Genomic DNA, 43,433 nt, shown 5'->3' with positions numbered 1-43,433 from the left:
TATCTGCGCCAGCGCGGTTTTGTTTTCGAGGATCAGGCGGTGCCAGTTTTTCAATAGCGCGGCGCGCTGAGCGCGCCCCATATTGGGGATCTGGCCGAGCGTCGCGCCGGTGGAAGGATTGCTGACGGCAAGCGTCGTGCCGTCGGCGGCGTCGCGCCAGCTTCCGGCAATCAGCGCCTGCTGGCGAAACAGATCTGAGTGAAACACAGACATAGCAAGCTCCTTCAACGATTACGGCTGGAACACCTGGGCGACCAGATTGTGGAAATGCGCGATCCCGTGCTCGGAGATACCGCTGCCGCTGTTATCCGCCATAATGCGCCCCTGGCCGCGATAGCCGCGGGACTTCAACCCCTTCTGCACGCTTTCCACCAGGCGTAAATCTTCCGGGCGGAACACGTCGCGATACCACTCAATCAGCGCTTTCTGATCGTCAGTCAGCTCTTCGTTGGTGAAATAGATGTCGTAATTCTGCAGAGTGGTCTCTTCATCCACCGGGAATTCATAGATAACGGTCATCATGCCCTTGATCGGCGTGACGTTGAACATGGTGCACGGCCACAGCCAGAAACCGTGAAACGCGGCGTCGGTACCCTCTTCGAATTTAAACGACTGCTCGGACGGTTTGGCGAAGCCATACTGCAGCGTCCATTTGCCGTGCATGGTGTGCCAGTAGCGGTCAACCTGGACGGAATCCGAGAAGCCCGGGTGCGCCGGACCGCAGTGGTAACATTCCAGATAGTTATCGACGATATTTTTCCAGTTCGCCGGGGTGAGGGTGGTAAAGCGCGCCGCCAGTTTCAGATCATGCACGTCCGGACAGGCTTCCAGCACTTTGTCCTGCAGCCCCGGTAGCTGCGTTTCCACACTCTCCGCTTCCGGATTCATATTGATAAACACAAAGCCGGCATACTCTTCCAGGCGAACCGGCACCAGCGTTGCCTTTTCGCTATCGAAATTCGCCACGTTTTCGCAGTTGCGGGCGTGGGCGAGATTGCCGTCCAGCTTGAAGGCCCAGGCGTGATAGGGGCAGGTAATCACGTTTTTGGCTTTGCCTTCGCCGCTCAGTAGCTGGTGGCCGCGGTGTGGGCAGACGTTATAGAAGGCGCGCAGAATGTTGTCGCGGCCGCGGACGATAACGATATTTTCGCCGATGATCTCCCGGGTAATGTAATCGTTCGGCCGGGCGACCTCGCTGCCGTGGGCGACGCAAATCCAGCTATTGGCGAAGATGCGCTCTTTCTCGTGCTCAAACGCCTGGCTGTCGGTATAAAAACGGGCCGTAATGGTCCAGGCATCCTGCGGATTAGCGCAAAAGTTAATCGGCAGGGTGAAGTCAGGGCTCAAATTGCTCATGTAGGGTCTCCTTGTGATTATTGTCAGTAAGAGGTTTTACAGCGACTGGCCGTCGCCTTTGAGTACCGCGCCAACCGGCAGCGTCTCGGCTTTAATAATGGGCTCGGGGGTATGGGTTTCTATCTGATGGACCGGAACGTGGGCGTAGTCCTGTTTTAACCAGCGCACGAAGCCGCCGGTTTTAATCAGTAAAATGGCCAGGAACGGTAGGGCGGTCAGCACCACGGTGGTTTTCATGGTCTCAAGCGAAGCGCCGGTAAACAGAATCGACAGCGGGATGAGGGTGATCACCACGCACCAGAACAGGCGCATGCCGCGATCCGGATCCTCGCCTTCGCGCAGGTTGCGGGTACTGGTCGCCGCCATGGTGTAGGCCACCGCATCCATGTGCGAGGCGAGGAATACAATCATCACGAACAGATAGGCGGCGAGGAACAGCTTACCTGCCGGCAGCGACATCAGGACCTGCTGGACGGCGGTTTCGCCGCCGAGAGTCTGCATCACCTGTGGTACGTTAATCACGCCGTTAACGAACTGGTGCATGGCGTAGCTTTCCATCACCCCGAAGAAAAACCAGCAGCCGGCGGTGCTACCGAGGAGCAGTCCCCAGATCACCTCTTTGATTTTGCGCCCGCGGGAGACGCGGGTGACGAACATCGCCACGCCTGGGGTATAGGAGATCCACCACAGCCAGTAGAAGACGGTCCAGTTGCGGGTAAAGGCGCCGTCGCCGAGCGGGTCGGTAAACAGGCTCATCTGCAGGAAGTTTTGGGTCGTCAGGCCGACGGCGTTAATGACGTTATTGGTGATGAATTCGGTCGGGCCAACCAGTAATACCACCAACGGCAGCAGAAACGCCCCCCAGCCGACCATTTTGCTCAGGCGCTGCAGGCCGTTGTTGATGCCAATCCACGAACTCATGCAGAAAATACCGCCGGAGAGCAGGATCACAAATGCCTGCACGGTGAAGTTATCCGGCAGTCCGGTCAGCGCTGACAGGCCGCGGGTGAAGGTGGCGGCGGTGACTACCAGCGAAATGGTTAACGCGCCGACGGTAGCGATCAGGAACATCAGATCGACCAGACGGCCCCAGAAACCTTGCGGATTAACGCCGGTGATCGCCGAAACGATCCCGGAGAGGCTGAGGCCTTTATTTTTCCGCACGTGGAAGTGATAGGCCATGATCAGCGAGGCGAGGGTATAGGTTGCCCAGGCGCTTACCCCCCAGTGGAAGAAAGAGTATGGGATGCTGTATTCCAGCGCTTTCGGCGATTGCGGGGCAATGTTAAGGCCCGGGGTCTGGTAGTAATAAGCCCATTCGGCAACGCCCCAGTACAGCGTGGAGGAGCCGAGACCGGCGCAGATAAACATAAACAGCCATGAGAGGGTACTGTATTCGACTTTACCTTCGCCGAGACGGATATTGCCGTATTTGCTGGTGGCCAGATACAACACCAGTCCCAGCGCCAGCAGCACCAGTACCTGTACCGTGGAACCCAGCAGGCGGGTCACGTCGTTAAAAATCGAATCAGCCGCCTGCGCGGTTTGCTGGGGGAAGAGACTTAATGTAGCGGCGATGAAAACAATGGCCGCCAGGCTGATGGCAATCAGCGGCACATCTTTTTTCTTTACGTTGCTCAACATGAGTGATCTCCTGGGCATGATTGCCCGTCGGTGGCTTTAGCCTGTCGTTGTTATCACGCTGTAGGGTCAGGGTTCGTAGCAAGATGCTATTAACAATTGGATTATTTCTTCGTTACATGAATTAAACAATTGGCCGTTTCGTGAAGCAATAAAACACGAAACGGAAATAATAAAAGGTGAATTGGCGCAGGTTCTGTCCTTTCAGGAATTAATAAAGTTCACCGCTGTGATGCGGTTCACTTGTCAATCGTGGGGGATTCTGCATAGCGAAAAGAGAGGGGAGTTGGCGGACCAGGCGCGCGGGTTTTCCCGGGTAGCGGCTGCGCCTTACCCGGGCTACTTGCTGTGCCGTTTTTTTTGCCGGGTGGCGGCTGTGCCTTACCCGGGCTACTCACTACATTATCGTGCCATTGTAGCCCCGGTAAGCGCAGCGCCACCGGGGAGCGGCGGAGTAATTACGCCAAAATGGCCTTGCAGATAGCCTCGCTAACCTGCTGCGTTGAGGCACTGCCTTTCATGTCCGGAGTTTTCGGCCCGCAGGCGATCGTCTGCTCAATCGCCGCCAGAATGCCATCGTGAGCGGCGTGGTAGCGCTCATCGCCGTTGCCGAGGAAATCGAGCATCATCGCCCCGGCCCAAACGGTGGCGATCGGGTTGGCGATATTTTTACCGTAAATATCCGGCGCCGACCCGTGAACCGGTTCGAACAGCGACGGGAAATTGCGCTCCGGATTGAGATTGGCCGATGGCGCAATACCGATAGTGCCGGTACAGGCCGGGCCGAGATCGGAGAGAATATCGCCGAACAGGTTAGAACCCACTACCACGTCGAAACGCTCCGGCTGCAGCACGAAACGGGCACACAGGATATCGATATGCTGCTTGTCCCAGCGAATTTCGGGATAGTTTTTGGCCATCTCTTCCACCCGCTCATCCCAGTAGGGCATGCTGATGGCCAGACCATTGGATTTGGTTGCGGAGGTCAGCGTTTTGCGTGGGCGGCTTTGCGCCAGTTCGAAGGCGTAGCGCAGGATCCGGTCCACGCCGCGGCGGGTAAAGACCGACTCCTGAATTACCACTTCATGCTCGGTGCCTTCATTGGCGCGGCCGCCGAGGGCGGAATATTCGCCTTCGGTATTTTCGCGCACCACGTAAAAATCAATATCGCCGGCCTTTTTACCCGCCAGCGGGCAGGGGACGCCGGGGAACAGGCGCACCGGGCGCAGGTTGACGTATTGATCGAACTCGCGGCGGAACTTCAGCAGCGACCCCCACAGCGAAATGTGGTCGGGAACGGTATCCGGCCAGCCGACGGCGCCGAAGTAGATGGCATCGAAGCCCTGCAACTGCTCGCGCCAGTCGTCCGGCATCATCTTGCCGTGATGGGCATAATATTCGCAGCTTGCCCACTCCATCTGCTCGAAGCTCAATGACAGATCCCAACGCTGTGCGGCGGCTTGCAGCACGCGAATCCCTTCAGGCAGAACTTCTTTGCCAATTCCGTCACCCGGGATGGCGGCAATACGACAGGTTTTTTTCATTCCGGTTCTCACTTTTTAACGATGATGTTTGACCACCTGCTTATCCTATAATTGACTGGTTCATAATTAATCACGCTAACTGGTGAAACATAAAACACAGATCATGAATAATCTGCCGCTGCTAAATGATTTACGCGTCTTTATGCTGGTCGCTCGCCGGGCCGGGTTCGCCGCCGCCGCCGAGGAGCTTGGCGTATCGCCGGCGTTCGTCAGCAAGCGGGTTTCGCTGCTGGAGCAAACCCTGAATGTGATGTTGCTGCACCGGACCACCCGCCGGGTCACCATTACCGAAGAGGGGGAGCGGATCTATGAATGGGCGCAGCGCATTTTGCAGGATGTCGATGAGATGATGGATGAGCTTTCCGACGTGCGCCAGGTGCCGCAGGGAACGCTGCGTATTATCAGTAGCTTCGGCTTTGGCCGTCGGGTTGTCGCCCCGGCGCTGTCGGCGCTGGCTCTCCAGTACCCGCAGCTGGAGCTGCGTTTCGATGTCCAGGACCGGCTGGTGGATTTAGTCAATGAAGGGGTGGATCTCGATATTCGCGTCGGCGACGATATCGCACCGAATCTGATTGCCCGCCAGCTGGCGGCCAATCACCGCGTACTCTGCGCCTCGCCGCAGTTCCTTGCCCGCCATGCGCCGCCGAAACAGCTGAGCGATCTGGCCGCGTTACCCTGCCTGGTGATTAAAGAGCGCGATCACCCGTTCGGCGTCTGGCAATTGCATAGCAAAGAGGGCCAGCACGCCATCAAGGTAACCGGGCCGCTCTCCTCCAACCATGGTGAAATTGTGCATCAGTGGTGTCTGGACGGGCAGGGGATTGCGCTCCGTTCGTGGTGGGACGTCCGGGAGAATATCGCCAGCGGACATCTGGTGCAGGTGCTGCCGGACTACTGGCAGCCGGCCAACGTCTGGGCGGTTTACGTCTCCCGGCTGGCGACGTCGGCTAAAATTCGCACCACCGTGGAGTTTCTGCGCCACTACTTTCAGCAGCACTATCCGCAGCATGAGCCGACGGCCAGCGCCGTCGGCAGAGGCGATTAAACCCCAAGGCGGTCGCGCAGGCTGTAGTAGGCGGCGCCCATGGCGGTAAAAGGAATGCGCAGGCTGCGGCCGCCCGGGAACGGGTAGTGCGGCAGTTTGGCGAAGGCGTCGAAACGCTCGGCGTCGCCGCGCAGCAGCTCTGAAATCAAGCGTCCGGCAAGGTGGGTACAGGTCACGCCGTGGCCGCTGTAGCCCTGCATGTAGTAAATATTGTTATCGAGACGCCCGAACTGCGGCATCCGCGACAGAGTTAGCAGGAAGTTGCCCGTCCAGCGGTAGTCAATTTTCACCCCCTGCAGCTGCGGGAAGGTTTTCAGCAGTTTCGGCATAATCAGCCGCTCCACGTCGTCCGGATCGCGCGCGCCGTAGACCACGCCGCCGCCGTACAGCAGACGGTTGTCGCCGGTCAGACGGTAGTAGTCCAGCAGGTAGTTACAGTCTTCCACACAGTAGTTTTTCGGGATCAGCGAGCGGGCGACCTCTTCCGACAGCGGAGCGGTAGTGACCACCTGGGTGCCGCACGGCATGCTGCGTTTCGCCAGCTCCGGCTCCAGTTTATCGCCGAGATAGGCGTTGCCGGCGACGATCACGTAGCGCGCGGTGACCTGGCCGCGCGCGGTGCTGACCACCGCCGGGCTGGTGTGCTGTATGCGGGTGACCGGCGACTGCTCATACACCCGGCCGCCGTTCAGGCGAATGGCATCCGCTTCGCCGATGGCAAGGTTCAGCGGGTGAATATGGCCGCCGCTGTGGTCGAGCAGGGCGCCGACGTAGCGGTCGCTGTCCACTTCGCGACGAATGGCCTCTCTGTCCAGCAGCTCCAGCTGGGTGTTGCCGTAGCGCTCCCAGTTGGCTTTCTGCTCTTCCAGGGTTTCCAGCTGTTTATGGTTCATCGCCACGAACAGGCCGCCCGGGCGGTAATCGCACTGGATCTGATACCGCTGGATGCGTTCGCGGATGATATCGCCGCCTTCGAACATCATGCTGCCGAGCATTTTTGCCGCATCCGGGCCGTAGTTCTTTTCAATGACGTCGATATCGCGGCTATAGGAGTTGACCAGCTGACCGCCGTTGCGGCCGCTGGCGCCGAAGCCGATGCGCGCCCCTTCCAGCACCACCACGTCGTAGCCCATTTCGGCCAGATGCAGGGCAGACGAGAGGCCGGTGTAGCCGCCGCCGACGACGCAGACGTCACAGTTGATGGATCCCTCCAGCGTCGGGAACGGTTCATACTTGTTGGCGCTGGCGGCATAGTAGCTAGTGGTATGTTCAGTCATGATCAAGACTCCAGGGCAATCCAGATGGTTTTCAGTTCGGTGAATTTTTCCAGTGCGTGCAGCGATTTATCGCGCCCGTTGCCGCTCTGCTTGTAGCCGCCGAACGGAACGGTCATATCACCATCGTTATAGTTGTTGACGAAGACCGAGCCGGCCTTCAGGCGGCGGCTCATGCGGTGGGCGCGGGAGAGATCGCGGGTCCACACCGCGGCGCCCAAGCCGTAGTCGCTGTCATTGGCGAGCTTTAGCGCCTCTTCTTCGCTTTTGAAGCGGGTCACCACCAGCACCGGGCCGAAGATCTCTTCCCGGCTGAGGGTTGATGCCGGGTCGACGTCAACGAAAATGGTCGGGCCAACGGCGGCAGGCCACGGGTTTTTCCGTCCGTCGAGGAACAGGGTGCTTTGGCTTTCGCCGCCGCGAATAAAGCTATGCACGTTGTCGGCATGGGTATTGTCAATCAGCATGCCCATGGTGGTGTCCGGATCGAGCGGGTTGCCCGGCTGCCAGTGTTGCGCCTCAGCTTTCAGCCGCGCCAGGAATTCGTCAGCGATGCTCTCCTCGAGCAGCAGACGGGTCCCGGCGATGCACACCTGTCCCTGGTTGTAGAAGATGCCGCCGGCGGTGGCGCGAACCGCTTGTTGAAGATCCGGGCAGTCGGCGAAGACAATGTTGGCGCTCTTGCCGCCCGCTTCCAGCCACACGCGCTTCATATTGCTGTCGCCGGCGTCTTTCAGCAGCTGCTTGCCGGTGCGGGTGGAGCCGGTGAAGGTGATGACTTCAACATCAGGATGCAGGGCCAGCGCCTGCCCGGCCTCGTGGCCAAAGCCGCTGACCACGTTCAACACACCGTCCGGCAGGCCGGCCTCTTTCGCCAGCCCGGCCAGACGCAGGGCGGTGAGCGGCGATTTTTCCGAGGGTTTGAGGATTACGCTATTGCCCGCCGCCAGCGCCGGGCCGAGTTTCCAGCAGGCCAGCAGCAGCGGGAAGTTCCACGGCACCACCGCGGCGATCACGCCAATTGGTTCGAGAACGATCATCGCCAGCTCGTTGCTGCCGGTGGGGGCCACTTCGCCATAGACTTTATCCAGCGCTTCGGCATACCAGCGAATGGCGCGGGCGGCGCCGGGAATATCGTCGCGCAGGCTGTGGCGAATCGGTTTGCCGGTATCCAGCGTTTCCAGCAGCGCCAGCTCTTCACGATGGGCCTCCATCAGATCAGCAAAGCGAGTGAGGATCGCTTTACGCTGTGCGGGGGAGGCTTGCGACCAGTCGCCGTTATCAAAAGCCTGGCGCGCGGCTTTCACCGCCCGTTCGACGTCGGCTTTTTTACCTCGGGCGACCTGGGCTAATGTCTGCTGCGCGGCAGGGTCGATAGTCTCAAAGGTGGTATTATCGGCCGCGGCGCAATATTCGCCGTTAATAAATAAGCGCGTTTCAATGGCCAGGTTTTTCGCTTTTTCCTGCCAGTAAGCCAGGTGCTGAAAATTCATCATGACTCCTTAAAAACATTATCGGCAAATTAATCAGTGCGGCGTTTTCAGGCTGCACGGGGGCACTGCGCCGGGCGCAGGGCATAGCGTATCCCCGGAGTTGAATACCGTTTTATTCTCCTGAGTTTTGACGGGTTGTTTGCAACCCGAATTATTCAGGAGCGAGACGCCATTCACTGGCGTTAATTATTTCAGGGCCAACAGGAAATAATATTCCGTACGGCGCAGACGTTATTACTACGAGTTCTTCGCCGCGACGAAAATAGATTTTCCGTCGCGACAGGCCTGAAGTAAGCCTGAACCTCGTTCAGGCGAAATAATCAGAATGTGGTGGGGGTGTGGGCACTGATGATGCGGCAGATGCCTGCCGAGGTGTTGCTGAAGCTGTGCGGAATGCCGGTATTAATGGCATAGCTCTGTCCAGCCACCAGGTGGTACGACTGACCGTTAATGGTCAGCACGATCTCACCTTCCAGTATGGTGCCTATCTCCTCACCCTGATGCTTAATCCTCTCCCCGGTCGTGGTTCCAGGCTGGTAAGTTTCAAAAATCATCGCCAGCGTACGGTTCGGATTTCCGTTATGAACCAGCTTCATGGAAACGCCCTGACTTCCCATCTCAATCAGGTCATCCTGATTAATGACCACCTGGGGTTCGTCCGGCTTTTCGGGTTCAGAAAAGAATTCCGAGAGCGACAGCCCATAGACTTTCAGCAGCTTTTGCAGCGTACTGATGGCAGGACTGACTTTATCCTGCTCTATGGTGCTGATGGCACTATGTGTTAACCCAGACAGTTCGGCGGCACGACGCTGTGAGAGACCCAGCTGTTGGCGGATCTCTGACAGACGTTTCCCTGGCGCCAGTCCGTCATCGCTCATATTTGCATTTCCTTAACGGTAGTGGTCAGCGCCGCCGCTTTTCAGCATGATGGCCCTGACAGGCGGTGATAAAACCATCAAACAACATACGCGACAGGGCGTATTCGCTACTGTTCCATTCTGGATGCCACTGTACGCCCAGCGCGAAAGGATGATCGTTCACGCTGACCGCTTCCACCAGTCCATCCGGCGCTCGCGCCTCCACGCGCAGCTGCGGACTGAGGGTTTTTGCCCCTTGCCCATGTAGCGAGTTTACCCAAAACGTGTTGCAGCCCGGTATCAATTGCGACAGCAATCCTCCTTCCTGAACCTCAACCTGATGGGACGGCGCATACTGCTGCTCGACGGGCAGTTCAGGATCTTCGCGATGTTCAAGGAGCTCAGGCTGCTCGAACAGACGACGATACAGAGTCCCGCCGGTGGCGACAACCAGTTCCTGCAGTCCACGACAGATGGCGAAAATGGGGATGCGCCTTTCGAGCGCGGCGTTAATCAGCGCCATGCTCAGAAGATCACGCCCGGGGTCGGCGTCAGGCTCATCGCCGTTTTCACCATAAAGGTGCGGCTGCACATTGCTGGGGCTGCCTGGCAGGTAGATCCCGTCCAGTTTATCAACGACCGCGTTCAGTAGCTCCGGCTCCGCCAGCGCATGCGGCAGGGCAATCGGCAGTCCGCCGGCGTTCACAATTGCATTCAGGTACTTTTCTTGCAAGGTCTGGGTCTGGTGACCCTTAAGCCTGTTTCTACACATCACGACGCCAATAACTGGCTTGTACATTATATTTTCCATGATCGCCCTCACAAAGTGGACTAAATTATGACCGCTATAGCGGGTTTAACGGCCATATCGTTCAATATTTTCTCAATCTAGCAGTGGAAATAGCCCTTTGCAAACTTAATTTAACATTTGACAAACAATTTATTTGCATACACAGTCGATGGGGTGGACATTATATTTAACGGTCTGAGTGCAGGACCGAAACCCAACCAACGGCGGTGAATCATGGAAACCAATATCGTAGAAGTTGAGAATTTTGTTCAGCAAACGGAAGAGAGACGGGTTAGCGCGTTCGCGAAAGAAGTGAAGCGCTACCTCGAAACCTACCCTGATACCCAGTATGTCGATGTCCTCCTCACTGACCTGAACGGCTGCTTCCGCGGCAAGCGCATCCCGGTTGCCGGCCTGAGCAAACTGGAGAAAGGTTGTTATTTCCCGGCCTCGGTGTTTGCGATGGATATTCTCGGCAATGTGGTGGAAGAGGCCGGTCTGGGCCAGGAGATGGGCGAGCCGGATCGCAGCTGCATCCCGGTACCCGGCACCTTAACCCCTTCGGCGGCTGACCCACAATCGATAGCCCAGGTACAGCTAACCATGGTTGATGAAGATGGCGCTCCCTTTGACGTTGAGCCGCGGAACGTACTCAACCGCCTCTGGCAGCAGTTGCGCCAGCGCGGGCTGTTCCCCGTGGTAGCGGTAGAGCTGGAGTTCTATTTACTGGACCGCAAACGCGATGCCGAAGGCTACCTGCAGCCGCCGTGTGCGCCGGGCACTGACGATCGCAACACCCAAAGCCAGGTCTACTCGGTCGATAACCTTAACCACTTCGCTGACGTGCTCAACGACATCGACGAGCTGGCCAAACTGCAGCTGATCCCCGCCGATGGCGCGGTGGCGGAAGCCTCGCCGGGCCAGTTTGAAATCAACCTTCACCATACCGATAACGTGCTGGACGCCTGCGATGATGCGCTGGCGTTAAAACGTCTCGTGCGTTTGATGGCGGAGAAGCATAAGATGCACGCCACTTTTATGGCGAAGCCTTATGAAGAGCATGCCGGCAGTGGGATGCATATCCACATCAGCATGCTGAACAATAAAGGGGAAAACGTGCTGGTGGACGGCGATGGGGAAGACTCTGCGCTGCTCAAACGCGCGCTGGCCGGGATGATCGATCTGATGCCGGCCTCGATGGCGCTGCTGGCGCCGAACGTGAACTCGTATCGCCGCTTCCAGCCGGGGATGTACGTCCCGACGCAGGCTTCGTGGGGGCATAACAACCGCACCGTCGCGCTGCGTATTCCGTGCGGCGAGCGGCAGAACCACCGCGTGGAGTATCGCGTGGCGGGGGCGGATGCCAACCCGTATCTGGTGATGGCGGCGATTTTCGCCGGCATTCTGCACGGGCTGGATAACCCCCAGCTGCCTTTACAGGAAGAGGTGGAAGGTAACGGTCTGGAACAAGAGGGCCTGCCATTCCCGATCCGCCAGAGCGATGCGCTGTGGGAGTTTATGCAGAACGATCATTTGCGTGAGCGCCTCGGCGAGCGTTTCTGCCATGTTTTCCATGCCTGTAAGCATGATGAATTACTGCAGTTTGAGCGTCTTATCACAGAAACCGAAATTGAGTGGATGTTGAAAAACGCCTGATGGTCGCCCCGCGAGGGGCCCATAAGTTTGGTAATCAGTAGCATCATACGGCCTGAGCGGAGCCTGGCCGACGTTTTTGCTGGGAGCCCAGCCATTTCCCGGATGTCGCGTTAAGGAGCGCAGGCGGCAACGGGGCTTCAGTTAACGACACAGTGTGTGACGAGGAAATGAGATGATGCAGATGTTCAAATATCCGCAGGGAGAGGGAGGCCGCTCAGGCCGCATTGGATGCCAGCCAGCTACCGCTTACCGGTCCGTCTTACCCTTTTATCTACGCCTTACCCCTTTGCTAAGCAGGTTTGTCACGCGGACGTTGGGCCCGCAAACTGTTAACAGCAAGGGGGGGATGGGCGATGGCTATTAATCCTCCGGCGCATAACGCCGCTCAGGCGGGCAGACCGCGTCTGCGTAAATCCCTCAAACTCTGGCAAGTGGTGATGATGGGGCTGGCCTATCTGACGCCAATGACGGTGTTTGATACCTTCGGCATCGTCTCCGGCATCAGCAATGGCCACGTTCCGGCGTCTTATCTGCTGGCGCTGGCTGGCGTGCTGTTCACCGCCATCAGCTACGGCAAACTGGTGCGTCAGTTTCCGGAAGCCGGTTCCGCCTATACCTACGCGCAAAAATCCATCAGTCCGCACGTCGGCTTTATGGTTGGCTGGTCGTCGCTGCTGGATTATCTGTTTCTGCCGATGATCAACGTCCTGCTGGCGAAGATCTATCTCTCGGCCTTGTTCCCCGAAGTGCCGCCGTGGGTGTGGGTAGTGACCTTTGTCGCTATTCTGACCGCCGCGAACCTGAAAAGCGTTAACCTGGTGGCCAACTTCAATACCCTGTTCGTGCTGGTGCAGATTTCGATCATGGTGGTGTTTGTCATTCTGGTGGTGCAGGGGCTGCATAAAGGCGAGGGGGTGGGTACCGTCTGGTCGCTGCAGCCGTTTATCAGCCAGAATGCGCATCTGATCCCGATTATTACCGGCGCGACCATTGTCTGCTTCTCGTTTCTCGGCTTCGACGCGGTGACCACCCTGTCGGAAGAGACCCCTGACGCCGCGCGAGTGATCCCGAAGGCAATTTTTCTCACCGCGATGTACGGCGGCATTATCTTTATCGTCGCGTCGTTCTTTATGCAGCTGTTCTTCCCGGATATTCATCGCTTTAAAGACCCCGATGCCGCGCTGCCGGAGATTGCGCTGTACGTGGGCGGCAAGCTGTTCCAGTCGATTTTCCTGTGCACCACCTTTGTTAACACCCTGGCGTCCGGCCTGGCCTCCCATGCCAGCGTCTCCCGTCTGCTGTACGTGATGGGCCGCGACAACGTCTTCCCGGAGCGCATTTTTGGCTATGTGCATCCGAAATGGCGTACCCCGGCGCTGAACGTGATTATGGTGGGCATCGTTGCGCTGTCGGCGCTGTTCTTCGACCTGGTGACCGCCACCGCGTTGATTAATTTCGGCGCGCTGGTGGCCTTCACCTTCGTTAACCTGTCGGTGTTCAACCACTTCTGGCGGCGCAAGGGGTACAACAAAACCTGGAAGGATCGACTGCATTATCTGCTGCTGCCGATGGTCGGGGCGTTGACGGTCGGGGTATTGTGGATCAATCTCGAGGCCACCTCCCTGACGCTCGGCCTGGTGTGGGCGGCGCTTGGTCTGCTGTACCTGACTTATCTGACCCGACGCTTCCGCAAACCGCCGCCGCAGTTTGATGCCGCTAAAGCGGAGCAGGCCTGGGAGTCATAGGTTCTGAGGCATAAACTGAACGAAGGCAGGCCCGCAGGCCTGCCTTCGTTTTGGCTTCGGTAAGGGACAGTACAGGACGGTAAAGAAATCAGCAGAAAACGGTGGGGAACGGAAGGTATTATTTCTTCTTTTTATGGACAGGTAACTGACTGGCGCGCCGCTCTTTGAGGTACGACACCAGGCTGTAGATGGCGACGCCCAGCAGCGCCACCGCGACGATAAAGAGAATAAGACCCGACATAGACCAACCTAATATTCTGTTTGGAAAGGGAAAAAGATACAGGGCTCTGTGTGAAGATAACATCGGGATATGTCTGAAAGATGACGCCTCATCGCGAGAATATCCGGCGGCGGGGTTGTGATAAAATATTTCCCGCAGGGATGTGACCGCCTGGGTTTCACCTGAAATGGCGTAACACTCCGTTAAGTGATTTTACAGAAGTGCGGCCTACAGCGAGTTACGCTGACCGCGAATAAGAACGATCTGAGAGTCAGTCATGTATAAGAAAACCCTCAGCCTGCTGGGCGTAGCGTTGGCGCTGTCTGCCTTCGCCAGTCAGGCTGAAAGTGAACGTCAGGCGAGCCGCGAGCGGATCGTGGAGCAGGTCCTCAAGCCGTGTGAAGGCAAAAAGGCGGGCGATAAGGTGGTGATTACCGATCGCCGCGGCGGCGAGCACGAGGCGATCTGTACCCTGACGGCGGTTCCGCTACCGGAGTAGCGCCTGCCGCACGGTGCCGCTTATCGATACCGCGGCGCAGGCTGTCCGGTTCGCGCGCTGGTAAACAACGCCACTCTGGACTGCTCAAAAGTCTCCCACAGTCCCAGGTCATGAACCGGTGGTAAGGTGACCTGTTCCCCCATCTCCAGCCCCCTGAGAGCGGCGTCAACCAGATCCTCGGTGGTCATTACCGTGCCGCTGGGCAGATCGTCCAGCGCCACGCCGGAGGTCGGCCACAGATCTGTAGCGGTCGCCGCCGGCAATACCGCCTGAATACGCACGCCGCTGTCGGCAAACTCCTCCTGCAGGCCGCGGGTGAAGCTCAACACCCAGGCTTTGCTGGCGCTGTAGACTGCGCTGCCCGGCAGCGTATGCAGCGCGAGGATAGAGGCAATATTGATCAGCGTCCCCCGGCGTCGTGGGGTGAAAGCGGCCAGCGCGGCATAGCTCAGACGCAGCAGCGCGGTGGTGTTGAGCGTATGAATCGCCTGGTGCTCGCGTGGCGTACTGGCGAGAAAACCCGCCAATTTCGCAGTGCCGGCGTTGTTAATGAACAGATCGATGGCGGGATCCTGCTGCAGACGCTGCTCTACGGCGGCAATCCCGTGCTCTTCGCTAAGATCGGCTTTGAGGATGCTTGCCTGGATGGCGTAGCGCGCCTGCAGCTGGTCGGCGAGCGCCTGCAGACGGTCTTCACGACGGGCGGCGAGGATCAGGTTGTAGCCGCGGGCGGCGAGTCGTTCGGCATAGATCGCGCCGATACCTGAGGACGCGCCGGTGATAAAAGCTGTGTGCGATGGTTGGGTCATGAGAAATGCCTCGTAAAAGGTTGCATTATTAAACCAAATTCAGCATGAGATATTAGGTTTAATAATGCAACCATTTTACCAGGACTTTTTCATTTTTGCCTGTTGCGGGCAGCGTTTAGTCGTTCAGCGGGATAGCGATGGTGATGTCCGCCGGGGCCAGCTCACGGCCATCTGCCGCCTGCAGGACCAGCTTACGCAGGGGCTGGCGCTGCTGGCGGTCAATGAGCCGGGTCGCCGGTTCGTCAGGATCGAACAGATGGTCGTCTGCCCACTGGGAGAGGGCGACCAGCACCGTCTGCAGGGCACGGCCCTTATCGGTCAGGACATACTCCTGCCAGGCGCTGCCGTCGGAGGCCGGCTGCAGGCGCAGGATGCCTTCATCCACCAGCATTTTCAGCCGCCCGGCGAGCATGTTTTTGGCGATACCGAGGTTTTTCTGGAATTCGCTAAAACGGCGCACCCCGCGCAGAGCATCGCGGACGATCAGCAGCGACCACCAGTCGCCGATAACGTCGAGGGAGCGGGCGATAGGGCAACAGCTGTTTTCCAGACGGGTACGTTTCACGAAAGCCTCCAGGTTAATTGTTTCATTATAAAACTCTTTGCCCGGCAGGGGAAATTTTCGGCTACGGTCTAAGTTTGCGAGCGATTACCAGGAAAAATGTCATAAATCCGGCACAATTAACGCGATGATAATAAATGACTAAGGATGAAGGGATGAAAAAACGTCTACTTGCCGCCGCCGTTGCCGGCGCGGTGATGTTATCCGCTGGCGCTCAGGCGCAGGACACGGCCGCCCCGGAGGGGTATCAGCTGCAGCAGGTGCTGATCATGAGTCGTCACAACCTGCGTGCGCCGTTGGCCAATAACGGCAGCGTGCTGGAGCAGTCCACCGCCAAGGCCTGGCCGCAGTGGGATGTGCCGGGCGGCCAGCTGACCACCAAAGGCGGTGTGCTGGAGGTGTATATGGGCCACTATATGCGCGAATGGCTGGCGCAGCAGAAGCTGGTGACCAGCGGCGAGTGCCCGCCGGAAAACGCGGTTTATGCCTACGCTAACAGCCTGCAGCGCACCGTCGCCACCGCGCAGTTCTTTATCACCGGCGCGTTCCCGGGCTGCGGCATCCCTGTGCATCACCAGCCGCAGATGGGCACCATGGACCCGACCTTCAACCCGGTTATTACCGACGACTCCCCGGCGTTTCGCGAGAAAGCGCTGCAGGCGATGGAAAAAGAGCGCCAGGGAATGCAGTTGACCGAGAGCTACAAGCTGCTGGAGACGATGATCGATTACCGCAACTCGCCCTCCTGCAAAGAGAAGAAGGTCTGTTCCCTGAGCGAGGGTAAAGATACCTTTAGCGCCGGTTATCAGCAGGAGCCGGGAGTGTCCGGACCGTTGAAGGTTGGCAACTCGCTGGTAGACGCCTTCACCCTGCAATATTATGAAGGCTTCCCGAAAGATCAGGTGGCGTGGGGGGAGATCGCCAGCGATAAGCAGTGGCGAGTGCTGTCGAAGCTGAAAAATGGCTATCAGGATAGTCTGTTTACCTCGGTGGCGGTGGCGCAAAACGTCGCCAAACCGCTGGTTAAATATATCGATAACGCGCTGGTGGGCGAGGGAGCCAGCAAGGCGAAAGTCACGCTGCTGGTGGGACACGACTCGAATATCGCTTCGCTGCTCACCGCCCTGGACTTTAAGCCCTATCAACTGCCCGGCCAGTATGAGCGCACTCCTATCGGCGGCAAACTGCTGTTTCAGCGCTGGCATGACAGCGCCGGCAATCGCGATCTGATGAAGATTGAGTATGTCTATCAAAGTACCGAGCAACTGCGTAACGCCGACGCGTTAACCCTGCAGGCCCCGCCGCAGCGGGTCACTCTGGCGCTTAACGGCTGTCCGGTTGATGACCAGGGATTCTGCCCGCTGGAGACCTTTAAAAAGGTGATCAACGAGGCGGCGAAATAACGAAAAAAACCCGGAGCACTCCGGGTTTTTTTAGCAGGTTAGGATGAGCCCAGGTGGGGATAAACCTCCTAGACGTTTTTACGCTCAATCGTCTGTTCGCCCCAGAACAGGCTGTCTTTATCGGTTTTGGCAAAGGCCAGCGCCAGCACTTCGTCGCTGCCTTCCTCCCAGATTTGCTCCGCCAGTTTCTCATCGTAGTGGGCGACTTCGAAAATCGCCTCGGCAATTTCCGGTGAGGTGTTACGTAAACTTGCCCATTCGCCGACGCGATGTGCTTTTGCTTCTTGAGTTGGCATAGTGCTCCTCCTGCAGAAGATTAGCCGTGCAGTTTAACGGCCAGTTTGGCGACATGTTCACCCTGATAGCGGGCGATGGCTAACTCTTCCTCGCTCGGCTGCCGCGAGCCGTCGCCGCCGGCGATGGTGGTTGCGCCATAAGGGGTACCGCCGCGTACCTGGGAGATATCGAATAGCTCCTGGGCGCCATAGCCGATCGGGACGATGATCATGCCGTGGTGGGCCAGCGTCGTCCAGGTCGAGGTAATGGTTTGTTCCTGGCCGCCGCCGGTACCGGTTGAGCTAAATACGCTGGCGATTTTGCCATACAGAGCGCCGGACGCCCACAGACCGCCGGTTTGATCGAGGAAAGTACGCATCTGACCGGACATGTTGCCGAAGCGCGTCGGGGTACCAAAGATGATGGCGTCATACTCTGCCAGCTCCTGCGGCGTGGCGACGGGCGCGTTTTGCGTTTTCCCGCCTGCTTTGGCGAATGCTTCAGCCTGCATGGTTTCCGGCACGCGCTTCACAACCACCTCAACGCCGTCCACCCGGTTCGCCCCATCGGCGACGGCGTGAGCCATGGTTTCAATGTGTCCATACATGGAATAATAAAGCACCAGAATTTTAGCCATTTCCATCACTCCTCGGTTGCATTATAAGCCAGCAAAATAGCTGGTACCTTTAAAGATAAAGCCTCCGCCGGAGAGTGCAAATCCAACGGGCATTTATTTGATTTATAACAAAATGACAAAGCGTTATTTACTTTTCCTTGCACCGCGCGGCCTGAAAGGAAGTGAAGGAGGAAGCGTTGCGCCTGCTATTTTGGCCGCTGCGGCGAGGATGTAGCATCAGGATACATTTTTGCTGACTATTTTTTCTTCGCCAGCAGAGTCGGTTAGGAGCTGTTCGCGGCGCGAGGAAGCTTTTTTCGCCCGGCTTTGTTTCTGGATATTACATTCGCCGCCGTCAGCCGCAGTCATTCACTAACCTTATAGATACGCGGCAGGACAGCGGCGTCGCCGCTCCCGCGTAATGCACTATGATGTCTAACCTAATGGAGGTCAGTAATGGCAAACCATCGTGGCGGTTCCGGCAACTTTGCTGAAGACCGTGAAAGAGCATCAGAAGCAGGACGTAAAGGTGGCCAGCATAGCGGGGGGAATTTTAAAAATGACCCTCAGCGCGCCTCAGAGGCTGGCAAAAAAGGGGGTAAAAACAGTCATGGTAGTCGTGAAAGTTAACGCGCGACTCGCACTGTTCTCTTTGATGCGGTGTTAATCTCCCCGACCCAACCGCATCGCCCTCGCCGCCGGCATCTGCCGGCGGTTTTTTTTATCTGTCGGTGGTTGCGCTCCCGCCGGGCGGATTGCACACTGGTCGCCCGTTAATCGTCATGGCTGTCTTATGTCTTCGTTAAAATTCTCCGTTAGCCGCCAGGAAGCGCTCCTTATCATGATCACCATGTTCTGGGGAGGGACGTTCCTTGCCGTACAGTACGCGGTGAGCCTTAGCGGGCCGCTGTTTTTTGTCGGTTTGCGTTTCGCGACCGCCGCGCTGGCGGTGGGCCTGCTTTCGCTGCGCACTCTGCGCGGTCTGACGTGGCTGGAGGTGAAGGCCGGGGTAGCGATTGGCGTGGCGATTGCGCTGGGGTATGGCCTGCAGACCTGGGGACTACAGACCATCTCCAGCAGTAAATCTGCCTTTATCACCGCGATGTATGTGCCGCTGGTGCCGCTGCTGCAGTGGCTGTGCCTGGGACGTATGCCGGGGGTGATGTCCTGCGTGGGGATTGTGCTGGCCTTTATTGGTTTAATTCTGCTGGCCGGGCCGGAAAATAATCTGCTGGCGCTTGGCGTGGGGGAGATGATCACTCTGGCAAGTGCGGTAGCGATCGCGGCGGAGATTATCCTTATCAGCGCCTGGGCCGGAAAAGTCGATGTCCGCCGGGTGACGGTGGTGCAGCTGGCGACCGCGTCGCTGGTGGCTTTCGCCGCCATGAAGCCGGCGGGTGAATCGGTGCCGTCGTTGACGCCGGCCCTGCTCGGCGTCGCGCTGGGGCTGGGGATTTTCAGCGCGATCATTCAGGTGACCATGAACTGGGCGCAGCGCAGCGTCTCGCCGACGCGGGCCACCCTTATTTATACCGGTGAACCGGTATGGGCCGGTATTTTTGGCCGGCTGGCCGGTGAGCGTCTGCCGCTGCTGGCCCTGCTCGGCTGCGTTTTGATCCTCGCGGGGGTGCTGGTGAGCGAGCTGNNGCCCGCGCAAGCGCAGCGCCGCCGAGCGGTCAGGTTCCGTGCCCGTGGTGGTGCCGGATGGCGGCATAAATGCCTTATCCGGCCTACAGGATCACACCACCCAGGCCCACACCGCACCCTGCGCCAACGCCGCGCTAATGTGGCTTACACCGGCGTTACCCTGGCCTCCTTCGCCTCGCGCGTCCCGCGATGAAGCAGCGCGTGCAGCAGGATCGCCCCGAAGGTGGCCGTGCCAATCCCGCCCAGCGTAAAGCCGCCCAGCGACAGCGCGAAATCGCCGGCGCCCAGCACCAGGGTCACCGACACCATGATCAAATTGCTGTTTTGACTCAGATCCACCCGGTTTTGCACCCAGATCCGCGCCCCGGCGACGGCAATTAAGCCAAAGACCACGATCGAGGCGCCGCCGATCACCGGCCCGGGAATGGTGTGGATTAATGCGCCGAACTTCGGCGAGAAACCCAACAGCATGGCAATCAGCGCCGCGGCGACAAACACCAGGGTTGAGTAGACCTTGGTCACCGCCATGACGCCGATGTTCTCCGCATAGGTGGTGACCCCGCTGCCGCCCACCGAACCGGAGAGCATGGTCGCCAGCCCGTCGCCGACGAAGGCGCGCCCCATGTACGGGTCCATATTGCGCCCGGTCATCCCGGCGACGGCCTTCAGGTGCCCGAGGTTCTCGGCCACCAGGATCACCGCGACCGGCGCAATCAACATCATCGCCTGGCCGTTAAAGGATGGGGTGGTAAAGTGCGGCAGCCCGAACCACGCCGCCTGGGCGAGGGGGGAGAAGTCCAGCGGTTTGCCAAGGCCCAGGCCGTTAGCCAGCAGGGCGTACAGCGCGCAGGCGACGATCAGGCCGACCAGGATCAGCAGTCGCTGCAGCATCCCGCGGGTAAATACCGCCACTATGCCGATGCAGAGCACAGTTAACACCGCCATCCAGCTGTCGAAGGCGCTGGCGGAGACGCTGCGCACGGCAATCGGCGCCAGGTTCAGGCCGATAGCCATCACCACCGCGCCGGTCACCACCGGCGGCATCAGGCGCTCGATCCAGCGGGTGCCGATCTTCATCACCACCAGACCAATCAGGGTGTAGACCAGCCCGCAGGCGATGATCCCGCCAAGGGCGACGCTCAGATGAGGGTTCAGCCCCTGGCCGTTAAAGCCGGTAATGGCGATCACCACCCCGACAAAAGCGGCGCTGGAGCCGAGATAGCTCGGCACCCGTCCGCCGGTGACGACAAAGAACAGCAGGGTGCCGACGCCCGACATCAGAATAGACAGGTTCGGGTCGAGCCCCATCAACAACGGCATCAGCACCGTCGCGCCGAACATCGCAACGGCGTGCTGCACGCCCATCACCAGCGTTTGCCCGGCCGACAAGCGTTCATCGGGGGCGACAACGCCGGATTCGGCGGCGGGAGAGGTCAGCTTCCAGCGAGGAAAATCGAAGAGTGCCATGATGATATCCCGGGTTAAAGGTTAACAAGCGGGTCGCATAAGCGTGTGATAGCCGCGGTCAAACCACATCAGTCCCCGGGGCTCCGGGTGACGGGTAATGGCCACGACGTGACAAAACAGAATGTCGTGCGTCCCGACGCTGACGCGCTGGTCGATGCGGCAGTCAAAGCTGACCAGGGCCGCCTCCAGCCGCGGACAGCCGGTGGCGCCGGTCTGCCAGTCGGCGGCGGCAAAACGCTCGTCCATTGCCGTTTTACCGCCAAACAGCGTCGACAGGGCCTCCTGTCCGGCCGCCAGGGTATTGACGCACAGCGTGTGGTGTTCGCTGAACACCGGCCACACCGAAGCCGAGCGGTTCAGGCAGACCAGCAGGGTCGGCGGCGTGTCGGTAACGCTGCAGACCGCGCTGGCGGTGAATCCCGCCCGGCCCGCCGGGCCATCGGTGGTAATAATGTTAACCGCGGCGCCGACGTGGGCCATGGCGTCACGGAAACTCGCTTTGTCCGTTAACTCCATCGTAAACNNTTTCCAGCCGTTGTCGGCAAAAAATGCCGCGTCGACTTTTTCCCGGTCAAAACCGGACATTGGCCCGGTGTCGAGGCCCAGCGCCCGGCAGGCAAAAATCAGATACGCCGCCTGCAGGGAGCTGTTGCGAAACGCGGTCTCTTCCGCCAGCTGCGGGCTGGAGGTAAACCAGCTGCGGGCGTCACCGTGGGGAAACAGGGTCGGCAGCCGGTCGTAGAAGGCGCTATCCCACGCCACGATGGCGGTCACCGGCGCCTGCATGGTTTTCTGCAGATTGCCGCTGGAGAGCGTCGGGCGAAGTTTCTCTTTGCCTTCCGCGCTGCGCACGAACACGATGCGCGCTGGCGAACAGTTGGCGGAAGTCGGCCCCATTTTCATCAGGTCCCAGACGGCCTGCAGCTGCGCATCGCTCACTGGCTTATCCAGCCAGCCGTTGTGGGTCCGGGCCTGGGTAAACAGCGTCTCGCAGGCCGTGTGGTTTATTGCGTCGTTCATCGGGTCTCCCTGGCGACCGGCAGCATAGCGGCCAGCCCGTCGCGTAAAATGGTATTAAAGGTATCGGCGTCGGTGACGTTACAGGCATGGCCGCCCCACGGCATTTCCACGTGCTGGCTGCCGGGGATCGCCGTCTGCAGCACGCGGGAGCAGGAGGCGGGGACCAGCAGGTCGTCAGCGGCGCTGATAATCAGCGTCGGGCAGGCGATGGCCGCCGCACGGCGTGAAAAATCAGCCTGCTTCAGGGCCTGCAGCCGCTTCAGCAGATTCTCTTTGCCCTGAAAATGGCTGATGGCAAGCGCATCTTCCGCTTCGAGGCGCGGCAGGCGCGCGGCCATCCATTCCGCCGGGTAGAGAAATAGCGGCTGCGCTTCGACCCACGCCTGTGCGCCGCCGGCATGCAGCAGACGCTCGCGCACCTGGAAGCAGCGGCGGGNNGACCAGCGCCAGGGCGCTCACCGCCTCGGGGCGATCGAGCGCCAGCTGCAGGCCAATCAGCGCCCCCAGGGCGTGGCCCACCAGCGCGAAGCGGGCGATCCCCGCCGCTTGCAGAGCGCTGAACAGCTCCCCGGCCATCGTCGCCAGGCTGTAGTCGGCGGGCAGCGGACCGGCGTTCTCCCCGGTCCCGTTATGGTCATAACTCACCAGCTGATACTGTTCCTCCAGCGCCGCGCGCTGCGCCAGCCAGTAGCCGCCGCCCCCGCCCAGACCGGCGCTGAGGACCACCACCGGCGCGCCGGGCCACGGAGCCGGAGCAATATTGAGCCTCATCATGTCGGGGTACCGATATGGGCGACGCTGGCGATTTCCACCAGCGCATCGGGCTTCACCAGTCCGCACTGAATGCAGAAGCGCGCCGGTTTATCGCCGGGGAAGAACTCGGCGTAGACCTCGTTAATCGCGGCGTAATTTGTCCAGTCGGTGATAAAGATGCTGTTGAAAGTCACATCCGCCATACTCCCGCCCGCCGTTTCGATAACGCTCCTGATGGTCTCCAGCACGTGGCGGGTTTGCGCCTTTGGGTCGCCGATGTGCACCACATTGTTTTGCTTATCAAACGGCAGGGTGCCCGAGACGTAGACCACCCCGTCGGCGAGCGTCCCCGGAACAAAGGGGGCAATCGGCGCGGTGGTGCCTGGCGGAATAATCACCTGTTTAGGCATAACGTTTCTCCTTGGCTAAAGCCAGCGGGGCGGCGGGGGACAGCGCGTGGCAGAAGCTCTCAACGTCGCTGACCCAGCCGAAAAAGGTTTCAATATTGAACAGCGCCGCCTGCTGGGCGAAGGCCGGGCCGGCCTGATGGGTGGCATCCTCCAGCACGATGCCGAAGTATTCGAGAAAGAAGCCATCGCGCAGCGTCGATTCGACGCAGACGTTGGTGGCGATCCCGGTGAACACCAGGTGGCGTATGCCGCGGCTGCGCAAAATGCTGTCGAGCGGGGTGTTAAAGAAGCCGCTGTAGCGCGGTTTCGGCAACACGATATCGCCTTCCTGCGGCGTCAGCTCGTCCACCAGCTGATAATCCCAGCCGCCTTTCGCCAGCAGCTTGCCCTGCAGCTCCGGACGCTGACGCATCGTTTTCAGCGCGTTGGATTTGTGATAGTTCGGCGAGCCCGGGCCGCCAGCTTCAACATACTGATCATCCCAGCCATTCTGGAACCAGATAATCAACATACCCGCGGCGCGAGCGGCGGCGACGGCGGTATTAATATTGTCGATAACCGGCCGGGTAGCGGAGACGTCAAAGCCGGCGAGATCCAGATAACCGCCCTGGCTGGCGTAGGCGTTCTGCATATCGACCACAATCAGCGCGCTCTGCTGCGGCGCGAAGGTCAGGGATTCCGGGCGAGCGGGAAGGGTAATCATCAGGCCACCTCACGGGTAACAGAAGCAATGTGGTTCCGGCAGCGCATCAGCGGCTGAATGCGTTCGCCAAAGGCGTCAATGCCGGCAAGAAAATCATCAAAGGTCAGCAGCACGCCGTCGGTGCCGGGCACGCTCGCTACTTCATCAAGCATACGGGCGACGCTGGCATACGATCCGACCAGGGTGCCCATGTTAATGTTGACCGCCGAGGTGGGGTCGGCCATCTGGCGCACGTTGGTATCGCTGCCGGAGCGGGTATCTTTCTGACTCTGCTCGGTGAGCCACGCCAGCGCTTCTTCATCGGCGCCCGCTTTGTAATGTTCCCATTTGGCGCGCGCCGCCTCGTCGGTTTCGTCGGCGATCACCATGAACAGCACATAGGACCNNTCACCATGAACAGCACATAGGACCCCACGTCGCGGCCGGTTTTTTCCGCCGCCTGCATCATGCGTGCGGCGGTCGGGGCAAAGGCCGTTGGCGTGTTGACCCCTTTGCCAAAGCAAAAGTTGTAGTCCGCATGCTGGGCGGAGAAGGCCATCCCGGCATCGCTCTGCCCGGCGCAGATCACCTTCATCGGCTGCGACGGGCGCGGGCTGACACGGCAGTCGTTCATGGTGAAGTAGTCGCCTTTGAAATCGCTGCGCCCGGTGCCCCACAGGTCACGGAGCACCTGGACGTATTCGGTGAGATAGTCATAGCGGCTGGCGAAATAGTCATCTCCCGGCCACATGCCCATCTGGTCATATTCCGGTTTTTGCCAGCCGGTCACCAGATTGACGCCAAACCGGCCGCCGGAGATGGAGTCGATAGTGGAGGCCATCCGGGCGACAATCGCCGGCGGCAGCGTCAGGGTGGCGGCGGTGGCGTAGATCTGGATCTTCGAGGTCACCGCGGCCAGGCCGGCCATCAGGGTAAAGGACTCCAGGTTGTGATCCCAGAATTCAGTTTTCCCGCCGAAGCCGCGCAGTTTGATCATGGAGAGCGCGAAGTCGAAATGGTAGTGCTCGGCCTTCTGCACGATGGCCTTATTCAGTTCAAAGGTCGGCATATACTGCGGGGCATGGGTGGAGATCAGCCAGCCGTTGTTGCCAATGGGAACGAAAACACCAATTTTCATACCTACCTCTCTGCAGTCATGGAAGATGGGTTGCGATGGTGCGGCATCCTGCCTCTCCCTGGACCACCTCGCAGAGAAGGTAAAGCAAAGGCGATGCCAGTTTTATAAATGCTAATGTTATTAATGTTTTACTTTTGAGTTGCTAAAAAGGACGATAAAAAAGTGGACTGGATGGTCAAAATCAGTGCACGAAAAAACGGCAGTCATGCGCAATCAGGGTGCATGGGGTCGTGTCGGCGCAGGGCTTTTGCTATGCTGGTGGCGTCAACTGAAGGAGAGGATGTATGGCACAGGGCGCGGTGAAGAAAAGCGGCAAACGTTCACAAGCGGTCAGCGCCAAAAAGGAGGCCATCCTGGCCGCCGCGCTGGAGGCATTTTCGCAATTTGGTATTCACGGTACGCGGCTGGAGCAGGTGGCTGAGCGCGCCGGGGTATCGAAAACCAATCTGCTCTATTACTACCCTTCGAAAGAGGCGCTGTATGTGGCTGTCCTGCAGCAGATCCTCGCCATCTGGCTGGCGCCGCTGAAGGCCTTTCGTGAGGATATCAGCCCGCTGGTGGCGATCCGCGAATATATTCGCCTGAAGCTGGAGGTGTCCCGCGATCACCCCCAGGCCTCGAAGCTCTTCTGCCTCGAGATGCTGCAGGGGGCGCCGCTGCTGATGGGCGAACTGACCGGGGATCTGAAAGCGCTGGTCGACGAAAAATCGGCGATAGTCTCCGGCTGGATCGACCGCGGCAAGCTGGCGCCGGTCGATCCACAGCATTTAATCTTTATGATCTGGGCTACCACCCAGCATTACGCCGACTTCGCCACCCAGGTGGAGGCGGTCACCGGCGCCACGCTGCAGGATGCGGCCTTTTTTGAACAAACGGTCGATAATGTCCAGCGGATGATTATCGAAGGCATTCGCGTCCGTTAATTGGCGGGCGGCAGCGGGCAGCTTTGATCGCCATCCTCGCACTGTAGCAGCGAGGCGAGGAAAGACTCCCGCTCCACGCTCTTATCGGTCATGCACTGGCTGACCAGCATTGGCTGCATGCTGCCGCCTTCGGCGCCGGACGCGAGAAAGGCGCAGTCGGCGTCGCGTAAGGCGATCCATGCCTGCTGCGCCTGCTTCAGTAATGTTTGTTGTTTACCCACCGCCCGCTGCAGGGCCTGCTGCCAGGTGTCGTTCAGTTTTTTATCGGCCGCCTGATACTGCGCAGCCGCGCACTGATTCATTTCGGTTTGGGTGTTGGCGCTGCTGCACTCGTCCGCCAGCGCCGCGCCGCTGGCCAGCAGGGCCATCACGGCAAATAACGTGCGTTTCATTGTTCTGCTCCCATAAAAAAGGCTCCCGTCCGGGAGCCTTAATTAAACACAGCTGACGTCGGCTGTCATTAGCTGATCGCAGCGCAGACTGATTGCCCGGATGGCGGCGCACCGCGCCTTATCCGGGCTACCCTTTGGCGGTGGTAGGTAGCCCCGGTAAGCGCAGCGCCACCGGGGAGCCCGTTTTAGCCGATGGTCATCAGGCTGGCGTTACCGCCTGCCGCCGCGGTGTTAACGCTCAGCGAACGCTCGATATACAGCCGCTCCAGCAGCAGATTAGTTTCGCCGCGGGCGAAGCCCTGCACGGAGACAATCGCCCCGTCGCGCGCCGCCACCTGCTCGCACAGCTCGCGCAGCTGGTCGGAATCGCCGTGGTAGATAACCGCGTCGAAGGCCTGGCCAGGCAACTGCTCCGCTTTGGCAAAGCGAATGCGCTCGCTGACCTCCCGCGGCAGTTTCTTCGCCAGATCGCGCTGCAGGGCGCTGTCCGGCCACAGTACTTCACAACCCACCGCCAGCACAGCCGCCAGCTGGATCAGCGCATCCTGTTCGTTATCCGCTACGCACAGCACGCGCTCGCGCGGCATCAGCGTCAGGGTGTTGCGCTCGCCGGTTGGCCCCGGCAGCAGGCGTTGGGTGCCGCTTTGCGCCTGCTCGCTGTACTGCTGGCACAGCGCCTGCAGCTCAGGACGGCCCGCGGCCCACTGCTGCAGCGCCTGCAGCGGTTTTTCCAGCAGCGTTTTCAGCTGGGCGTCCAGCGGACGCTCTGCATCCTGGCGGGCGAAGGTCACGCCAACCGCGTCCTGCGGACGGCTGGAGAGCAGACGGTACAGATACAGCGGACCGCCGGCTTTCGGACCGGTACCGGACAACCCTTCGCCGCCGAACGGCTGAACGCCGACCACCGCGCCAACCATATTGCGGTTGACGTACAGGTTGCCCACCTTGGCGCTGCCGGTGACCTGGGCGATGGTTTCGTCGATACGGGTATGCACGCCGAGGGTCAGGCCGTAGCCAGAGGCGTTAATCTGCTCGACCAGTTTGTCCAGCTCGTTACGGTTATAGCGCACCACGTGCAGTACCGGGCCGAAGACCTCTTTTTTCAGCTCGTCGAAGCTGTCGAGCTCGATAAGCGTCGGTGGCACGAAGGTCCCGTGACGCCATTCGCGGGCGTCTTCGCTATTCTCACGCACCGCCTGGTAGACGGTGCGGCCTTTGGCGCGCATCGCCTGAATATGGCGTTCGATATTCTCTTTCGCTTCCGCATCGATAACCGGACCGATATCGGTGGTCAGGCGCCCCGGATTGCCCATCCGGCACTCGCTCATGGCGCCGCGCAGCATGGTTAAGGTGTGATCGGCGACCTCTTCCTGCAGGCAAAGCACGCGCAGGGCGGAGCAGCGCTGGCCGGCGCTGTCGAACGCGGAAGCCAGCACGTCGATCACTACCTGCTCGGTGAGCGCCGACGAATCGACGATCATCGCGTTCATCCCGCCGGTTTCGGCGATCAGCGGCGTCGGGCGGCCCTGGGGATCGAGGCGGCTGGCGATATTGCGCTGCAGCAGGGTGGCCACTTCGGTGGAGCCGGTGAACATCACGCCGCGTACGCGCTCATCGGAGGTTAGCGCGGCGCCCACGGTCTCCCCGCGACCCGGCAGCAGTTGAATAACGCCCGGCGGCACGCCGGCTTCCAGCAGAATCGCCACGCCCTGGGCGGCGATAAGCGGCGTCTGCTCGGCAGGTTTCGCCAGCACGCTGTTGCCGGCCGCCAGCGCGGCGGCAATCTGGCCGGTGAAGATCGCCAGCGGGAAGTTCCACGGGCTGATACAGACCACCGGACCCAGCGGGCGGTGAGTTTCATTATCGAAATCGTCGCGCACCTGGCCGGCGTAATAGTGCAGGAAGTCAACGGCTTCGCGCACTTCAGCGATGGCGTTGCTGAAGGTTTTACCCGCCTCGCGCACCAGGATCCCCATCAGGGTCGGCATTTGGCTTTCCATCAGCACCGCGGCGCGCTCAAGAATGGCGGCGCGCTCCTGCGGCGGAGTGGCGAACCAGATCGGCGCATTGTTGATAGCGCTGGTCAGCGCCTGCTGCACTTCAGCGTCGCTGGCTTCGCGGACGTAGCCGACGATATCTTTCGGCTCTGCCGGGTTAACCACCGGCTGCATCTCGCCTTCGGCCACCGGCTGCTCCAGCATCGGCAATGCCTGCCATTTATGCAGCGCGCTGTTGAGCAGGGAAGAGGAGAGGGAGGCCAGACGGTGCTCGTTCGCCAGATCGAGACCGGCGGAGTTGCTCCGGCCTCTGCCGTAGAGATCGCGCGGCAGCGGGATTTTCGGATGCGGCAGGCCGGCCTGGCCTTCCTGCTGCGCCAGTTTTTCTACCGCGCTGACCGGGTCGGCCACCAGCTCGTCCAGCGGCAGGGTATTGTCCGCGATACGGTTGACGAAAGAGGTATTGGCGCCGTTCTCCAGCAGACGACGCACCAGATATGCCAGCAGCGTCTCGTGGGTGCCCACCGGGGCGTAGATCCGGCACGGACGGTTCAGCTTGCCGTCTGCGACCTTGCCCACTACCTGCTCGTACAGCGGTTCGCCCATGCCGTGCAGGCACTGGAACTCATACTGGCCCGGGTAGTAGTTCTGGCCCGCCAGCTGGTAGATAGCCGCCAGAGTATGAGCGTTATGGGTGGCGAACTGCGGGTAAATCAGGTTCGGCACCGCCAGCAGCTTCTTAGCGCAGGCGAGGTAGGAGACGTCGGTGTAAACCTTGCGGGTGTATACCGGATAGCCTTCGAGACCTTCCATCTGCGCGCGTTTAATTTCGCTATCCCAGTAGGCGCCTTTCACCAGACGGATCATCAGGCGACGGCGGCTGCGGGTGGCGAGGTCAATCAGGTAATCAATGACAAACGGACAGCGCTTCTGGTAGGCCTGAATCACGAAGCCAATCCCGTTCCAGCCGGCCAGTTCCGGCTCGAAGCACAGTTTTTCCAGCAGGTCGAGGGAGATCTCCAGACGGTCTGCCTCTTCGGCGTCAATATTGATGCCGATGTCATACTGGCGCGCCAGCAGGGTCAGCGATTTCAGCCGCGGGTAAAGCTCTTCCATCACCCGGTCATACTGCGCGCGGCTGTAGCGCGGGTGCAGCGCGGAGAGCTTAATGGAGATACCCGGACCTTCATAAATGCCGCGGCCGTTGGAGGCTTTGCCGATGGCATGAATCGCCTGCTGATAAGAGACCATATAGGCCTGGGCGTCAGCGGCGGTCAGGGCGGCTTCGCCGAGCATATCGTAGGAGTAGCGGAACCCTTTTTCTTCCAGCTTGCGGGCGTTGGCCAGCGCTTCGGCGATGGTTTCCCCGGTGACGAACTGCTCGCCCATCAGGCGCATCGCCATATCCACGCCTTTGCGGATCAGCGGTTCGCCGCTCTTGCCGATGATGCGGTTCAGGGAGCGGGAGAGGCTGGTTTCGTTATGGGTCGACACCAGTTTTCCGGTGAACAGCAGCCCCCAGGTGGCGGCGTTGACGAACAGCGACGGGCTGCGGCCGATGTGCGACTGCCAGTTGCCGTTGCTGATTTTGTCGCGGATCAGCGCATCGCGGGTGGCTTTATCCGGAATACGCAGCAGGGCTTCCGCCAGGCACATCAGCGCCACCCCTTCCTGTGAAGAGAGGGAGAACTCCTGCAGCAGGCTCTGCACCATACCGGCGCGGCCGCTGGCGGTTTTCTGGTTGCGCAGTTTTTCCGCCAGCTGATACGCCAGCTTGTGCGCCTGTTCGCCCAGCGGCTGCGGCAGACGGGCCTGCTCCAGCAGCATCGGTACCGCGTCGGTTTCCGGACGTCGCCAGGCGGCGGTGATCGCCGCGCGGCTCACCGACTGCGGCAGGATCTGCTCGGCGAATTCGAGGAACGGCTGATAGGGCTCTTCCGTTGGTTCGCTGGCGTCATCGCTTTCGTTGGCGGCCCCGGAGAGCAGGGCCGGCAGCTCAGGCAGCGTCTCGTCGTTCTCCAGTTTTTCCAGATAATTAAAGATGGCCTGCTTAATCAGCCAGTGCGGCGTGCGGTCAATACGGCTCGCGGCGGATTTAATGCGCTCGCGGGTTGCGTCGTCAAGCTTAACACCCATGGTGGTGGTGCCCATGCTCAAAACTCCTGTCATTTATCGTTAGGCTTATGCGGTTGCATGGAAATATCCACTATGTTGCAACTTTGTGCAACCTTGTTAATTGTGGCTTGTGACGGAAGCCGTGAAATGGCTAATTTGTTAAAAATAACCCCTAAAATAGCAGAAATTTAACCCCGGGCTCATAGGGTATTTGTATGCGTGAGTTAACACTTTTGTTTGGTGCAACCTTTAAAAACGTGAGAGAGTGCAACCTCTAACAAATTGACGTTTTGCGCCATCGGTTTTTCGTGTAAATGCTGTGTTAAATCGTTTGTGAAAAACCGAAGCTTCCGTCAGGATACGGTCGCCCAATTAAACAATGCGCCATTACCCCGTTCCGGTAGTGGAAAAAAACGACGAAGTTGGACGCTGTCGATAAAAATTCTGGAGACTTTGCATGGCTATTAGCACACCGATGCTGGTGACATTTATTGTTTATATTTTTGGTATGGTATTGATAGGGTTTATTGCCTGGCGTTCGACCAAAAACTTCGATGATTATATTCTCGGGGGAAGGAGTCTGGGGCCATTTGTGACCGCGCTTTCCGCAGGGGCGTCGGATATGAGCGGCTGGCTGCTGATGGGCCTGCCAGGGGCGATTTTTCTCTCCGGGATATCCGAAAGCTGGATCGCCATTGGCTTAACGCTGGGGGCGTGGATTAACTGGAAGCTGGTGGCCGGTCGCCTGCGCGTGCATACCGAGGTGAATAATAACGCCCTGACGCTGCCCGATTATTTTACCGGCCGTTTTGAAGATAAAAGCCGGGTGCTGAGAATTATTTCGGCGCTGGTTATTCTGCTGTTCTTTACCATCTATTGCGCTTCAGGAATTGTCGCGGGGGCGCGTCTGTTTGAAAGCACCTTCGGCATGAGTTATGAAACCGCACTGTGGGCCGGGGCGGCGGCGACGATTATCTATACCTTCGTCGGCGGCTTCCTCGCCGTTAGCTGGACCGATACCGTGCAGGCCAGCCTGATGATTTTCGCGCTGATCCTCACCCCGGTGATCGTGATTATTTCCGTCGGCGGCTTTGGCGATTCGCTGGAAGTGATTAAGCAGAAGAGCATCGAAAATATCGACATGCTGAAAGGGCTGAACTTCGTGGCGATTATCTCGCTGATGGGCTGGGGGCTGGGTTATTTCGGTCAGCCGCATATTCTGGCGCGCTTTATGGCGGCGGATTCGCACCACAGCATCGTTCACGCACGTCGCATTAGTATGACCTGGATGATCCTGTGCCTCGGCGGGGCGGTGGCCGTCGGCTTCTTTGGCATCGCCTACTTCAATAACAACCCGAGCCTGGCGGGCGCGGTTAACCAGAACGCCGAGCGCGTGTTTATCGAACTGGCGCAAATCCTGTTTAACCCGTGGATTGCCGGGATCCTGCTGTCGGCGATTCTGGCGGCGGTGATGTCCACCCTGAGCTGTCAGCTGCTGGTCTGCTCGAGCGCAATTACCGAAGACCTGTATAAAGCCTTCCTGCGTAAAAACGCCGGTCAGAAAGAGCTGGTGTGGGTGGGCCGTATGATGGTGCTGGTGGTTGCCCTGGTGGCCATTGCCCTGGCGGCCAATCCGGAAAACCGCGTGCTGGGTCTGGTGAGCTACGCCTGGGCTGGCTTCGGCGCCGCCTTTGGCCCGGTGGTCCTGTTCTCGGTAATGTGGTCGCGCATGACCCGTAACGGCGCGCTGGCCGGGATGGTGATTGGCGCCCTGACCGTGATCGTCTGGAAGCAGTTTGGCTGGCTGGGCCTGTATGAAATCATTCCGGGCTTTGTCTTCGGCAGCATCGGGATTGTGGTCTTTAGCCTGCTGGATAAAGCGCCGTCGGCCAGCATGCAGCAGCGCTTTGCCGAAGCGGATGCCCACTACCATACGCCGCCGCCGGTACGCGCCACGGCTGAGTAAGATCATCTAATGCTCACGAGCCCGCCGCTGGCGGGCTTTTTATTGCCTGGTGCCGTGCCGGAATATTATAACCCTTGCTAATTATCTGAAAATCCGCTGATATTTCCTGACTAATAACAATGAGGATAGCAAAGATGACGTTCAGACAGGGTGCAATGGCGCTGGTGCTGGCAGGGTTACTCAGCGGCTGCGTGGCGGGTGGAAGTTCATCGACCAGCGCGCCGAAGCCCGGCGTCTGCCCGGCGGATAAGTCCATGGTGCAAACCACGCTTTACTTCGGTCTGAGCCGCCCGGCGGGGAAAGACATCACCGCTGAAGAGTGGCAACAGTTTGTCGACCGTGACGTCACGCCGCGCTTTCGCGACGGGCTGACGGTGTTTGATGCCCACGGCCAGTGGCTTGGCCAGAATGGTCAGGTGGTGCGGGAGCAGAGCAAGGCGCTGATGGTGATCCATGGGCATGACGCGCAGAGCGAGGCCGGTATTGAGGCTCTGCGCCAGGGCTATAAATCACGCTTCGCGCAGGAGTCGGTGATGCGTGTCGACCAGCCGGTCTGCGTGCAGTTCTGAGTAAACGGCGGGGGCAGCCCCGCCGTTTGTTTTACAGCACCAGCCCGGCGAAGCTGGCGGAAAGCAGGCTCACCAGCGTGGCGCTATACACCAGCCGCAGGCCGAAGCGGGAGACGATATTGCCCTGCGGTTCATTCAGGCCTTTGATCGCCCCGGCGATAATGCCGATCGAGGCAAAGTTGGCAAACGACACCAGGAATACCGAGAGAATGCCGAGCCCGCGAGGGGTCATGCTGGCGGCAATCTTTTGCAGCTCAATCATCGCCACAAATTCGTTAGCGACCAGTTTGGTGGCCATGATGCTGCCGGCGTTTAGCGCATCGCTCAGCGGGATGCCGATAAGCCACGCCAGCGGATAAAAGACGTAGCCGAGGATCTGCTGGAAGCTGAGACCAAACAGGGTGGCGAATAGCGCGTTAATGGCGCTGATCAGGGCGATAAAACCGATCAGCATCGCCAGAATAATCATCGCCACTTTAAAGCCGGCCAGAATATATTCCCCGAGCATTTCAAAGAAACTCTGCGATTCATGCAGCTTCTCGAGTTTTATTTCCTGCTCGCTGCCCGGCCGCGTCGGGTTAATTACCGACAGCACGATAAAGGTGCTGAACATATTGAGGATCAGCGCTGCGACGACATATTTGGCGTCCAGCATGGTCATATAGGCGCCGACAATCGACAGCGATACGGTCGACATGGCCGTCGCCGCCATAGTGAACAGTCGCCGTGAGGAGAGGTCGCCCAGTACGCCCTTGTAGGCAATGAAGTTCTCCGACTGGCCGAGGATCAGCGAGCTGACGGCGTTGAAAGATTCCAGCTTACCCATGCCGTTTACTTTCGACAGCAGGGTGCCAATCACGCGAATAAAAATCGGCAGGATCCGCCAGTGCTGGAGAATACCAATCAGCGCGGAAATAAACACAATCGGACACAGGACGCCCAGGAAAATAAAGGCTAAGCCTTTTTCGCTCATGCCGCCAAAGACGAAATTGGTCCCTTCGGCGGCAAAGCCTAACAGCGAAGCAAAAAAGCCGGAAATATTTTTTACCAGCCACAGGCCGCTTTCGGCGTGCAGGAAAAAGAAAGCGAGCGCTATTTCGATAATAATCAACTGGAGAATATAACGAATACGAATTTTTTGTCTGTCGTAGCTGACAAGCCAGGCCAGGGCGAGGATCACCGCCAGCGCCAGCAGGAAATGAAAAAATGCAGTCATGTTGTTCTTTTCGCAAGTCAATAAGGCCGCCATTTAGCCATAGCCGCTACGGCGGGTAAATATCTGGCGTAAAAAATCCTTTGCTTATTCTTTCCCTTCATAACAGGCGAATATTTTCATAAGTCATTATTTGTCAGCGATTTATTTACAACTGATCATCATTCTCTGCACATTTCGCTTGTGTTTCTGAGCATTGTAATGATAATCACTATCATAAATATTACCTGTTTTTGCATTCGTTGACGGTGCTTTACATTTAAGGGTATTGGCATGTTTGTCCCATTTCTCATTATGTTACGCGAAGGCCTGGAGGCGGCGCTGATTGTCAGCCTGATCGCCAGCTATCTGAAACGCACCCAGCGCGGCAACTGGATTGGCGTGATGTGGATTGGCGTGATCCTCGCGGCGGCGCTATGTCTTGGCTTAGGCATCTTTATCAACGAAACCACCGGCGAATTTCCTCAGCGTGAACAGGAACTGTTCGAAGGGATCGTCGCGGTCATTGCGGTGGTGATCCTGACGTGGATGGTCTTCTGGATGCGCAATGTCTCACGCAACGTCAAGCAGCAGCTGGAGCAGGCCGTGGACAAGGCGCTGCAGCGCGGTAATCACCACGGCTGGGCGCTGGTGATGATGGTCTTTTTCGCGGTCGCCCGCGAGGGGCTGGAGTCGGTCTTCTTTCTGCTGGCGGCCTTCCAGCAGGATGTCGGTATCTGGCCGCCGCTGGGGGCGCTGCTGGGTCTGGCCACCGCTATCGTGCTGGGCTTCCTGATCTACTGGGGCGGTATCCGCCTTAACCTTGGCGTGTTCTTCAAATGGACCAGCCTGTTTATTCTGCTGGTGGCCGCTGGCCTGGCCGCGGGGGCGATCCGCGCCTTCCACGAGGCGGGCCTGTGGAACCTGTTCCAGGATACCGCCTTCGATCTGAGCAACGTGCTGTCGACGCATACGCTGTTCGGCACGCTGCTGGAAGGGATCTTCGGCTATCAGGAGACGCCGAGCGTCAGCGAAGTGGCTGTCTATCTGCTTTATCTGATCCCGGCGCTGGTGCTGTTTGCCCTGCCGCCGCGGAATAATACCACTGCCTCGCGGGCTGCCTGACCGGGCGCTGCGAGCTTATAAGCGACACTCTACTTACCGAAAGGGATGATCATGATGATTCATTTTCGCCGTAATGCGCTGCGGGTGACCGTGGCCGCGCTGCTCAGCTCTGCATTCGGTGCTCAGGCTGCGGATATCCCGCAGGTCAAAGTCACCGTCAACGACAAGCAGTGCGAGCCGATGCAGGTGACCGTTAACGCGGGTAAAACCCAGTTTATTATTCAGAACCACAGCCAGAAAGCGCTGGAGTGGGAGATTCTGAAAGGGGTGATGGTAGTGGAAGAGCGCGAAAACATCGCGCCGGGCTTTACTCAGAAGCTCACCGCGAACCTGCAGCCGGGCGAATATGACATGACCTGTGGCCTGCTCACCAACCCGAAAGGCAAACTGATCGTCACCGGCGCCGCCACCAAAGACGCGGCGAAAGCGGATGCGGTGCTGAGCCTCGGCGACGCGATCACCGCCTATAAAGCCTATGTGACGGCGGAAACCGCGCAGCTGGTTAGCGGCACCAAAGCCTTTACCGACGCGGTGAAAGCCGGCGATATCGAAAAAGCGAAAGCGCTGTACGCCCCGACGCGTCAGCATTACGAGCGCATCGAGCCCATTGCCGAGCTGTTCTCTGACCTTGACGGCAGCATCGACGCCCGCGAAGACGACTTCGAGAAAAAAGCGGAAGATCCGAAATTTACCGGTTTCCACCGTCTGGAAAAAGCGCTGTTTGGCGATAACAGCGTCAAAGGGATGGAAAAATATGCCGATCAGCTGAACAGCGATGTGCTGGAGCTGCAAAAGCGTATCAGCGAGCTGGCGTTCCCGCCGTCAAAAGTCGTGGGCGGCGCGGCAGGATTAATTGAGGAAGTCGCGGCCAGCAAGATCAGCGGTGAAGAAGATCGCTACAGCCATACCGATCTGTGGGACTTCCAGGCCAACATTGACGGCGCGCAGAAAATTGTCGACCTGCTGCGCCCGCAGCTGCAAAAAGAGAACAGCGCGCTGCTGGCGAAAGTGGACGCCAACTTTAAGAAAGTGGACAGCATCCTCAGCAAATATCGCACCAAAGACGGTTTCGAAACCTACGATAAGCTGACCACCGCCGACCGTAATGCGCTGAAAGGGCCGATCACCACCCTGGCGGAAGATCTGGCTCAGCTGCGCGGGATCCTGGGGCTGGACTAAGTCGATGGCACAACAGAAACCCCACGACGTGAACGAACCGTCACGTCGTCGCTTACTGAAAGGGATCGGTGCCCTTGGCGGCGCGCTGGCCATCGCCGGCGGCTGCCCGGTGGCCCATGCGGCAAAAGCGGAAAGCTCCCCGGGGANNTCCTCACACCGCAGCAGGCTTCGATGATGCTGGTGGCCTTCGATGTGCTGGCGGCTGATAAAGCCGACCTCGAGCGGCTGTTTCGACTGCTGACCCAGCGTATCGCCTTTTTAACCCAGGGCGGCCCGGCGCCGGACACGCCGAATCCGCGGCTGCCGCCGATGGATTCCGGCATCCTGGGGCCGTGGATTGCGCCAGATAACCTGACCATCACCGTCTCGGTCGGCCATTCGCTATTTGATGAGCGCTTTGGCCTGGCGGATAAAGCACCGAAAAAGCTGCAGCCGATGACCCGCTTCCCCAACGATTCGCTGGATGCCGCGCTGTGCCATGGCGACCTGCTGCTGCAGATCTGCGCCAATACTCAGGATACGGTGATCCACGCCCTGCGTGATGTCATCAAACATACGCCGGATCTGCTGAGCGTGCGCTGGAAGCGGGAAGGGTTTATCTCCGACAGCGCGGCGCGCAGCAAAGGCAAAGAGACCCCCATCAACCTGTTGGGGTTTAAGGACGGCACCGCTAACCCGGCGAGCCACGACAGCGCGTTGATGGATAAGGTAGTGTGGGTGACAGCCGATCAGGACGAGCCGGCCTGGACCGTGGGCGGCAGCTATCAGGCGGCGCGAATTATCCAGTTTCACGTGGAGTTCTGGGATCGGACGCCGCTCAAGGAGCAGCAGACGATCTTTGGTCGCGACAAGCACACCGGTGCGCCGCTGGGGATGAAAAACGAACACGATACCCCGGATTACAGTAAAGATCCTAACGGCGAAGTCATTGCGCTGGATAGCCATATTCGTCTGGCCAATCCCCGCACGCCGGAAACCCAGTCCAGCCTGATGATGCGCCGCGGCTACAGCTATTCGCTGGGGGTTACTAACGCCGGACAACTGGATATGGGGCTGTTATTCGTTTGCTATCAGCACGATCTGGAAAAGGGTTTTCTGACGGTGCAGAAACGGCTTAACGGCGAGGCGCTGGAGGAGTATGTCAAACCGATCGGCGGGGGCTACTTCTTTGTTTTACCCGGCGTAGTGGATGAAAAACACTATCTGGGAGAGTCGCTGCTGCAGGCCTGATACCAACCCTGCCCGTAAGGGCAGGGCGTTTTCTGCTGTTTTTCTCATTTTTCTTATATTTCCTGCCATGTGTTATATTTCTGTAATACAAATGACCGATAGTCTCCTACACTTGCTTAAGAACTATTTGTTGCGTCATTGTGAAAAATAAGTTGCATTAAGAATCTTTTTTGATGTACTTATTACATACGCGGTAGTTCCCGGCAGTGTGACGTTTCACTATGGAGATCGCGAATGGTAAGGTCCCGTACCGGACAACGTAAAACCTCAGACCGTACTCTTCAGCACGGAAGCCCCGCTTCCGGCAGCGATTTTCTTACTCTTTCTCTCTCCGCTTCGCATTATTACAACCTTGGCAGGGTACGCGGTGCGCGTAGCCGCGACTCGTTGTCAGTTCTACCGGCAAGCAATGGCTTACAAGGAAGCCAAACCTCAATCGTTCGTGCGCATAGTCGCGTCGATGTTGACGCGTGTGATGTAAACCAACAACGCAAGGTGCTATCCATGGGAAGACAAAAAGCAGTGATCAAAGCTCGTCGTGAAGCAAAACGTGTGCTGAGACGGGATTCACGCAGCCATAAGCAGCGTGAAGAAGAATCGGTCACATCGCTTGTGCAAATGAGTGGCGTAGAAGCAATTGGCATGGCGCGGGACAGCCGTGATACTTCCCCAATTGAGGCGCGCAATGAGGCTCAGGCGCATTATTTGAATGCCATCGACAATAAGCAGCTGATTTTCGCTACCGGCGAAGCTGGATGCGGCAAGACCTGGATCAGTGCGGCGAAGGCAGCTGAAGCCCTGATCCATAAGGATGTGGACAGAATTATTGTTACCCGTCCCGTTCTGCAGGCCGACGAAGATCTCGGCTTCTTACCGGGAGATATCGCCGAGAAGTTCGCTCCCTATTTCCGACCGGTTTACGATGTGCTGGTGAAAAGGCTGGGGGCTTCCTTTATGCAGTACTGCCTGCGTCCGGAAATCGGCAAGGTGGAAATCGCGCCGTTCGCCTATATGCGCGGACGTACCTTTGAAAATGCGGTGGTGATTCTGGACGAGGCCCAGAACGTGACCGCAGCGCAAATGAAGATGTTTTTAACCCGCCTCGGGGAGAACGTGACGGTCATCGTCAATGGTGATATCACCCAGTGCGACTTGCCCTCTGGCGTGAGATCTGGCCTGAGCGATGCGCTGGCGCGTTTTGAGGAAGACGAGATGATCGGCATCGTGCGTTTCACCACCGATGACTGCGTGCGCTCGGCTCTCTGCCAGCGGACGCTGAAAGCCTATTATTAATCGTCATACTGTGAGCAAGGCCCGGGCTAGCCCGGGCTTTGTTGTTTTGATCCTTGCGACAGTCTGAAGTGCGGATAAAATTTCTGTTTTGAGGGATCCATCGCTGTATGTGATAGAATTTCTTCTCTGTAATACAAGAATATCTGCTTTGCTATACATAAGCGCCTTTCTAATAATTTCTTTCGTCTTACGCCGTTTTACTCATTTAATTGTATGGATACTTGTAAGGGAAGCACAATGGTCGTACATGGGAAAGTTATCAAGTTATTAATTACTATTTTGATGGTGGGGTTGTCATCCGCTGCTTATAGTAAAGATTATCAGGCAGGGAAAAACTTCACTGTTATTCATTCTACTGTTAAGCAACCGCCGCCACTAGTTGAGTTTTTTTCCTTCTACTGCGGACCTTGTTATGCGTTTGCAGAGCGCATCAATGTTGATACAGCTATCAGAAAGCGCCTGCCCGACGATATGAAACTGGAAAAATACCATGTCAGCCAGATGGGGCCTTTAGGACCAGCATTAACAGAAGCATGGGCCGTAGCACAATATGCTGGGGTAGATGGCAAGGTGGAAAAGTTATTGTTTGAAGGTTTACAGGTTAAGCGTGATATTAAAACGGCAGCTGATATTGTTATGGTGTTTAATCAACTTGGCATTACGTCAGAGAAATATGCCGAAATGCAAAGTAACTTTATGGTAAAAGCTTTAATTGCCAGACAGGATAATCTGGTCGAAAAAATGAAAGTGCATGGTACGCCTTCTCTTTATGTTTCAGGAAAATATCATATTAACAATGCATCACTCGCGCAAGATGACTATGATACCTATGCAGAGGATATGGCTAATCTGGTTTTATTTTTGCTTAACAAGCCCCTGTAACACGAAGTGAGAAAGTATCATTAGGTTTGTCTTTTTCGTTCTGTCCGGGGGGCGTTGCCACTCGTCGAACCCTGGTCGGGGGTTCTCATCCCCCCCTGCGGAGAATATAAAAGAAAAGAGCCCGTACTTGCGTACAGGCTCTCATCTCGAATATGGCGGTGAGGGGGGGATTGACTCGCTTCGCTCGCCGTTACTCGGCCCATCCCTGGGCCTCGCCCCTGCGGGGCCAACGCAGGCGTTGTTCAAAAACGCTCCCGGCGTTTTTGTCGGGGCAGCCCGCTTACTGCGTGCGCGGTCTGTCCAACTGGCTGCGCCAGTTGTCGAACCCCGGTCGGGGGTTCTCATCCCCCCCGGTGGGTGCCACATGCGAAAAAAAAGCCCGTACTTGCGTACGAGCTCTTCTTAAAATATGGCGGTGAGGGGGGGATTGACTCGCTTCGCTCGCCCCTGCGGGGCAGCCCGCTCGCAGGCTCGCGGTCTGTCCAACTGGCGTTGCCAGTTGTCGAACCCCGGTCGGGGGTTCTCATCCCCCCCGGTGGGTGCCACATGCGAAAAAAAAAGCCCGTACTTGCGTACGAGCTCTTCTTAAAATATGGCGGTGAGGGGGGGATTCGAACCCCCGATACGTTGCCGTATACACACTTTCCAGGCGTGCTCCTTCAGCCACTCGGACACCTCACCATATTGTCTTGCTGCTCACCTTGGGTGGGCAACGGGGCGCTACTATAGGGAGTTGCGTTAAAACGGTCAAGCATATTTTCTTCTTTCTTTGCCGTTCGCTCACGCAATGAACAATGCCCCGCTGCGGCTCAGCGGGGCGGGCGTTTTAGCGCTGGGAATCCAGCTGTTCGTTATTCTTCACGACGTCCTGCGCTTTGCTGTAGCTTTCGATCAGCAGCTGGTAGGCCGGGAAGACTTTGGTGTACACCTCCGCCCATTCTGCGGCGTCCGGGCGATTCCAGGTGCGCTGCAGCTCAGAGGCGACGGCGGCGGTATCCATTGGCACTACGCCGGCCTGTACCACGCGAGCCAGGGTGATCTCCTGCGCCATTTTGCTGTAGGTGCCGGAAGCGTCAATCACGGCAAATACTTTATAACCGTCGGCGACAGCGGCGATAGCCGGGAAGGCCATGCAGACGCTGGTGATGGTCCCGGCGATAATCAGCGTTTTACGGCCGGTCGCTTTCACCGCGGCGACGAATTCCGGGTTATCCCAGGCGTTAATCTCACCTTTACGGGCGATGTATTTCGCATGCGGCGCGTTTTCATGAATCTCCGGGATCAGCGGACCGTTCGGCCCCTGCGGCACGGAGGCGGTCGTGATCACCGGGATCCCAGCAAGCGACGCCATCTTGGCCAGCGCGGCGGCGCGAGCGCGCAGCTCTGGCATCGGCATATCGCCGACGGTCTGGAACAGACCGCTCTGATGGTCAATCAACAGCATTGCGGTATCGTTAACATCAATCACCGGACGAGCACCGTTAAAGTTAGCGGGAGTAGACATAGTATTCACCTCAATCAGTTAGATTTGGCCAAAGCGGCCGCTGTTAAAATCGCGTACAGCTTCTGCGATCTGCGTTTTGTTATTCATGACAAACGGGCCATAGCCCACAATCGGCTCCTGTAGCGGTTCTCCGGCCATCAGCAGAACTTTTGCCGGGGCGGTCGCCTCCAGATGCACTGCGTCACCTGCCTGGCTCAGGACGGCCAGCTGGCCTTCGCGAGCAGATTCGGAACCGTTAATGATCACTTCCCCTTCCAGCACCACCAGCGCGGTACTCCAGCCCTCCGGTTGGCGCAGCGTGAGGTCGTGCCCCTGATTCAGCTGCAGATCCCACACGTTAAGCGGTGAGAAGGTATGGGCCGGGCCGCTGACGTCGTCATACTGGCCGGCAATAACCCGAACCTGTCCGGCGCCGTTCGCCAGCGCCACGGTGGGGATCGTCCCGGCGGTAATGCTCTGGTAGCCGGGGGTCGCCATTTTGTCTTTCGCGGGCAGGTTGACCCACAGCTGGATCATCTTCAGCTCGCCGCCGCTGCGGGTGAAGGCCTCCGAGTGGAACTCTTCGTGCAGGATCCCGGCGCCCGCCGTCATCCACTGCACGTCGCCTGGACCAATCACCCCGCCGCGTCCGGTGGAGTCACGATGCTCTACTTCACCGGCGTAGACGATGGTGACGGTTTCAAATCCGCGATGCGGATGCTCACCGACGCCGCGTTTTTCGCTGCTCGCCGGGAAGGTGTACGGCCCGGCATAGTCGAGCAGTAAGAAGGGGCTCAGCTGCTGGCCGTGCGTCTGATAGGAAAACATCGAGCGAACCGGGAAGCCGTCGCCTACCCAATGCTGCGCAGGCGCGGTGTAGACTCCTGTGATCTGTTTCATGGCTTTCTCCTGTGTATCGGTATCTGATGTAAATAAGCTTATATCCGGGACGACGTATGCGGTAGTGAGCAAAAATGACCTATACTGTTCCAAAAATGGAACAATGGAGGAAGGATGCAGGATCTCAATGACTTCGCCTGGTTTGTCCAGGTGGTAGACCATGGCGGTTTCGCCGCGGCGGGGCGAGCGCTTGACCAGCCGAAATCCAAACTCAGCCGTCGCATTGCGCAACTCGAGGAGCGGTTGGGCGTGCGTTTGATTCAGCGAACCACCCGTCAGTTCGCGGTCACCGAGGTCGGGCAGACCTTTTATCAGCATTGCAAAGCGATGCTGATTGAGGCCGAGGCGGCGCAGCAGGCGGTCGAGACACTGCGCGCCGAGCCGCGCGGTAGCGTCAGGATCACCTGTCCGGTCACCTTGCTGCATGTCCATATCGGACCGATGCTGGCGCGATTTATGGCGCGTTATCCTGGGGTAACGCTGCATCTTGAGGCGACCAACCGCCGGGTGGATGTGGTCGGGGAGGGCGTTGATGTGGCGATCCGCGTCCGTCCCCGGCCCATCGAGGATAGCGACCTGGTGATGCGCGTGCTGGCGGACCGCGGGCACCGGCTGGTGGCCAGCCCGGATCTCATTTCCCGGCTCGGACGTCCGCAGGCGCCGTCCGAGCTGAGCGCCTGGCCGGGCCTCAGCCTGGGTGCGAACAAGCATCAGCATAAATGGCAGCTCACCGGGCCCGGGGGAGCGAGAGCGGAAGTGTATTTCACGCCGCGAATGGTGACCACCGATATGCTGGCGCTGCGCGAGGCGGCGATGGCCGGCGTAGGCGTGGTGCAGCTTCCTTTACTAATGGTGCGCGATCAGCTGGCGTCAGGGGAATTAGAGGTGGTTCTGGACGAGTGGCAGCCGCGGCGGGAAGTGATCCATGCGGTATTTGCCTCACGGCGCGGGCTGCTGCCCTCCGTCAGGGCGCTGGTGGACTACCTCAGCGAAGAGTATCAGCGGATGGAGGAGGATTAGCTTCGGGATTGGCTTTTCTCGGGGCTCCCCCCCGGCAGAGAATATAAAAGAAAAAAGCCCGTACTTGCGTACAGGCTCTCATCTTGAATATGGCGGTGAGGGGGGGATTGACTCGCTTCGCTCGCCGTTACTCGGCCCATCCCTGGGCCTCGCCCCTGCGGGGCCAACGCAGGCGTTGTTCAAAAACGCTCCCGGCGTTTTTGTCGGGGCAGCCCGCTTACTGCGTGCGCGGTCTGTCCAACTGGCTGCGCCAGTTGTCGAACC

At 58.6% G+C, this 43,433-nt stretch carries 36 protein-coding genes, 1 tRNA gene and 6 pseudogenes; 16 read left to right on the top strand and 27 right to left on the bottom strand.

What is annotated here, in order from left to right; genetic code table 11:
- The 4 genes and pseudogenes from KHQ28_RS17300 to KHQ28_RS17285 all read right to left on the bottom strand — a co-directional run.
- Positions 1 to 213: pseudogene (locus KHQ28_RS17300) on the bottom strand (succinate-semialdehyde dehydrogenase (NADP(+))); the annotation flags it as partial.
- Between the two features lie 18 nt (positions 214 to 231).
- A complete protein-coding gene (gene yeaW, locus KHQ28_RS17295; protein WP_032419118.1) occupies positions 232 to 1,356 on the bottom strand; it encodes a carnitine monooxygenase, oxygenase subunit YeaW in 1,125 nt (374 codons plus the stop codon).
- Between the two features lie 36 nt (positions 1,357 to 1,392).
- Positions 1,393 to 3,000 (bottom strand): BCCT family transporter, encoded by a 1,608-nt coding sequence (locus tag KHQ28_RS17290; RefSeq protein ID WP_032419117.1) that lies wholly within the window; start codon positions 2,998 to 3,000, stop codon positions 1,393 to 1,395.
- 455 nt (positions 3,001 to 3,455) lie between these two features.
- Entirely contained in the window at positions 3,456 to 4,541 is a 1,086-nt protein-coding gene (locus KHQ28_RS17285; RefSeq protein WP_020323711.1) for a tartrate dehydrogenase, read from the bottom strand.
- 82 nt (positions 4,542 to 4,623) lie between these two features.
- Between KHQ28_RS17285 and KHQ28_RS17280 the strand changes: the two genes are divergently transcribed.
- Positions 4,624 to 5,586 carry a LysR substrate-binding domain-containing protein gene (locus KHQ28_RS17280; RefSeq protein ID WP_014907871.1) on the top strand — a complete coding sequence of 321 codons (963 nt, stop codon included), beginning with the start codon at positions 4,624 to 4,626 and terminating at the stop codon, positions 5,584 to 5,586.
- On the opposite strand, the gene KHQ28_RS17275 is transcribed toward KHQ28_RS17280, so the two are convergent.
- The 4 genes from KHQ28_RS17275 to puuD all read right to left on the bottom strand — a co-directional run bounded on the left by KHQ28_RS17275 (position 5,583) and on the right by puuD (position 10,009).
- Positions 5,583 to 6,863 (bottom strand): FAD-binding oxidoreductase, encoded by a 1,281-nt coding sequence (locus tag KHQ28_RS17275; RefSeq protein ID WP_002898585.1) that lies wholly within the window; start codon positions 6,861 to 6,863, stop codon positions 5,583 to 5,585. The two genes, KHQ28_RS17280 and KHQ28_RS17275, sit on opposite strands and share 4 nt — an antisense overlap.
- 2 nt (positions 6,864 to 6,865) lie before the next feature.
- Positions 6,866 to 8,353, bottom strand: coding sequence for an aldehyde dehydrogenase PuuC (gene puuC, locus KHQ28_RS17270; RefSeq protein ID WP_032419116.1), 1,488 nt, complete (start codon positions 8,351 to 8,353; stop codon positions 6,866 to 6,868).
- Positions 8,354 to 8,673: 320 nt separating this feature from the next.
- Positions 8,674 to 9,231: an HTH-type transcriptional regulator PuuR gene (gene puuR, locus KHQ28_RS17265; RefSeq protein WP_002898590.1), complete on the bottom strand. Its 558-nt coding sequence runs from the start codon at positions 9,229 to 9,231 to the stop codon at positions 8,674 to 8,676.
- Positions 9,232 to 9,256: 25 nt separating this feature from the next.
- Complete coding sequence (puuD, locus tag KHQ28_RS17260) at positions 9,257 to 10,009, bottom strand: gamma-glutamyl-gamma-aminobutyrate hydrolase (RefSeq protein WP_020802183.1); 753 nt, start codon at positions 10,007 to 10,009, stop codon at positions 9,257 to 9,259.
- Positions 10,010 to 10,234: 225 nt separating this feature from the next.
- On the opposite strand from puuD, the gene KHQ28_RS17255 reads away from it, so the two are divergent.
- Positions 10,235 to 11,656, top strand: coding sequence for a glutamine synthetase family protein (locus KHQ28_RS17255; protein WP_002898595.1), 1,422 nt, complete (start codon positions 10,235 to 10,237; stop codon positions 11,654 to 11,656).
- Positions 11,657 to 12,009: 353 nt separating this feature from the next.
- Positions 12,010 to 13,401, top strand: a complete 1,392-nt coding sequence (locus tag KHQ28_RS17250; RefSeq protein WP_004141463.1) for an APC family permease — start codon at positions 12,010 to 12,012, stop codon at positions 13,399 to 13,401.
- A gap of 118 nt (positions 13,402 to 13,519) precedes the next feature.
- Here the strand turns inward: KHQ28_RS17250 and KHQ28_RS17245 are convergent, their stop codons facing one another.
- On the bottom strand, positions 13,520 to 13,642 hold the full coding sequence (locus KHQ28_RS17245) for a small membrane protein (protein WP_002898600.1): 123 nt from the start codon (positions 13,640 to 13,642) through the stop codon (positions 13,520 to 13,522).
- A 256-nt stretch (positions 13,643 to 13,898) separates the two neighbouring features.
- Between KHQ28_RS17245 and KHQ28_RS17240 the strand changes: the two genes are divergently transcribed.
- Positions 13,899 to 14,120, top strand: coding sequence for a hypothetical protein (locus KHQ28_RS17240; RefSeq protein WP_002898602.1), 222 nt, complete (start codon positions 13,899 to 13,901; stop codon positions 14,118 to 14,120).
- A 20-nt stretch (positions 14,121 to 14,140) separates the two neighbouring features.
- Here KHQ28_RS17240 and KHQ28_RS17235 read toward each other — a convergent pair whose 3' ends face one another.
- Both KHQ28_RS17235 and KHQ28_RS17230 read right to left on the bottom strand, forming a co-directional pair.
- On the bottom strand, positions 14,141 to 14,929 hold the full coding sequence (locus KHQ28_RS17235) for an SDR family oxidoreductase (RefSeq protein WP_032419115.1): 789 nt from the start codon (positions 14,927 to 14,929) through the stop codon (positions 14,141 to 14,143).
- A gap of 115 nt (positions 14,930 to 15,044) precedes the next feature.
- Positions 15,045 to 15,494, bottom strand: a complete 450-nt coding sequence (locus tag KHQ28_RS17230) for a helix-turn-helix domain-containing protein (RefSeq protein WP_004183617.1) — start codon at positions 15,492 to 15,494, stop codon at positions 15,045 to 15,047.
- Between the two features lie 152 nt (positions 15,495 to 15,646).
- Between KHQ28_RS17230 and agp the strand changes: the two genes are divergently transcribed.
- On the top strand, positions 15,647 to 16,894 hold the full coding sequence (gene agp, locus KHQ28_RS17225) for a bifunctional glucose-1-phosphatase/inositol phosphatase (protein ID WP_004191023.1): 1,248 nt from the start codon (positions 15,647 to 15,649) through the stop codon (positions 16,892 to 16,894).
- A 68-nt stretch (positions 16,895 to 16,962) separates the two neighbouring features.
- On the opposite strand, the gene KHQ28_RS17220 is transcribed toward agp, so the two are convergent.
- The 3 genes from KHQ28_RS17220 to KHQ28_RS17210 form a co-directional block, all read right to left on the bottom strand.
- Complete coding sequence (locus tag KHQ28_RS17220) at positions 16,963 to 17,190, bottom strand: YccJ family protein (protein WP_002898701.1); 228 nt, start codon at positions 17,188 to 17,190, stop codon at positions 16,963 to 16,965.
- Between the two features lie 20 nt (positions 17,191 to 17,210).
- The gene (gene wrbA / locus KHQ28_RS17215; protein ID WP_002898704.1) at positions 17,211 to 17,807 is read right to left on the bottom strand and encodes an NAD(P)H:quinone oxidoreductase; all 597 of its coding nucleotides are present in this window, start codon (positions 17,805 to 17,807) and stop codon (positions 17,211 to 17,213) included.
- 216 nt (positions 17,808 to 18,023) lie between these two features.
- Positions 18,024 to 18,155 (bottom strand): hypothetical protein, encoded by a 132-nt coding sequence (locus KHQ28_RS17210; RefSeq protein WP_004224058.1) that lies wholly within the window; start codon positions 18,153 to 18,155, stop codon positions 18,024 to 18,026.
- Between the two features lie 87 nt (positions 18,156 to 18,242).
- Between KHQ28_RS17210 and KHQ28_RS17205 the strand changes: the two genes are divergently transcribed.
- Together KHQ28_RS17205 and KHQ28_RS17200 are read left to right on the top strand one after the other, a co-directional pair.
- The gene (locus KHQ28_RS17205) at positions 18,243 to 18,416 is read left to right on the top strand and encodes a general stress protein (protein ID WP_002898708.1); all 174 of its coding nucleotides are present in this window, start codon (positions 18,243 to 18,245) and stop codon (positions 18,414 to 18,416) included.
- Positions 18,417 to 18,579: 163 nt separating this feature from the next.
- A pseudogene (locus KHQ28_RS17200) lies at positions 18,580 to 19,431 on the top strand (DMT family transporter); the annotation flags it as partial.
- 146 nt (positions 19,432 to 19,577) lie between these two features.
- Here the strand turns inward: KHQ28_RS17200 and rutG are convergent.
- The 7 genes and pseudogenes from rutG to rutA form a co-directional block, all read right to left on the bottom strand.
- Positions 19,578 to 20,900, bottom strand: coding sequence for a pyrimidine utilization transport protein G (gene rutG / locus KHQ28_RS17195; protein WP_004211313.1), 1,323 nt, complete (start codon positions 20,898 to 20,900; stop codon positions 19,578 to 19,580).
- Between the two features lie 21 nt (positions 20,901 to 20,921).
- Positions 20,922 to 21,416, bottom strand: a complete 495-nt coding sequence (gene rutF / locus KHQ28_RS17190) for an NADH-dependent FMN reductase RutF (protein ID WP_004176611.1) — start codon at positions 21,414 to 21,416, stop codon at positions 20,922 to 20,924.
- A 9-nt stretch (positions 21,417 to 21,425) separates the two neighbouring features.
- Positions 21,426 to 21,920: pseudogene (locus KHQ28_RS17185) on the bottom strand (malonic semialdehyde reductase); the annotation flags it as partial.
- Positions 21,917 to 22,694: pseudogene (gene rutD, locus KHQ28_RS17180) on the bottom strand (pyrimidine utilization protein D). The pseudogenes rutD and KHQ28_RS17185, both read right to left, overlap by 4 nt.
- Complete coding sequence (gene rutC / locus KHQ28_RS17175; RefSeq protein ID WP_002898877.1) at positions 22,691 to 23,083, bottom strand: pyrimidine utilization protein C; 393 nt, start codon at positions 23,081 to 23,083, stop codon at positions 22,691 to 22,693. Before rutC ends, rutD begins: the two are co-directional and overlap by 4 nt.
- Entirely contained in the window at positions 23,076 to 23,786 is a 711-nt protein-coding gene (gene rutB / locus KHQ28_RS17170) for a pyrimidine utilization protein B (RefSeq protein ID WP_004176609.1), read from the bottom strand. The genes rutC and rutB overlap by 8 nt, the downstream gene beginning before the upstream one ends.
- Positions 23,786 to 24,903, bottom strand: a pseudogene (rutA, locus tag KHQ28_RS17165) (pyrimidine utilization protein A). Before rutA ends, rutB begins: the two are co-directional and overlap by 1 nt.
- Before the next feature lie 284 nt (positions 24,904 to 25,187).
- Between rutA and rutR the strand changes: the two are divergent.
- Entirely contained in the window at positions 25,188 to 25,826 is a 639-nt protein-coding gene (rutR, locus tag KHQ28_RS17160) for an HTH-type transcriptional regulator RutR (RefSeq protein ID WP_002898883.1), read from the top strand.
- Here rutR and KHQ28_RS17155 read toward each other — a convergent pair.
- Both KHQ28_RS17155 and putA read right to left on the bottom strand, forming a co-directional pair.
- Entirely contained in the window at positions 25,823 to 26,218 is a 396-nt protein-coding gene (locus tag KHQ28_RS17155; RefSeq protein WP_002898886.1) for a lysozyme inhibitor LprI family protein, read from the bottom strand. The genes rutR and KHQ28_RS17155 overlap by 4 nt on opposite strands.
- Positions 26,219 to 26,403: 185 nt before the next feature.
- Positions 26,404 to 30,366, bottom strand: a complete 3,963-nt coding sequence (putA, locus tag KHQ28_RS17150; RefSeq protein ID WP_032419113.1) for a trifunctional transcriptional regulator/proline dehydrogenase/L-glutamate gamma-semialdehyde dehydrogenase — start codon at positions 30,364 to 30,366, stop codon at positions 26,404 to 26,406.
- A 421-nt stretch (positions 30,367 to 30,787) separates the two neighbouring features.
- Between putA and putP the strand changes: the two genes are divergently transcribed.
- Both putP and KHQ28_RS17140 read left to right on the top strand, forming a co-directional pair.
- A complete protein-coding gene (gene putP / locus KHQ28_RS17145; protein ID WP_004147889.1) occupies positions 30,788 to 32,296 on the top strand; it encodes a sodium/proline symporter PutP in 1,509 nt (502 codons plus the stop codon).
- Between the two features lie 134 nt (positions 32,297 to 32,430).
- A complete protein-coding gene (locus KHQ28_RS17140; RefSeq protein WP_004150827.1) occupies positions 32,431 to 32,865 on the top strand; it encodes a DUF3574 domain-containing protein in 435 nt (144 codons plus the stop codon).
- A gap of 31 nt (positions 32,866 to 32,896) precedes the next feature.
- Here the strand turns inward: KHQ28_RS17140 and KHQ28_RS17135 are convergent, their stop codons facing one another.
- On the bottom strand, positions 32,897 to 34,081 hold the full coding sequence (locus KHQ28_RS17135; protein ID WP_002898911.1) for a NupC/NupG family nucleoside CNT transporter: 1,185 nt from the start codon (positions 34,079 to 34,081) through the stop codon (positions 32,897 to 32,899).
- Between the two features lie 270 nt (positions 34,082 to 34,351).
- Between KHQ28_RS17135 and efeU the strand changes: the two genes are divergently transcribed.
- The 5 genes and pseudogenes from efeU (at position 34,352) to KHQ28_RS17110 (ending at position 39,766) form a co-directional block, all read left to right on the top strand.
- Positions 34,352 to 35,182, top strand: a complete 831-nt coding sequence (gene efeU, locus KHQ28_RS17130; protein WP_002898913.1) for an iron uptake transporter permease EfeU — start codon at positions 34,352 to 34,354, stop codon at positions 35,180 to 35,182.
- Positions 35,183 to 35,233: 51 nt separating this feature from the next.
- Positions 35,234 to 36,361 (top strand): iron uptake system protein EfeO, encoded by a 1,128-nt coding sequence (gene efeO, locus KHQ28_RS17125; RefSeq protein WP_004157740.1) that lies wholly within the window; start codon positions 35,234 to 35,236, stop codon positions 36,359 to 36,361.
- A gap of 4 nt (positions 36,362 to 36,365) precedes the next feature.
- Positions 36,366 to 37,591 (top strand): annotated as a pseudogene (gene efeB, locus KHQ28_RS17120) (iron uptake transporter deferrochelatase/peroxidase subunit).
- 504 nt (positions 37,592 to 38,095) lie between these two features.
- A complete protein-coding gene (gene phoH, locus KHQ28_RS17115) occupies positions 38,096 to 38,884 on the top strand; it encodes a phosphate starvation-inducible protein PhoH (RefSeq protein ID WP_002898923.1) in 789 nt (262 codons plus the stop codon).
- Positions 38,885 to 39,121: 237 nt separating this feature from the next.
- Entirely contained in the window at positions 39,122 to 39,766 is a 645-nt protein-coding gene (locus KHQ28_RS17110; RefSeq protein ID WP_032419111.1) for a DsbA family protein, read from the top strand.
- 593 nt (positions 39,767 to 40,359) lie between these two features.
- Here the strand turns inward: KHQ28_RS17110 and KHQ28_RS17105 are convergent.
- The 3 genes from KHQ28_RS17105 to KHQ28_RS17095 all read right to left on the bottom strand — a co-directional run bounded on the left by KHQ28_RS17105 (position 40,360) and on the right by KHQ28_RS17095 (position 42,149).
- A tRNA-Ser gene (locus tag KHQ28_RS17105) sits at positions 40,360 to 40,447 on the bottom strand.
- Between the two features lie 145 nt (positions 40,448 to 40,592).
- Positions 40,593 to 41,270, bottom strand: a complete 678-nt coding sequence (locus KHQ28_RS17100; protein ID WP_002898927.1) for an isochorismatase family protein — start codon at positions 41,268 to 41,270, stop codon at positions 40,593 to 40,595.
- 18 nt (positions 41,271 to 41,288) lie between these two features.
- The gene (locus tag KHQ28_RS17095) at positions 41,289 to 42,149 is read right to left on the bottom strand and encodes a pirin family protein (protein WP_032419109.1); all 861 of its coding nucleotides are present in this window, start codon (positions 42,147 to 42,149) and stop codon (positions 41,289 to 41,291) included.
- Between the two features lie 114 nt (positions 42,150 to 42,263).
- Between KHQ28_RS17095 and KHQ28_RS17090 the strand changes: the two genes are divergently transcribed.
- Entirely contained in the window at positions 42,264 to 43,169 is a 906-nt protein-coding gene (locus KHQ28_RS17090; protein ID WP_004179309.1) for a LysR family transcriptional regulator, read from the top strand.
- Positions 43,170 to 43,433: the final 264 nt, after the last annotated feature.

It is taken from the genome of Klebsiella sp. 28 (assembly GCF_018223905.1).
In the GTDB taxonomy this organism is placed as follows: domain Bacteria; phylum Pseudomonadota; class Gammaproteobacteria; order Enterobacterales; family Enterobacteriaceae; genus Klebsiella; species Klebsiella pneumoniae.
This window is presented reverse-complemented; position numbering and strand designations above follow the sequence as displayed.

Excerpts from the sequence above, each read along its gene's own strand:
- yeaW (WP_032419118.1), bottom strand. The coding sequence starts at position 1,356 with ATGAGCAATTTGAGCCCTGACTTCACCCTGCCGATTAACTTTTGCGCT.
- KHQ28_RS17290 (WP_032419117.1), bottom strand. The coding sequence starts at position 3,000 with ATGTTGAGCAACGTAAAGAAAAAAGATGTGCCGCTGATTGCCATCAGC.
- KHQ28_RS17285 (WP_020323711.1), bottom strand. The coding sequence starts at position 4,541 with ATGAAAAAAACCTGTCGTATTGCCGCCATCCCGGGTGACGGAATTGGC.
- KHQ28_RS17275 (WP_002898585.1), bottom strand. The coding sequence starts at position 6,863 with ATGACTGAACATACCACTAGCTACTATGCCGCCAGCGCCAACAAGTAT.
- puuC (WP_032419116.1), bottom strand. The coding sequence starts at position 8,353 with ATGAATTTTCAGCACCTGGCTTACTGGCAGGAAAAAGCGAAAAACCTG.
- puuR (WP_002898590.1), bottom strand. The coding sequence starts at position 9,231 with ATGAGCGATGACGGACTGGCGCCAGGGAAACGTCTGTCAGAGATCCGC.
- puuD (WP_020802183.1), bottom strand. The coding sequence starts at position 10,009 with ATGTACAAGCCAGTTATTGGCGTCGTGATGTGTAGAAACAGGCTTAAG.
- KHQ28_RS17255 (WP_002898595.1), top strand. The coding sequence starts at position 10,235 with ATGGAAACCAATATCGTAGAAGTTGAGAATTTTGTTCAGCAAACGGAA.
- KHQ28_RS17250 (WP_004141463.1), top strand. The coding sequence starts at position 12,010 with ATGGCTATTAATCCTCCGGCGCATAACGCCGCTCAGGCGGGCAGACCG.
- KHQ28_RS17245 (WP_002898600.1), bottom strand. The coding sequence starts at position 13,642 with ATGTCGGGTCTTATTCTCTTTATCGTCGCGGTGGCGCTGCTGGGCGTC.
- KHQ28_RS17240 (WP_002898602.1), top strand. The coding sequence starts at position 13,899 with ATGTATAAGAAAACCCTCAGCCTGCTGGGCGTAGCGTTGGCGCTGTCT.
- KHQ28_RS17235 (WP_032419115.1), bottom strand. The coding sequence starts at position 14,929 with ATGACCCAACCATCGCACACAGCTTTTATCACCGGCGCGTCCTCAGGT.
- agp (WP_004191023.1), top strand. The coding sequence starts at position 15,647 with ATGAAAAAACGTCTACTTGCCGCCGCCGTTGCCGGCGCGGTGATGTTA.
- KHQ28_RS17220 (WP_002898701.1), bottom strand. The coding sequence starts at position 17,190 with ATGCCAACTCAAGAAGCAAAAGCACATCGCGTCGGCGAATGGGCAAGT.
- wrbA (WP_002898704.1), bottom strand. The coding sequence starts at position 17,807 with ATGGCTAAAATTCTGGTGCTTTATTATTCCATGTATGGACACATTGAA.
- KHQ28_RS17210 (WP_004224058.1), bottom strand. The coding sequence starts at position 18,155 with ATGACTGCGGCTGACGGCGGCGAATGTAATATCCAGAAACAAAGCCGG.
- KHQ28_RS17205 (WP_002898708.1), top strand. The coding sequence starts at position 18,243 with ATGGCAAACCATCGTGGCGGTTCCGGCAACTTTGCTGAAGACCGTGAA.
- rutG (WP_004211313.1), bottom strand. The coding sequence starts at position 20,900 with ATGGCACTCTTCGATTTTCCTCGCTGGAAGCTGACCTCTCCCGCCGCC.
- rutF (WP_004176611.1), bottom strand. The coding sequence starts at position 21,416 with ATGGAGTTAACGGACAAAGCGAGTTTCCGTGACGCCATGGCCCACGTC.
- rutC (WP_002898877.1), bottom strand. The coding sequence starts at position 23,083 with ATGCCTAAACAGGTGATTATTCCGCCAGGCACCACCGCGCCGATTGCC.
- rutB (WP_004176609.1), bottom strand. The coding sequence starts at position 23,786 with ATGATTACCCTTCCCGCTCGCCCGGAATCCCTGACCTTCGCGCCGCAG.
- rutR (WP_002898883.1), top strand. The coding sequence starts at position 25,188 with ATGGCACAGGGCGCGGTGAAGAAAAGCGGCAAACGTTCACAAGCGGTC.
- KHQ28_RS17155 (WP_002898886.1), bottom strand. The coding sequence starts at position 26,218 with ATGAAACGCACGTTATTTGCCGTGATGGCCCTGCTGGCCAGCGGCGCG.
- putA (WP_032419113.1), bottom strand. The coding sequence starts at position 30,366 with ATGGGCACCACCACCATGGGTGTTAAGCTTGACGACGCAACCCGCGAG.
- putP (WP_004147889.1), top strand. The coding sequence starts at position 30,788 with ATGGCTATTAGCACACCGATGCTGGTGACATTTATTGTTTATATTTTT.
- KHQ28_RS17140 (WP_004150827.1), top strand. The coding sequence starts at position 32,431 with ATGACGTTCAGACAGGGTGCAATGGCGCTGGTGCTGGCAGGGTTACTC.
- KHQ28_RS17135 (WP_002898911.1), bottom strand. The coding sequence starts at position 34,081 with ATGACTGCATTTTTTCATTTCCTGCTGGCGCTGGCGGTGATCCTCGCC.
- efeU (WP_002898913.1), top strand. The coding sequence starts at position 34,352 with ATGTTTGTCCCATTTCTCATTATGTTACGCGAAGGCCTGGAGGCGGCG.
- efeO (WP_004157740.1), top strand. The coding sequence starts at position 35,234 with ATGATGATTCATTTTCGCCGTAATGCGCTGCGGGTGACCGTGGCCGCG.
- phoH (WP_002898923.1), top strand. The coding sequence starts at position 38,096 with ATGGGAAGACAAAAAGCAGTGATCAAAGCTCGTCGTGAAGCAAAACGT.
- KHQ28_RS17110 (WP_032419111.1), top strand. The coding sequence starts at position 39,122 with ATGGTCGTACATGGGAAAGTTATCAAGTTATTAATTACTATTTTGATG.
- KHQ28_RS17100 (WP_002898927.1), bottom strand. The coding sequence starts at position 41,270 with ATGTCTACTCCCGCTAACTTTAACGGTGCTCGTCCGGTGATTGATGTT.
- KHQ28_RS17095 (WP_032419109.1), bottom strand. The coding sequence starts at position 42,149 with ATGAAACAGATCACAGGAGTCTACACCGCGCCTGCGCAGCATTGGGTA.
- KHQ28_RS17090 (WP_004179309.1), top strand. The coding sequence starts at position 42,264 with ATGCAGGATCTCAATGACTTCGCCTGGTTTGTCCAGGTGGTAGACCAT.